General features: G+C 62.2%; 44 protein-coding genes and 4 pseudogenes. 30 read left to right on the plus strand and 18 right to left on the minus strand.

Features of this window, described 5'->3' with window-relative positions; genetic code table 11:
• Positions 1–501: pseudogene (locus AC3ZU9_RS24820) on the plus strand (trifunctional transcriptional regulator/proline dehydrogenase/L-glutamate gamma-semialdehyde dehydrogenase); the annotation flags it as partial.
• A 204-nt stretch (positions 502–705) separates the two neighbouring features.
• Positions 706–2,508, plus strand: coding sequence for an acyl-CoA dehydrogenase (locus AC3ZU9_RS24825; RefSeq protein WP_093542868.1), 1,803 nt, complete (start codon positions 706–708; stop codon positions 2,506–2,508).
• Here the strand turns inward: AC3ZU9_RS24825 and AC3ZU9_RS24830 are convergent.
• Positions 2,505–2,798, minus strand: coding sequence for a cell division protein ZapA (locus AC3ZU9_RS24830; protein WP_012721850.1), 294 nt, complete (start codon positions 2,796–2,798; stop codon positions 2,505–2,507). The two genes, AC3ZU9_RS24825 and AC3ZU9_RS24830, sit on opposite strands and share 4 nt — an antisense overlap.
• Positions 2,795–3,025 carry a hypothetical protein gene (locus AC3ZU9_RS24835; protein WP_012721849.1) on the minus strand — a complete coding sequence of 77 codons (231 nt, stop codon included), beginning with the start codon at positions 3,023–3,025 and terminating at the stop codon, positions 2,795–2,797. The genes AC3ZU9_RS24830 and AC3ZU9_RS24835 overlap by 4 nt, the downstream gene beginning before the upstream one ends.
• A 343-nt stretch (positions 3,026–3,368) precedes the next feature.
• On the opposite strand from AC3ZU9_RS24835, the pseudogene AC3ZU9_RS24840 reads away from it, so the two are divergent.
• The 5 genes and pseudogenes from AC3ZU9_RS24840 to selO all read left to right on the plus strand — a co-directional run.
• Positions 3,369–4,025: pseudogene (locus AC3ZU9_RS24840) on the plus strand (MCP four helix bundle domain-containing protein); the annotation flags it as partial.
• Between the two features lie 303 nt (positions 4,026–4,328).
• A pseudogene (locus AC3ZU9_RS24845) lies at positions 4,329–4,928 on the plus strand (methyl-accepting chemotaxis protein); the annotation flags it as partial.
• A gap of 315 nt (positions 4,929–5,243) precedes the next feature.
• The gene (locus AC3ZU9_RS24850; protein WP_012721847.1) at positions 5,244–6,986 is read left to right on the plus strand and encodes a potassium/proton antiporter; all 1,743 of its coding nucleotides are present in this window, start codon (positions 5,244–5,246) and stop codon (positions 6,984–6,986) included.
• Positions 6,987–7,036: 50 nt separating this feature from the next.
• Positions 7,037–10,420 carry a mechanosensitive channel MscK gene (mscK, locus tag AC3ZU9_RS24855; protein ID WP_046033884.1) on the plus strand — a complete coding sequence of 1,128 codons (3,384 nt, stop codon included), beginning with the start codon at positions 7,037–7,039 and terminating at the stop codon, positions 10,418–10,420.
• Positions 10,421–10,468: 48 nt separating this feature from the next.
• Positions 10,469–11,932 (plus strand): protein adenylyltransferase SelO, encoded by a 1,464-nt coding sequence (gene selO / locus AC3ZU9_RS24860; protein ID WP_490091479.1) that lies wholly within the window; start codon positions 10,469–10,471, stop codon positions 11,930–11,932.
• 4 nt (positions 11,933–11,936) lie between these two features.
• On the opposite strand, the gene AC3ZU9_RS24865 is transcribed toward selO, so the two are convergent.
• Both AC3ZU9_RS24865 and AC3ZU9_RS24870 read right to left on the minus strand, forming a co-directional pair.
• Positions 11,937–12,338: a helix-turn-helix domain-containing protein gene (locus AC3ZU9_RS24865; protein WP_012721844.1), complete on the minus strand. Its 402-nt coding sequence runs from the start codon at positions 12,336–12,338 to the stop codon at positions 11,937–11,939.
• Positions 12,335–12,631, minus strand: a complete 297-nt coding sequence (locus AC3ZU9_RS24870) for a type II toxin-antitoxin system HigB family toxin (protein ID WP_046033881.1) — start codon at positions 12,629–12,631, stop codon at positions 12,335–12,337. Before AC3ZU9_RS24870 ends, AC3ZU9_RS24865 begins: the two co-directional genes overlap by 4 nt.
• 236 nt (positions 12,632–12,867) lie before the next feature.
• Here AC3ZU9_RS24870 and trxC point away from each other — a divergent pair, with 236 nt between their 5' ends.
• Positions 12,868–13,302 (plus strand): thioredoxin TrxC, encoded by a 435-nt coding sequence (gene trxC / locus AC3ZU9_RS24875; RefSeq protein WP_490091480.1) that lies wholly within the window; start codon positions 12,868–12,870, stop codon positions 13,300–13,302.
• Between the two features lie 47 nt (positions 13,303–13,349).
• Here trxC and AC3ZU9_RS24880 read toward each other — a convergent pair whose 3' ends face one another.
• Both AC3ZU9_RS24880 and AC3ZU9_RS24885 read right to left on the minus strand, forming a co-directional pair.
• Positions 13,350–13,571 (minus strand): DUF6124 family protein, encoded by a 222-nt coding sequence (locus AC3ZU9_RS24880; RefSeq protein ID WP_012721841.1) that lies wholly within the window; start codon positions 13,569–13,571, stop codon positions 13,350–13,352.
• Positions 13,572–14,041: 470 nt separating this feature from the next.
• Positions 14,042–14,812, minus strand: a complete 771-nt coding sequence (locus tag AC3ZU9_RS24885; protein ID WP_012721840.1) for a ParA family protein — start codon at positions 14,810–14,812, stop codon at positions 14,042–14,044.
• Between the two features lie 348 nt (positions 14,813–15,160).
• On the opposite strand from AC3ZU9_RS24885, the gene AC3ZU9_RS24890 reads away from it, so the two are divergent.
• The 20 genes from AC3ZU9_RS24890 (at position 15,161) to AC3ZU9_RS24985 (ending at position 32,680) form a co-directional block, all read left to right on the plus strand.
• Positions 15,161–15,880 carry a beta-ketoacyl synthase chain length factor gene (locus AC3ZU9_RS24890; protein ID WP_490091481.1) on the plus strand — a complete coding sequence of 240 codons (720 nt, stop codon included), beginning with the start codon at positions 15,161–15,163 and terminating at the stop codon, positions 15,878–15,880.
• Entirely contained in the window at positions 15,856–16,668 is an 813-nt protein-coding gene (locus AC3ZU9_RS24895; RefSeq protein ID WP_012721838.1) for a lysophospholipid acyltransferase family protein, read from the plus strand. The genes AC3ZU9_RS24890 and AC3ZU9_RS24895 overlap by 25 nt, the downstream gene beginning before the upstream one ends.
• Positions 16,646–16,915, plus strand: coding sequence for a phosphopantetheine-binding protein (locus AC3ZU9_RS24900; RefSeq protein WP_012721837.1), 270 nt, complete (start codon positions 16,646–16,648; stop codon positions 16,913–16,915). The genes AC3ZU9_RS24895 and AC3ZU9_RS24900 overlap by 23 nt, the downstream gene beginning before the upstream one ends.
• A gap of 9 nt (positions 16,916–16,924) precedes the next feature.
• The gene (locus AC3ZU9_RS24905) at positions 16,925–17,179 is read left to right on the plus strand and encodes an acyl carrier protein (RefSeq protein WP_003187949.1); all 255 of its coding nucleotides are present in this window, start codon (positions 16,925–16,927) and stop codon (positions 17,177–17,179) included.
• Complete coding sequence (locus tag AC3ZU9_RS24910; RefSeq protein WP_102061106.1) at positions 17,176–17,721, plus strand: COG4648 family protein; 546 nt, start codon at positions 17,176–17,178, stop codon at positions 17,719–17,721. Before AC3ZU9_RS24905 ends, AC3ZU9_RS24910 begins: the two co-directional genes overlap by 4 nt.
• A complete protein-coding gene (locus tag AC3ZU9_RS24915; protein ID WP_490091482.1) occupies positions 17,718–19,388 on the plus strand; it encodes an ApeI family dehydratase in 1,671 nt (556 codons plus the stop codon). The genes AC3ZU9_RS24910 and AC3ZU9_RS24915 overlap by 4 nt, the downstream gene beginning before the upstream one ends.
• A gap of 149 nt (positions 19,389–19,537) precedes the next feature.
• Entirely contained in the window at positions 19,538–20,272 is a 735-nt protein-coding gene (locus AC3ZU9_RS24920) for a glycosyltransferase family 2 protein (RefSeq protein ID WP_102061105.1), read from the plus strand.
• Positions 20,269–21,204 (plus strand): lysophospholipid acyltransferase family protein, encoded by a 936-nt coding sequence (locus AC3ZU9_RS24925; protein ID WP_043204670.1) that lies wholly within the window; start codon positions 20,269–20,271, stop codon positions 21,202–21,204. The genes AC3ZU9_RS24920 and AC3ZU9_RS24925 overlap by 4 nt, the downstream gene beginning before the upstream one ends.
• The gene (locus AC3ZU9_RS24930) at positions 21,188–22,729 is read left to right on the plus strand and encodes an HAL/PAL/TAL family ammonia-lyase (protein ID WP_102061104.1); all 1,542 of its coding nucleotides are present in this window, start codon (positions 21,188–21,190) and stop codon (positions 22,727–22,729) included. The genes AC3ZU9_RS24925 and AC3ZU9_RS24930 overlap by 17 nt, the downstream gene beginning before the upstream one ends.
• Complete coding sequence (locus AC3ZU9_RS24935) at positions 22,722–23,147, plus strand: acyl-CoA thioesterase (protein WP_490091483.1); 426 nt, start codon at positions 22,722–22,724, stop codon at positions 23,145–23,147. The genes AC3ZU9_RS24930 and AC3ZU9_RS24935 overlap by 8 nt, the downstream gene beginning before the upstream one ends.
• A gap of 29 nt (positions 23,148–23,176) precedes the next feature.
• On the plus strand, positions 23,177–23,830 hold the full coding sequence (locus AC3ZU9_RS24940; RefSeq protein WP_490091484.1) for an outer membrane lipoprotein carrier protein LolA: 654 nt from the start codon (positions 23,177–23,179) through the stop codon (positions 23,828–23,830).
• Positions 23,820–26,132, plus strand: a complete 2,313-nt coding sequence (locus AC3ZU9_RS24945) for an MMPL family transporter (RefSeq protein ID WP_490091485.1) — start codon at positions 23,820–23,822, stop codon at positions 26,130–26,132. Before AC3ZU9_RS24940 ends, AC3ZU9_RS24945 begins: the two co-directional genes overlap by 11 nt.
• Before the next feature lie 33 nt (positions 26,133–26,165).
• The gene (locus tag AC3ZU9_RS24950) at positions 26,166–27,413 is read left to right on the plus strand and encodes an NAD(P)/FAD-dependent oxidoreductase (protein ID WP_012721830.1); all 1,248 of its coding nucleotides are present in this window, start codon (positions 26,166–26,168) and stop codon (positions 27,411–27,413) included.
• Entirely contained in the window at positions 27,410–28,159 is a 750-nt protein-coding gene (locus tag AC3ZU9_RS24955; protein ID WP_012721829.1) for a class I SAM-dependent methyltransferase, read from the plus strand. Before AC3ZU9_RS24950 ends, AC3ZU9_RS24955 begins: the two co-directional genes overlap by 4 nt.
• The gene (locus AC3ZU9_RS24960; protein ID WP_490091486.1) at positions 28,156–28,638 is read left to right on the plus strand and encodes a hypothetical protein; all 483 of its coding nucleotides are present in this window, start codon (positions 28,156–28,158) and stop codon (positions 28,636–28,638) included. Before AC3ZU9_RS24955 ends, AC3ZU9_RS24960 begins: the two co-directional genes overlap by 4 nt.
• Positions 28,635–29,801, plus strand: a complete 1,167-nt coding sequence (locus tag AC3ZU9_RS24965; RefSeq protein WP_012721827.1) for a beta-ketoacyl-[acyl-carrier-protein] synthase family protein — start codon at positions 28,635–28,637, stop codon at positions 29,799–29,801. The genes AC3ZU9_RS24960 and AC3ZU9_RS24965 overlap by 4 nt, the downstream gene beginning before the upstream one ends.
• Positions 29,798–30,259 carry a hotdog family protein gene (locus AC3ZU9_RS24970; protein ID WP_012721826.1) on the plus strand — a complete coding sequence of 154 codons (462 nt, stop codon included), beginning with the start codon at positions 29,798–29,800 and terminating at the stop codon, positions 30,257–30,259. The genes AC3ZU9_RS24965 and AC3ZU9_RS24970 overlap by 4 nt, the downstream gene beginning before the upstream one ends.
• Positions 30,256–30,984 (plus strand): 3-oxoacyl-ACP reductase FabG, encoded by a 729-nt coding sequence (gene fabG / locus AC3ZU9_RS24975; protein ID WP_102061099.1) that lies wholly within the window; start codon positions 30,256–30,258, stop codon positions 30,982–30,984. The genes AC3ZU9_RS24970 and fabG overlap by 4 nt, the downstream gene beginning before the upstream one ends.
• Positions 30,984–32,210, plus strand: a complete 1,227-nt coding sequence (locus AC3ZU9_RS24980) for a beta-ketoacyl-ACP synthase (protein ID WP_093542881.1) — start codon at positions 30,984–30,986, stop codon at positions 32,208–32,210. The genes fabG and AC3ZU9_RS24980 overlap by 1 nt, the downstream gene beginning before the upstream one ends.
• 26 nt (positions 32,211–32,236) lie before the next feature.
• Positions 32,237–32,680 carry a hypothetical protein gene (locus AC3ZU9_RS24985; protein WP_046033867.1) on the plus strand — a complete coding sequence of 148 codons (444 nt, stop codon included), beginning with the start codon at positions 32,237–32,239 and terminating at the stop codon, positions 32,678–32,680.
• Positions 32,681–32,852: 172 nt separating this feature from the next.
• Here the strand turns inward: AC3ZU9_RS24985 and AC3ZU9_RS24990 are convergent, their stop codons facing one another.
• The gene (locus tag AC3ZU9_RS24990; RefSeq protein WP_490091487.1) at positions 32,853–33,746 is read right to left on the minus strand and encodes a LysR family transcriptional regulator; all 894 of its coding nucleotides are present in this window, start codon (positions 33,744–33,746) and stop codon (positions 32,853–32,855) included.
• Between the two features lie 124 nt (positions 33,747–33,870).
• Between AC3ZU9_RS24990 and AC3ZU9_RS24995 the strand changes: the two genes are divergently transcribed.
• Positions 33,871–35,145: an MFS transporter gene (locus AC3ZU9_RS24995; protein ID WP_012721821.1), complete on the plus strand. Its 1,275-nt coding sequence runs from the start codon at positions 33,871–33,873 to the stop codon at positions 35,143–35,145.
• Between the two features lie 119 nt (positions 35,146–35,264).
• Here the strand turns inward: AC3ZU9_RS24995 and hemE are convergent, their stop codons facing one another.
• The 10 genes and pseudogenes from hemE to pilM all read right to left on the minus strand — a co-directional run bounded on the left by hemE (position 35,265) and on the right by pilM (position 49,697).
• Positions 35,265–36,332: a uroporphyrinogen decarboxylase gene (gene hemE, locus AC3ZU9_RS25000; protein ID WP_012721820.1), complete on the minus strand. Its 1,068-nt coding sequence runs from the start codon at positions 36,330–36,332 to the stop codon at positions 35,265–35,267.
• 243 nt (positions 36,333–36,575) lie between these two features.
• Positions 36,576–37,994: an FAD-dependent oxidoreductase gene (locus AC3ZU9_RS25005; RefSeq protein ID WP_012721819.1), complete on the minus strand. Its 1,419-nt coding sequence runs from the start codon at positions 37,992–37,994 to the stop codon at positions 36,576–36,578.
• A gap of 32 nt (positions 37,995–38,026) precedes the next feature.
• Positions 38,027–42,472 carry a glutamate synthase large subunit gene (gene gltB, locus AC3ZU9_RS25010; protein WP_102059983.1) on the minus strand — a complete coding sequence of 1,482 codons (4,446 nt, stop codon included), beginning with the start codon at positions 42,470–42,472 and terminating at the stop codon, positions 38,027–38,029.
• Positions 42,473–42,823: 351 nt separating this feature from the next.
• Complete coding sequence (locus AC3ZU9_RS25015) at positions 42,824–44,377, minus strand: SPOR domain-containing protein (protein WP_102059982.1); 1,554 nt, start codon at positions 44,375–44,377, stop codon at positions 42,824–42,826.
• A 9-nt stretch (positions 44,378–44,386) separates the two neighbouring features.
• The gene (gene aroB / locus AC3ZU9_RS25020) at positions 44,387–45,487 is read right to left on the minus strand and encodes a 3-dehydroquinate synthase (RefSeq protein WP_012721816.1); all 1,101 of its coding nucleotides are present in this window, start codon (positions 45,485–45,487) and stop codon (positions 44,387–44,389) included.
• Positions 45,488–45,612: 125 nt separating this feature from the next.
• Positions 45,613–46,131: a shikimate kinase AroK gene (aroK, locus tag AC3ZU9_RS25025; RefSeq protein ID WP_010213757.1), complete on the minus strand. Its 519-nt coding sequence runs from the start codon at positions 46,129–46,131 to the stop codon at positions 45,613–45,615.
• A gap of 4 nt (positions 46,132–46,135) precedes the next feature.
• A pseudogene (locus AC3ZU9_RS25030) lies at positions 46,136–47,389 on the minus strand (type IV pilus secretin PilQ); the annotation flags it as partial.
• 141 nt (positions 47,390–47,530) lie between these two features.
• Positions 47,531–48,496 carry a pilus assembly protein PilP gene (locus AC3ZU9_RS25035; RefSeq protein ID WP_490091488.1) on the minus strand — a complete coding sequence of 322 codons (966 nt, stop codon included), beginning with the start codon at positions 48,494–48,496 and terminating at the stop codon, positions 47,531–47,533.
• On the minus strand, positions 48,493–49,047 hold the full coding sequence (locus AC3ZU9_RS25040) for a PilN domain-containing protein (RefSeq protein ID WP_231808948.1): 555 nt from the start codon (positions 49,045–49,047) through the stop codon (positions 48,493–48,495). The genes AC3ZU9_RS25035 and AC3ZU9_RS25040 overlap by 4 nt, the downstream gene beginning before the upstream one ends.
• Entirely contained in the window at positions 49,044–49,697 is a 654-nt protein-coding gene (gene pilM / locus AC3ZU9_RS25045; RefSeq protein WP_043206113.1) for a type IV pilus assembly protein PilM, read from the minus strand. The genes AC3ZU9_RS25040 and pilM overlap by 4 nt, the downstream gene beginning before the upstream one ends.
• A 220-nt stretch (positions 49,698–49,917) precedes the next feature.
• Here pilM and AC3ZU9_RS25050 point away from each other — a divergent pair, with 220 nt between their 5' ends.
• Positions 49,918–52,377, plus strand: coding sequence for a penicillin-binding protein 1A (locus AC3ZU9_RS25050; RefSeq protein ID WP_412070940.1), 2,460 nt, complete (start codon positions 49,918–49,920; stop codon positions 52,375–52,377).
• Between the two features lie 214 nt (positions 52,378–52,591).
• On the opposite strand, the gene AC3ZU9_RS25055 is transcribed toward AC3ZU9_RS25050, so the two are convergent.
• A partial coding sequence (locus AC3ZU9_RS25055) for a malic enzyme-like NAD(P)-binding protein (protein ID WP_490091489.1) occupies positions 52,592–52,969 on the minus strand: 378 nt, incomplete at its 5' end.

The following is a 52,969-nucleotide window of genomic DNA, read 5'->3' on the forward strand; positions in this document are numbered from 1 at the left end:
GAACTGAGCGCCTTGTGCAGCCAGTTCGCCGCGCAATCGCAAAGCGGCATCACCCGCCAACTGGCCGGCCCGACCGGCGAGCGCAACAGCTACGCCATCCTGCCCCGCGAGCACGTGCTGTGCCTGGCGGACGTGGAAGGCGACCTGCTGACTCAACTGGCGGCGGTGCTGGCCGTCGGCGGCTCGGCGGTATGGCCGGAAACCGACCTGACCAAGGCCTTGTTCCCACGCCTGCCGAAGGAGATTCAGGCGAAGATCAAGCGCGTGGCCGACTGGACCAAGGACGAGGTGGTGTTCGACGCGGTTCTGCACCACGGCGATTCCGACCAGTTGCGTGCGGTGTGCCAGCAAGTGGCCCAGCGTGGTGGCGCGATTGTTGGGGTGCATGGTTTGTCGCAAGGTGAGACGGCGATTGCGCTGGAGCGTCTGGTGATTGAGCGGGCGTTGAGTGTTAACACGGCGGCAGCTGGCGGTAACGCCAGCCTCATGACTATCGGTTAACTGCCTGAAGGAATGCAGTCAGGCATGTGGGAGGGGGCTTGCCCCCGATAGCGGTGGATCAGCCAATGCACTTGGTGACTGACACATCGCCATCGGGGGCAAGCCCCCTCCCACATTTGCCTGTGCATCACCCAAATCAATCTTGCTATCCAGCTTCTATTCGCACACTTAGACTCAGGCCAACTCCTCCAAAGGTAAGCCGCCATGTCCGAGACGCTGCTCAGTTCCCGCAATCTGGCTTTCGAGCTGTACGAAGTCCTCGATGCCGAGGGCCTGACCCAGCGCGAGCGGTTTGCCGAGCACACTCGCGAAACCTTCGACGCGGCCATCAGCACCGCCCGCACGATCGCCGAGAAGTATTTCGCCCCCCACAACCGCAAGAACGACGAAAACGAACCCCGTTACGAAGACGGCCAGGCGATCCTGATTCCGGAGGTGAAACCGGCGGTGGATGCGTTCCTCGAAGCCGGCTTTCTCAACGCGGCGCGTAGTTTCGAAGCGGGCGGCATGCAACTGCCCACGCTGCTGTCTCAAGCCTGTTTCGCGCATTTCCAGTCGGCCAACGCCGCCTCGACGTCCTACCCGTTCCTGACCATGGGCGCCGCCAACCTGATCGAAAGCTTCGGCACCGACGATCAGAAACAGCGCTTTCTGCAACCGATGATCGACGGCCGTTTCTTTGGCACCATGGCCCTCACCGAACCCCACGCCGGCTCATCGCTGTCGGATATTCGTACCCGCGCAGAGCCTGCGGCCGACGGCACGTATCGACTCAAGGGCAACAAGATCTTCATCTCCGGCGGCGATCACCCGCTGTCGGAAAACATCGTGCACATGGTGCTGGCCAAGCTGCCGGACGCACCGGCTGGGGTGAAGGGCATTTCGCTGTTTATCGTGCCCAAGTTCCTGGTCAACGACGACGGTAGCCTGGGCGAGCGCAACGACGTGCTGCTGGCCGGGCTTTTCCACAAGATGGGCTGGCGCGGCACCACGTCCACGGCGCTGAATTTCGGCGATAACGGGCACTGTGTCGGCTATCTGGTGGGCAAGCCGCACCAAGGTTTGAGCTGCATGTTCCAAATGATGAACGAAGCACGCATCGGCGTGGGCATGGGCGCAGTGATGCTCGGTTACGCCGGCTACCTCTACTCCCTGGAGTACGCCCGCGAACGCCCGCAAGGGCGTCTGCCCGACAGTAAAGACCCTACGACCGCGCCAGTCTCGATCATCCAGCATGCCGACATCAAACGTATGCTGTTGACGCAAAAAGCCTACGTGGAAGGTGCCTTCGACCTGGGCCTCTACGCCGCACGCCTGTTCGACGACACCACCACCCTGGAAACCGACGCCGAGCGCAAGCACGCCCACGAACTGCTGGACCTGCTGACGCCCATCGTCAAATCCTGGCCCTCGGAGTTCTGCCTCAAGGCCAACGAACTGGCGATCCAGATCCTCGGTGGCCACGGTTACACCCGTGAATACCCGGTGGAACAGTACTACCGCGATAACCGCCTGAATCCGATCCATGAAGGCACCCATGGCATCCAGTCCCTGGATTTGCTTGGGCGCAAGCTGGCGCAGAACGGTGGCGCGGGCTTGAAGCAACTTATCAGGCTGATGGCCGAAACCGGTGCCCGCGCGCAGGAATACCCAAGCCTCAGCCCACTCAGGGAACCGCTGGAACAGTTGGTCAACCGCCTGCAAAGCGTGACGATCGGCCTGCTGACGGATCTCGCCCACGGCAAGGTCAACAGCAGCCTGGCGAACTCGGCGCTGTACTTGAAGGTGTTCGGGCATACGGTGATTGGCTGGCGCTGGCTGGAACAGGCGATTCGCGCCGAAGAAGGACTGGCCAAGGGCGAGGCGGCCGATGTGGCCTTCTATAAAGGCAAGCTCCAGGCCGCCCGGTACTTCCTGACCTGGGAAGTACCGAGCTGCCATCATGAGCTGGCAATTCTGGAGGCCCGCGATGATACGTGCCTCAGTATGCAAGATGAGTGGTTCTAAGGCGTTCCGATCGCCTTGGAAATCACATCGACCGTGGCGCTGACTTGCTCTTGGTAACGGTCGAGTTCCTGCTGGTGCGCCTGCTGCATTTCGATCTGCTCGGCGCACAGGTTCAGCGCCGCCAGCACCAGTAACTTGTCACCGATCAGGGTCGGGTACTTTTTCTTGGTGTTGGCCAGGGAGGCCTTGAGCAGGGTCACGGCGTGCATCAGGGTTTTATCTTCGCCGGCCGGTGCCTTGATCGAGTAATCCTCTCCGAGAATCGAAACGACCTTTATCCCTTCACTCATGCGCTGACAGGCCCTGCGCTCACACGCTCAACCAGCGCCTGGATACGCGCGGCGGTCGCGCCGTGTTTTTCTTCCTGCTCCATGAGGTTCAGTTGCAGGCTGTCGTTCTCATCCTTGGCACGCGCCAGTTCGGCCTTGAGGGATTCGTTGCTGCCCAACAGGTCCTGATTCTGCTGTACGAGGTCGCTGACCAGTTGTTCCAATTGGCTGAGGGATGCTTCTAACATTTTGATTTCTCGGGCTTTTTCAAAGGGCGGTGACGATAAAGAAAATTCACCTCGGATGCCAGGGTTATCCCCGGCGCGCAGCCCGTTTTTTAAGGGCCGGGCCGCACTTTCGAGCCTTAGTGACTGCATTTACCCGATCTGGTTCCTGAATCGGCCAAACCCCTCGTCAGATGCGACAAAACCGCACAGGCCCCTTTAGACTTTAGTCGTACGACCGATAGAGAGGCACAGACCGTCTCATGGCCGCACGGATCGCGCTCTCCCCCAGGATTCCCGCATGTCGCTACGTAATATGAATATCGCTCCGAGGGCCTTCCTCGGCTTCGCGTTTATTGGCGCATTGATGCTGCTTCTCGGTATTTTCGCGCTGAATCAGATGAGCAAGATCCGTGGCGCCACCCAGGACATCACCCTGTCCAGCGTCCCGAGCATCCGCGCCCTTGATGACTTCACCCAACTCACCTTGCGCCTGCGGGTGTTGTCCTATCGCTTGCTGACCAACCGCGAGCCGGACGTTCAGCAAAAGACCCTGGAAGCCTTCGAACTGCGCAACCAGCAGATCCGCGCCGCTCAGGGCACTTACGAAAAACTGATCGACAGCAGTGAGGAGCGCTCGATCTACGACGAATACATCCGCCTGCTTGCCCAGTACCAACAGATTGAAGCGCGCATGAAGAGCCTGTCGCGCGCCAACCAGGTCGAAGAGCTGCGCACCCTGCTCAACACCGAGCTGTTGAGCAACTCCGAGCAGGTCAACACCGTGCTCAACCGCCTGCTGGACTACAACAACAAGGCCGCCCTTGCCACCAACCAACAGGCTGAAGACCAGTACAACATGGCCTTCAACTGGGTGATTGGCCTGCTGATTATCGCCACGGCACTGACGATGCTGTTCGCCTGGCTGCTGACCCGCAGCATCACCCTGCCTATTTCCCTGGCATTGGAAGCGGCGGAAGAAGTGGCCGAAGGCAACCTGACCCGCCCGATCAAGGTCGACGGCAACGACGAAGCCGGACGCCTGCTGGCGGCCATGGCCAAGATGCAGGACAAACTGCGCGACACCCTGCAACGCATCGCGGGTTCCGCCAGCCAGTTGGCGTCGGCCGCCGAAGAACTGAACGCGGTCACCGACGAAAGCGCCCGTGGCCTGACCCAGCAAAACAACGAAATCGAACAAGCCGCCACGGCGGTGAACGAGATGACCAGTGCCGTCGAAGAAGTCGCACGCAATGCGGTCAGCACGTCCGAAGCTTCGCGCAACGCCACCACCTCCGCCGGGGATGGCCGTGATTTGGTGCAGGAAACCGTCAGCGCCATTGAACGCATGAGCGGCGACGTACAAGCGACCGCAACACTGATTGGCGACTTGGCCAATGAATCGCGCGATATCGGCAAGGTGCTGGACGTGATTCGCGGCCTGGCTGACCAGACCAACCTGCTGGCCCTGAACGCCGCCATCGAAGCGGCCCGTGCGGGTGAAGCCGGCCGTGGCTTTGCGGTGGTCGCCGATGAAGTGCGGGCCCTGGCCCATCGCACCCAGCAGTCGACCAGCGAAATCGAACGGATGATCGGCAGCATCCAGGCCGGCACCGAGCACGCGGTGGACTCGATGCGCAACAGCACCGAACGCGCCGAATCGACACTGAACATCGCCAAAGGCGCCGGGATGTCACTGGACACCATCAACACCGCGATTGTGGAGATCAACGAACGCAACCTGGTCATCGCCAGCGCGGCAGAAGAGCAGGCGCAGGTGGCGCGGGAAGTGGACCGTAACCTGGTGAACATCCGTGATTTGTCGGTACAGTCGGCTACCGGCGCCAGCCAGACCAGTGCGGCGAGCAGCGAGTTGTCGCGCCTGGCGGTGGATCTGAACGGGCTGGTAGGACGCTTCCAGCTCTAACTGACACCTCACCAGAAAAGTTTGTAGTAAGCAGGCTTGCCCTGCGCTGGGCTGCGAAGCAGCCCCAAAACCATTCACCGCGGCCTACCTGTAAAAATGAGGTGTGACGGTTGGGGCTGCTTCGCAGCCCAGCGCAGGGCAAGCCTGCTCACTACAACAAGCTTGCTCATCACAACAAGCGCCCTGCCGCATTCGGATCCCTGTGAATCAGAAAAAGCTTTTTGACAGCGCAGCAATTCAACAGGTTAGAATCGCTGGCACGCAGACTGCATGGTCAGTTTGCGCCCTGTCTTGTTTGCTCATGGAGTACTGCCTTTGAATGCGACGACCATCAACAGCCTGTTCTTGATCGGCGCGTTGCTGGTGAGTGCGAGCATTCTGGTAAGTTCTCTGTCGTCCCGCCTGGGCATCCCGATCCTGGTGATCATCCTGGCCGTGGGCATGGTCGCCGGCGTCGATGGCGGCGGCATCATCTTCGATAACTACCCGACCGCCTATCTGGTGGGCAACCTCGCGTTGGCAGTGATCCTGCTCGACGGCGGCCTGCGCACGCGGGTGGCGAGTTTCCGCGTGGCACTTTGGCCGGCGTTGTCGCTGGCCACGGTGGGGGTGTTGATTACCACCGGCCTCACCGGCATGGCGGCAGCCTGGCTGTTTGACCTCAATATCATCCAGGGCCTGTTGATCGGCGCGATTGTCGGTTCCACGGACGCCGCAGCGGTGTTCTCGTTGCTCGGCGGCAAGGGCCTGAACGAACGGGTCACCGCCAGCCTGGAAATCGAATCCGGCAGCAACGACCCGATGGCGGTGTTCCTCACCGTCACCTTGATCGACATGCTCGCCAGCGGCCAGACCGGCCTGCACTGGAGCCTGCTGACGCACCTGGTGCGCGAGTTCGGCATCGGCGGCGTGGTCGGCCTGGGTGGCGGCTGGCTGATGCTGCAGATGGTCAACCGCATCAACCTGGCCACCGGCCTGTACCCGATCCTGGTGATCGCCGGTGGCCTGTTCGTGTTTGCCGTGACCAACGCCCTGCACGGCAGCGGCTTCCTCGCCGTGTACCTGTGCGGCCTGGTGATCGGCAACCGCCCGGTGCGCAGCCGTCATGGCATTTTGCATATGCTCGACGGCATGGCGTGGCTGGCGCAGATCGGCATGTTCCTGGTGCTGGGCCTGCTGGTTACACCCCACGACTTGCTGCCTATCGCGCTGCCGGCCCTGGGCCTGGCGCTGTGGATGATCCTGTTTGCGCGGCCGCTGTCGGTGATGGTCGGCCTGCTGCCATTCAAGGCGTTCCACGGCCGCGAAAAAGCCTTTATCGCCTGGGTCGGCCTGCGCGGCGCGGTACCGATCATTCTGGCGGTGTTCCCGCTGATGGCCGGGCTGCCGCATGCGCAGCTGTACTTCAACCTGGCGTTCTTTATCGTGCTGGTCTCGCTGCTGGTGCAGGGCACCAGCCTGCCGTGGGTGGCCAAGCTGCTCAAGGTCACCGTACCGCCGGACCCGGCGCCGATTTCCCGCGCAGCCCTGGAAGTGCATGTCACCAGCGAGTGGGAGCTGTTCGTCTACCGCCTCGGTGCGGAAAAATGGTGCATCGGCGCAGCCCTACGCGAACTGAAAATGCCTGAAGGCACGCGGATCGCCGCGCTGTTCCGTGGCCAGCAACTGCTCCATCCGTCGGGTAGTACCGTGCTGGAAGTCGGCGATTTGCTCTGTGTGATCGGCCACGAACACAACCTGCCGGCCCTCGGCAAACTGTTCAGCCAGGCACCGCAACGCGGTTTGGATTTACGCTTCTTCGGCGACTTCGTGCTCGAAGGCGACGCCCAGCTGGGCGCGGTTTCCGCCCTGTACGGCCTGAAGCTGGAAGGCATCGACCCGGACATGCCGCTGAGCCGCTTCATCACCCAGAAAGTTGGGGGGGCGCCAGTCGTCGGCGACCAGGTGGAGTGGAACAACACCATCTGGACCGTCGCGGTCATGGACGGGAACAAGATTGGCAAAGTCGGCGTCAGATTCCCCGAAGGAAGTCGCCCGGGCCCCGGACTCTTCCTCTAAACTGCGGGGCGACGACGCCCCCGATTCTTCACCTTGCTCGACCGGTCTCTATGCCAACCCTGCGCACTTTTCTCGCCACTGCCCTGCTGGGCTTGACTCTTTGTATCGGCACCGTTCACGCGGCCGACCCGCCCAGCGCCGACGCCATCCAGCAAACCCTGGACAAGCTGCCTGACCGCAAGCTGCCCGATGCCGACATGAAGGCGCTGCAGACCATTCTGCAACAGACCCTGACCTACCTCGGCAACAAGCAGGATTACGAGCAGCGGCTGGTCGATCTCAAGCGCCAATTGGAAGATGCGCCGCGCCAGACCGTCGAGAACCAGCGCGAGCTGACCCGGCTCAAGGCCACCAAAATCATCCCGGTCGCCCAGCGCTACGCCAGCCTGCCGGTGCCCCAGCTTGAGCAATTACTGGTGCAGCGCAGCACCCAGCAAGGCGACCTGCAGAAAGAACTGGCCGACGCCAACAGCCTGTCCATCGCTGCCCAGACTCGCCCGGAGCGAGCCCAGACCGAGATCAGCAGCAGCCAGACGCGTATCCAGCAGATCAATTCGATCCTCAAGGCCGGCAAAGACAACGGTAAATCCCTCAGCGGCGACCAGCGCAACCAGCTCAACGCCGAACTCGCGGCCCTCAACGCGCTGATCCCGCTGCGCCGCCAGGAACTGGCCGGCAACAGCCAACTGCAAGACCTGGGCAACAGCCAGCACGACCTGGTGATGGAAAAGACCGCGCGCCTGGAACAAGAGATCCAGGACCTGCAGACCTTGATCAACCAGAAGCGCCTGGCCCAGTCCCAGCAGACCGTGACCCAACAGTCCATCGAAGCGCAAAAGGCCGGCGGCAGCAGCCTGCTGGCCACGGAAAGCGCGGCCAACCTGAAGCTGTCCGACTACCTGCTCAAAAGCACCGACCGCCTCAACGACCTTACCCAGAAAAACCTGCAGACCAAACAGCAACTCGACACCGTAACCCAGAGCGATTCGGCCCTCGACGAGCAGATCAACGTGCTCAAAGGCAGCCTGCTGCTGTCGAAGATCCTCTACAAACAAAAGCAGGCCTTGCCGCGCCTGACGGTCGACCGCGACCTGGCGGACGATATCGCCAACATTCGCCTGTACCAGTTCGAGGTCAACCAGCAGCGCGAGCTGATCAGCTCGCCCAGTGCCTATGTGGATAACTTGCTGGCGAACCAATCGCCGGAAGACGTCACCCCGCAACTACGCCGTACTTTGCTGGAACTGGCGATCACCCGCAGCGACCTGCTGGAGCGCCTGAGCCGCGAGCTGAGCGCGCTGCTCAACGAGTCCATCACCCTGCAACTGAACCAGAAACAACTGCTCAGCACCGCCACGACATTGCGGGCGACGCTGGATGAGCAGATGTTCTGGATTCCCAGCAACAAGCCGTTGGATACCGAGTGGCTGGAAACCGTCCCGGCGCACCTGAGCAAGCAAGTCACCACCCTGCCCTGGGCATCCAGCGTCAGCGAACTGTACGACGGCCTGACCCAACGCCCGCTGCTGTTCCTGCCGCTGCTGCTGTTGATCGGCGCGCTGCTGTGGCGACGCAAAGCCCTGTACCAGCGCCTGAACAAGGTCCACCTGGACATCGGTCACTTCAAGCGCGACAGCCAATGGCACACGCCGCAGGCCATCCTGATCAATATCCTGCTGGCGATGCCGGTGTCCCTGGGCTTGGCGCTGTGCGGTTACGCGCTGCAGATCGACGCCCGGGGGCAAAACGCCAACTTGGGCGCGGCCTTGCTGCAGATCGCCCAAGCGTGGCTGGTGTTCTACACCGCCTACCGCATCCTGGCGCCAGGCGGCGTGGCCGAACTGCACTTCCGCTGGGAAAAACCCCAGGTCGAATTCCTGCAAGGTTGGGTGCGCAAGCTCGGGCTGGTGGTGCTCGCGCTGGTGGCCGTGGTGGCGATTGCCGAGCACCAACCGGCGGCGCTCGCCGACGACGTGCTGGGCATCGGCGTGGTACTGACCTGTTATGCGCTGATGGCCTGGCTGCTGGGTCGCCTGCTGCTGCATAGCCCGACCCATGAAAAAGCCTCGCTGTTTCGCAAGGCCGTGGGCCTGTTATTCACCGCACTGCCCGTCGCGTTGTTTATCGCCGTGTGCTTCGGCTATTACTACACCGCGCTCAAGCTCAGCGACCGGCTGATCAACACCCTGTACCTGCTGATGTTCTGGCTGGTGATCGAAGCCACCTTCGTGCGCGGCCTGGGCGTTGCCGCCCGGCGCCTGGCTTATGCGCGCGCCCTGGCCAAACGCCAGGCCGCCAAGGAAGCCGGCGACGGTGAAGCGGTGATCGAAGAGCCGACCCTGGACATCGAGCAGGTCAACGAACAGTCCATGCGCCTGATCCGCCTGGCCCTGCTCGGCGGCTTTATCGCAGCGCTGTACTGGGTGTGGTCGGACTTGATCTCGGTGTTTTCCTACCTCGACAACGTCACCCTCTACGAATACACCAGCGGCACCGGCGCGAATATCAGCATGGTGCCCATCAGCATCGGCGACTTGCTCGGCGCGCTGATCATCATCGGTATTACCTTCGCGCTGGCGCGCAACCTGCCCGGCCTGCTGGAGGTGCTGGTGCTGTCCAAGCTGGAACTGGCCCAGGGCAGCGCCTACGCGACCACCACCTTGCTGTCGTACGTGATTGCCGGCGTCGGTTTTGTCTCCACCTTGTCGACCCTCGGCGTGAGCTGGGACAAGTTGCAATGGCTGGTGGCGGCACTGTCGGTGGGCTTGGGCTTCGGCATGCAGGAGATCTTCGCCAACTTTATCTCCGGCATCATGATCCTGTTCGAACGCCCGGTACGCATCGGCGACACCATCACCATCGGCAACCTGTCGGGCACGGTGAGCAAGATCCGCATCCGCGCCACCACGATCACCGACTTTGATCGCAAGGACATCATTGTCCCGAACAAGACCTTCATCACCGGGCAACTGATCAACTGGTCGCTGACCGACACCATCACGCGGGTCACCCTGAAACTCGGCGTGGACTACGGCTCCGACCTGGACCTAGTGAAGGAGCTGCTGCTCAAGGCCGCCAGGGAAAACCCACGGGTACTGAAAGAACCCGAACCGCACGTGTACTTCCTCAACTTCGGCGAAAGTACCCTCGACCACGAACTGCGCATGCACGTGCGTGACCTGGGTGACCGCAACCCGGTGCTGGACGAGGTCAACCGCTACATCAACCGTGAATTCAAGAAACAGCACATCAACATCTCGTTCCGGCAGATGGAGGTGTACCTCAAGAACATGCACGGTCAGGAGTACAAGCTGGTGCCGGTCGAGGATGATCGCAAGACCATCGCTGGGCCGGCCCCGGAGCAGGACGCCCCCGAGCCGCCAGCCAGCAAAGTTGATGACGCGCCGGAACCGCCGCCGAGCAAACTCGACTAACCGCGCTATCCCCAGCAGAATGCTCGGACATTCTGCTGGAGATGGCCGGTGAAAGCCCTCGACGAACTGACCTTCGACAACCGCTTCGCACGCCTGGGCGACGCGTTTTCAACCCACGTATTGCCCGAGCCCCTCGACGCGCCGCGCCTGGTCGTGGCGAGTAACGCTGCCATGGCGTTGCTCGACCTCGACCCGGCGGTGGCTGAAACGCCGGTATTCGCCGAGCTGTTTGGTGGGCACAAGCTGTGGGCCGAAGCCGAGCCGCGGGCGATGGTCTATTCCGGGCATCAGTTCGGTGGCTACACCCCACAACTGGGCGATGGCCGTGGGTTGTTGCTGGGCGAAGTGTACAACGAGGCCGGCGAACACTGGGACCTGCACCTCAAGGGCGCCGGGATGACGCCTTACTCGCGCATGGGCGATGGACGCGCCGTATTGCGCTCGTCGATCCGCGAGTTCCTGGCGTCCGAAGCGCTGCACGCGCTGGGCATCCCCAGCAGCCGCGCATTGTGCGTGATCGGTTCCGACACACCCGTATGGCGCGAGAAGCAGGAACGCGGCGCCATGGTGTTGCGCATGGCTCACAGCCATATCCGCTTCGGCCATTTCGAATACTTCTACTACACCAAGAAACCCGAGCAGCAGGCCGAGTTGGCCGAACACGTGCTGAACCTGCACTACCCCGAATGCCGCGAACAGCCTGAACCCTACCTGGCCATGTTCCGCGAAATCGTCGAGCGCAATGCCGAACTGATCGCCAAATGGCAGGCCTATGGCTTTTGCCACGGGGTGATGAACACCGACAACATGTCGATCCTCGGTATCACCTTCGACTTCGGGCCGTTTGCGTTCCTGGACGACTTCGACGCGCACTTCATCTGCAACCACTCCGACCACGAGGGGCGTTACTCCTTCAGCAACCAGGTGCCGATCGGCCAGTGGAACCTCAGCGCCCTGGCGCAGGCGCTGACGCCGTTCATCAGCGTTGATGCCTTGAAGGAAGCGCTCGGCCTGTACCTGCCGCTGTACCAGGCCAATTACCTGGACCTGATGCGCCGCCGCCTGGGACTGACCACCGCCGAAGACGATGACCAGAAGCTGGTCGAGCGGTTATTGAAGCTGATGCAGAACAGCGGCGTGGATTACACGCTGTTCTTCCGGCTCCTGGGGGATGAGCCCGCGGCGCTGGCGGTGACGCGGCTGCGCGATGACTTTGTCGACCTGGCCGGGTTTGATGCCTGGGCCGAGCAGTACAAGGCCCGCGTTGAACGGGATGGCGACAACAGCGAAGAACAACGCCGTGCGCGGATGCATGCGGTGAACCCGCTTTACATCCTGCGCAACTACCTGGCGCAGAACGCTATCGCGGCCGCCGAGTCAGGGGATTACAGCGAGGTGCGGCGGTTGCATGAGGTGCTGTCCAAGCCGTTCGAGGAACAAGCGGGGATGGAGCAATACGCGCAGCGGCCACCGGATTGGGGCAAGCATTTGGAGATTAGTTGTTCGTCGTAAACCTTTAAATGAAGGTTTCTACTGATACGCCGAAGCGCTCAGCCAGCCAACGAATTTGCCGTATGTTGAGTTGGCGTTTTCCACTCAATACCTCAGAGACCACCGACTGGGCACCAACCCCCGGCAGGTCGCTCTGAGTGAGGTTGTGTTCGCGCATCATGTAGCGCAATACATCAGCACCACTGGCGACGGGCATTGGGCGGTGCTTATGATCGTAGGCTTCGATCCAGTCACTGAGGATATCCACCAGGCTCATCAGCGGACTGTCTTCATTTTCACCGATCAGGCTCAGCAACTCGTCCAAACCACATACCAGCGCGTCGTAGTCTGCCTCGTTTTCTGGTTTGCGCATCACGGGTGAAACAAATTGCCAGTGTTCGGCGGCTACTCGCATAAGCGCGCTCATCTGATGTTTTCCTTCCATTTATCTTTCTCATAATCGCGGTGATCAATCAGATGCTTGATGTAGACGCGCTGCGCCTGATACTCCACGCCAGCAATCAACCTCAGCTTATTGCCTCCAATATCGAAAACGTGAAACTCCCCGACCTTATCCGTGGCGGGGAACATGGCTTTCATCGCCGCGAAATCTTTGGGGGCATTTCGCTTCATTACTCGATACCACTGATCCAACGCGGTTGCTGACCGTGGCCACTTTTCCTTTGCTTCCCAGATCCTTTTCTCGCTGATCACTCGCATGCAACATCCTTATCGCATCTTGCTATGAAGGTTAAACTCGAATTTCGAATATCGCAATTTGCGATAATCGCAAACAGACCAATGGTTCAAAACAGAACAGGCTCCGACAGCCTAGATAGGCGACCCCACATCAGCACGGGCAAAACTGTCAGTGGATAAGTCACCCTCTCCCCGCCTTGATAAACACCTCGCCCGACTCCAGATACAGTCCATTGGCAACACCCAAGGAGCCCATCATGTCCGAACCGCTTGTAATCCCCTGCCCTCATTGCAACGGCCTCAACCGCATACTCGGTGAACGCCTGGGCGATGCGCCCAAATGCGGGCGCTGCAAGCAGCCGGTTTTACTGAACAAGCCTTTTGAGCTGAAGCAAGGCGATTACGCCAGCCAGATCAAAGGCGATTTGCCGTTGCTGGTGGATGTGTGGGCCGACTGGTGTGGGCCGTGTAAATCGTTTGCGCCGGTGTTCGAGCAGGCGGCCGGGCAGTTGGCGGGCAAGTGCCGCTTGGCCAAGCTGGACAGCGAGGCCAATCAACAGCTGTCGGCGCAGTTGGGGATTCGCTCGATCCCCAGTTTGATTCTGTTCAAGAACGGCCGCGAAGTGGCCCGCCAGAGCGGAGCGTTCCCATTGCCGCAGTTGATGAGCTGGTTGCGTAGCCAGGGCGTGTAACTCGACCTTGAAAACCACCCAGCCCCCTCCCACATTTTGACCGCGCTTTACCTTGAGGCCAGCGGGGCTTCACGGTCCATCATCTGGCTGACCAGCAGTACGCCCAGTTCGCTCAATTGGTGGATGGCCAAGGCAACGTCGCGGTGTTCGCCGCTGAGGTCGTTGGACAGGTTGAGCAACAGGGTTCGGACGGAGGAGAAGGTTTCGTAGCTGTTGAGGATGAGGGTTTCGGTGGGGAGGTTGGGTGCAACGGTATAAAGGTTAACCATGGATCGTCTCCGAGCAGGAGCCGCAGCCAACCGCTACTAAACGGAGGGTGGCAGCTGTACGCAGGTTAGTAGACCGGGGAGACGCAACCGGCGCGCCCGAAAGCGCCCTCCGTACAGCCACCGTCAAGTTCAGGAAGGTCCTGATTGACGAATTACTGCACGTCTCACCACGGGCTACTAAACCCGATCACTGAACATTCAGCGACCCAGGAACCTTAGAGACGCCCATCCAGACGCACAAGCCAGCGGATTCTGGCTTACCTGTAGGCAACGTTACAAGACACACCCCCTATTGCCAGACCCGTCCTACAGACTGTGTGGGACACATCCATTTCCATCTGCCGAAACGCGATAAAAATGTGGGAGGGGGCTTGCTCCCGATAGCAGTGTGTCAGTCAGTACATCTGTTACTGAAGCACCGCAATCGGCAGCAAGCCCCCTCCCACAGGGGTTTTGTGTTGTCGTTTAGATCACGCGTTTTCCAGCAGGTTATGCAGCTCCACAAACTGCTGCGTCAGCTTATGCCGTGGGTCCAGGTGGATCAGGGGTTTGTTCTCCTGGTGTGACTCACGCATGCGCACGGAACTGGCCAGGTACACCGGCAGCACCGGCAAGCCTTCGGCAATCAATTCATCCAGCATCTGCTGGGGCAGGCTCGCACGTGCCTGGAACTGGTTGACCACGATGCCTTCCACTTCCAGGCCTTCGTTGTGGTCTTCCTTCAGCTCTTCGATTTCAGCCAGCAGGCCATACAACGCCTGACGCGAGAAGCTGTCGCAATCGAAGGGAATCAGTACACGATCAGCGGCGATCAACGCCGAAACCGCATAGAAATTCAGCGCCGGTGGCGTATCCAGGTAAATCCGGTCGTAATCCTCGCTCAGCTCATCCAGCAGCTTTCGCAGCTTGTTGATCTTATGCTTGGCCTCAAGCTTGGGCTGCAGGTCCGCCAATTCGGCGGTCGCGGTGATGACGTGCAAGTTGTCGAAGGGGGTTTCGTAGATATCCACCCGGTTTTTCTTCGAAAACGGCCCGGAAGACAGGGTCTGCTTGAAGAATTCGGCAATGCCCATCGGTATATCGTCGCCGGTCAGCCCGGTGAGGTACTGGGTTGAATTGGCTTGTGCATCGAGGTCCACCAACAGGGTTCGATAGCCTTCGCTGGCGCTCACCGCCGCCAGGTTGCAGGCGATGCTGGACTTGCCCACGCCGCCTTTCTGATTGAACACCACACGCCGCATGGAAAAACCTCCGTGTATCAATGAATGTCCGAGTGTAGAGGGCAAAAGCGCCTGTTAGCTACCTCGTTCATCCATGCACTGCTGCATCACGAACCATTGGCGATCTGACTGTCATACACAGCTCACCGGTTAAAAAGAACCGTCCCACACACCATCCCAGCCCCAGGTGAAGGAAAATCTGTAAATCTTTTTCACCGATTTGTAATTCCCTATGCACAATTCTTTACCAAAGTTTGCTAGAACCCCACGGCACCGGGATAATGCGCGCCATTCGGCTATTGCTCCCTGTCCCGGTATTCGGGGCCAACTGCCGCACATGGAAGCCCGCAGGGGCGGGATAACGTCTCAGTGATCACTTTCAACATCGCCCAATGGCGCGCCTGGGCCCCTGGCCTGGAGAGTGCGGACGACTGGCACGCCTGGTGCCAGGCCCCGGTGTTGCTGCCTGCAAGCGAAGCCTCCCCCGACGTCTCGTTCCTACCCGCCATGCAACGTCGCCGCCTCAGCCGCCTGGCGCGCATGGCATTCTGTGTGGGCTGGCCGCTGGCTGAGGGCTTGGAAGACTTGCCGCTGGTGTTTATCTCCCGGCATGGCGAAACCCCACGCACCCTCGATATCCTCAGCGACCTGGCCAACGACCAGCCACTGTCGCCGACCCAGTTCAGCCTGTCGGTGCACAACGCGGTAATTGGCCTGTGGTCGATCCTGCGCAATGAAACCAGCGAAATGACCGCCCTCGCCGCCGCAGGCGACGGCCTGGAACACGGCATGCTCGAAGCCGCCGCACTGCTCAACGAAGGCGCGCCGGCCGTTTTGCTGGTGATTACCGAAGAGCAGCCGCCAGCCGCCTACGCCAGCTGGATCGTTGACGTGCCCTTCCCCTACGCCGTCGGCCTGCTGCTGACACCGGGCGACGAGTGGCAACTGGAACTAAACAGCGGCGCTGTCCAACTCACTCAAGCCCAGTGGCCCCACGCCCTGAACCTGCTGCGCACCCTGCTCACTGATCAGGGTGCCTGCCAACATGCCTGGAAGAACCGAGTATGGAACTGGCAACGCAAGCCGTGAACGACAAGCCACGGGACGCTTACTACTGGCGCCTGTTCGCCACCGCCGCCAGTTTCTTTGTGTTCGGCATCGGTGGGCTGTGCCTGCGTTTGCTGGTATTTCCGCTGCTCGGCTGCCTGCCAGGCAGCGCCGAAAAACACCAGCGCCGCGCCCGTCACACCATCAGCAAACTGTTCTGGTTCTTTATCCGCCTGATGCAGCGCGCCGGCGTGCTGACCTACAGCGTCGAAGGCGCGGAAAAACTCGGCCGCCCGGGCCAGATGATCATCGCCAACCACCCGTCGCTGATCGACGTGGTGTTCCTGATCGGCCTGATGCGCCAGACCAACTGCGTGGTCAAGCAGAGCCTGTTCGAAAACCCGTTCATGCGTGGCCCGGTGCGCGACGCAGGCTACATCAGCAATGACGGCAGTTCGGACATGCTCGATGCGGCCGCCGACGCCCTGCGCGCAGGCCAGACGCTGATCATTTTCCCTGAAGGCACCCGCACCACACCCGGCGCGGCGCCTGCCTTTCATCGCGGTGGCGCCGCCATTGCACTGCGGGGTGCGACAATCATCACCCCGGTGGTGATCAAGGTGAGCCCCACCACGCTGACCAAGGCCGAACCCTGGTATCGCATCCCAAAATGCCGCTTTCACTTCAGTTTGCGCGTGGGTGCCGATATAGAACCACAGGCGTTCGCAACACTGGGCCCCGCGCCTCAGGCCTCACGCAAGCTCAACGATTACCTGCATCACTATTTTATTAAGGAGCTCGCCGAAGATGAGCGACCAACACCGCCTTGAGCACGACATAAAGATGCTGATCATCGAGGCCCTGGGCCTGGAGGACATCGGCGTCGACGACATCGGCAGCGAGCAAACCCTGTTCGGCGAAGGCCTCGGCCTGGATTCGGTAGACGCCCTGGAATTGGGCCTGGCGATCCAGAAAAAGTACGGCATCAAAATCGATGCCGACGCCAAGGACACGCGCAATCACTTCACCAACGTGGCCAGCCTTGCGGCGTTCGTCACGGCCAGACAGGCAGCTTGAGACCGGACCATGCAAACTCGTGACGATATTTTCAACACCTTGCGCGACGCCTTGGTGGAACTGTTTGAACTGCCGCCGGAACGCGTCACCCTTGACGCCAACCTGTACCAGGACCTGGAAATCGACAGCATCGATGCCGTCGACTTGATCGACCATATCAAGCGCCAGACCGGCAAGAAGATCGCCGCCGAGGAATTCAAGGCGGTGCGTACGGTGAACGACGTGGTTGAGGCGGTGTACCGTCTGGTCCAGCCTGCCGCATGAGCCGGCTGATCGGCCTTGGCCTGCTGCTGGCGGGGCTGCTGTACCCTTTTGCGGTGTATTACGGCACCGAACACTTTGCGCCATGGCAATTCGGCCTGCTGCTGGGCGGCCTATGGCTGCTGCGTGCGCTGACCGGTGCACGACGCCCCGGCAGCCGCTGGATGGCACTGGCGGTGATCGTGTTCTGCCTGCTGCTGGCCTGGTTCGACAACCCCCGCCTGCTGCGGTGGTACCCGAGCCTGGTCAGTGCGTTCATGCTGGCGCTGTTCGGCTTGAGCCTCAAGTACGGCCCGCCGATGGTCGAGCGCCTGGCGCGCATGACCGATCCTGTGTTGCCGCCCCATGCCATCGTGTATACCCGCCGGGTGACCGTGGTGTGGAGCGTGTTTTTTCTGTGTAATGGCCTGCTCGCCGCCGCCCTCACCCTGTGGGCGCCGCTGAGCTGGTGGACGTTGTACAACGGCCTGATCGCCTACGGGTTGATGGGGCTGTTGTTTGCCGTGGAATGGCTGGTACGACAAAGGGTTCGAGGCCGCGTATGAATGGGTTGAAACTTGAGCACTTGCTGCTTGAGCCGCTGGAACAGCGTTCGGTCACCACCGAACCTGCAATGAGTCACGCCCAGCTGTGGGAGCAATCCCTGAGCCTGGCGGCGGGCCTGCAAGCGCGGGGTATCCGGCGCCTGGCCGTGTACCTGGAAGATGCAGGCCTGCTGGCGGTGGCCCTGCTGGGCGCGTGGCGGGCCGGGGTCAGCGTGTTGCTGCCCGCCGACTTGCAACCTCAGACCCGCCAACGCTGGGATGAAGCCGTCGACGCCTGGCTGACTGAAGCTGAGGACCTGGATGCGCTGTACCAGGCACCACTGAGCGCTGCCGCCCTCGACCTGGACGCGTGCCAACTGAGCCTGTGCACCTCCGGTTCCAGCGGCGAACCCAAGCGCATCGACAAGACCCTGCGCCAACTGGCCAACGAGGTCCAGGCCTTGGAAACCTTGTGGGGCCCGGACCTCAAAGACGCCTGCATCATCGGCAGCGTCGCCACCCAACACATCTACGGCTTGCTGTTCCGCGTGCTGTGGCCGCTGTGCGCCGGCCGCACTTTTGTGCGCAAACAACTGGCCTTCCCCGAAGACTTGCAGCGCGCCAGCCGCGAGCACACGCAATTTGCCTGGGTCGCCAGCCCGGCGTTGCTCAAGCGCATGGGTGACAACCTTGACTGGCCCGCGCTAAGCCAGGTGTCGCGGGTGTTTTCGTCCGGCGGCGCGCTGCCGGTGGAAGCCGCCGGCAGCCTGTACGACCGCTTGCAACAATGGCCGACAGAGATCCTCGGCAGCTCGGAAACCGGTGGTATCGCCTGGCGCCAGGGTGCGCAGCCGTGGCAGCCGTTTGCCGACGTGCACCTGAGCCAGGATGCCGACGGCGCCCTGCGCATCGCCTCGCCGTATCTGCCTGCGGGGCATGTCGAACAAACCGCCGACGCGGCACGCATTCATGCCGATGGCCGTTTCGAACTGCTGGGCCGCCTGGATCGCATCGTCAAGCTGGAAGAAAAACGCATCTCCCTGCCCATGCTGGAAAACGCGCTGATGGCCCACCCGTGGGTCGCGGAAACCCGGCTGGGCGTGGTGCAGGAAAACCGCGCCTCTCTCGGCGCGCTGGTGGTGTTGAGCGCCGAGGGCCTGCATGCCCTGCGCAATCAGGGCCGACGCACGCTCACCCAGACCCTGCGCCAGCATTTGAGCCAACATTGCGAAGCCCTGGCGCTGCCACGGCGCTGGCGACTGCTGAGACAGTTGCCCCTGAACAGCCAGGGCAAGCTGCCACAGGCCGATGTCGAGGCGCTGCTGTTGGCGCCTCGGCCGAAGGCGCCGGAAGTGCTGGAGCACGTCGAAACCGATGGCGAATGGACCGTGCAACTGAGCGTGCCGCCGGACCTGGCCTATTTCAGCGGGCACTTCCCGGTCACGCCGGTGCTGCCGGGGGTAGTGCAGGTGGAATGGGCCTTCAACCTGGGCCAGCAACTGCTCGATGTGCCGCCGACCTTTGCCGGTATGGAAGTGCTCAAGTTCCAGCAACTGGTGCGGCCGGGCGATGCGATCGAACTGCACCTGCGCTTCGACCCGGAGCGCAGCAAGCTTTACTTTGCGTATCGCAATGGCGTCGCCGCCTGCTCCAGCGGCCGGATTCAACTGGAGCCAGCGCATGCATAAGCTGTTGTGGCGAGGAAGCTTGCTCCCGCTGGAGTGCGAAGCGCTCCCAACCCAGGCACCGCACTGTACCAGGATGATTTCGGTCGCCTGTGTTGGGGCTGCTGCGCAGCCCAGCGGGAGCAAGCTCCCTCCCCACAGGGGGCCATTTCATGCATAACCCCTGCGCCCTGATCCCGGTCTACAACCACGAAGCCGCCGTACCCGCCGTGGTCCACAGCCTGCTGGGCAGCGGCCTGCCCTGCCTGCTGGTCGACGACGGCAGCAGCCCGGCCTGCGCCGCCGTGCTGGCGCAATTGGCGACCCTGGATAACGTTACCCTGCTGACCCTGCCAAGCAACCAGGGCAAGGGCGGCGCCGTCATGGCCGGTTTCCGCGAAGCCGCACGCCAGGGCTTCAGCCATGCCTTGCAAGTCGACGCCGACGGCCAGCACGACCTGCGCGAAGTCGAGACCTTTATCGACACCTCGCGCCGGCACCCCGACGCGATCATCTGCGGCTACCCGGAATACGACGACAGCGTGCCCAAAGGCCGCCTGTACGCGCGCTACTTGACCCACGTGTGGGTGTGGATCAACACCCTGTCGTTGCAGATCCGCGACTCGATGTGCGGCTTTCGCGTCTACCCGCTGGCGCCGGTGCTGGCGCTGATGGACTCGGCCTACATCGGCACGCACATGGATTTCGACTCGGACATCCTGGTGCGCCTGGCCTGGCGCAACCAGCCGATGCGCTGGCTGCCGACCCAGGTGCACTACCCCGCCGATGGCCTGTCGCACTTCCGCCTGTTCCGGGACAACGTGCGCATCTCGGCGATGCACACCCGGTTGTTCTTCGGCATGCTGGTGCGCGCGCCGATGATCCTGTGGCGACGGTGGCAGGCATGAGCGACAGCACCAAGCACTGGGCCGACCGCGAAGAGCGCGGCAGCTACCGGCTGATGAAGCTCACCGCCTTTGCCGCCAAGGTCCTTGGCCGCCGCGTGTTGAGCCCGCTGTTGTACGGCATCGTGTTGTATTTTTTCCTGTTCGGCCGTACCGCACGCCGGAGCGCCTGGCAATACCAGCAGCGCCTGGCCGAGTGGAGCGGGCGCGAGGAACTGCGGCCCACCCACTGGAAAGTCTTCGGCCAATTCATGGCGTTTGCCGATTCACTGCTCGACAAACTCGACGTGTGGAATGGCAAGCTGCGCCTGGAACAGATCGAGATCAACGACCCGGCGCAATTGCGCGGGAAGCTGCGCGGCGGGCGCGGGCAGATGCTGGTGGGTGCACACCTGGGCAACCTCGAAGTGTGTCGCGCGCTCGCCGAGATCGGTGAACAAGTCACCATGAACGTGCTGGTGCACACCAAGCACGCCGAGCAATTCAACCGCCTGCTAGGCGAAGCCGGCGCCACCCACTTGCGCCTGATCCAGGTCAGCGAGCTGGACCCGGCCACCATGCTGCTGCTCAGCCAGCGCCTGGACGACGGCGAATGGCTGGCCATCGCCGGCGACCGCGTGCCACTGCATGGCGGGCGCACGGTGCGCGTGGACTTCCTCGGCCATGACGCCGCCTTCCCTCAAGGCCCGTGGCTGCTGGCCGGTTTGCTCAAATGCCCAGTGAACCTGCTGATGTGCCTCAAGCACAAAAGCCGCTATCGCCTGAGCATTGAGCCTTTCGCCGAATCGATCGAATGGAAACGCAACACCCGCGAGCAGGTCATCGCCCTGTGGACCGCGCACTACGCCGCACGCCTGGGCCAGTTCTGCCTGGAAGCGCCCCAACAATGGTTCAACTTTTACCCTTTCTGGAAGACCGATGACGACGCATCTTGAGCCGGTAACCTTTGGCGAACGCGCCTTGCGCATCGAAGACGTACTGGCCCTGGCCAACCGTCAGGCGCCGACCCAATTGCAGGGCGACGCCGCGTATCGCCAACGCATTGCCAAAGGCGCGCAGTTCCTCGACTCGCTGCTGGACAAGGAAGGCGTGATCTACGGCGTCACCACCGGCTACGGCGACTCTTGCGTGGTGGCGGTGCCGTTGCAGCACGTCGAGGCCCTGCCCCGTCATTTGTACACCTTCCACGGTTGCGGCCTGGGCAAGTTGCTCGATGCCCAAGCCACCCGCGCGGTGCTGGCCGCACGGTTGCAGTCGCTGTGCCACGGCGTTTCCGGTGTGCGCGTGGAGTTGCTGGAGCGCCTGCATGCGTTCCTTGAGCACGACGTACTGCCGCTGATCCCGGAAGAAGGCTCGGTCGGCGCCAGCGGCGACCTGACGCCGCTGTCCTATGTGGCTGCGACCCTGTCCGGCGAACGCGAAGTGATGTTCCGTGGCGAACGTCGCCAGGCGACCGACGTGCACCGTGAGCTGGGTTGGGAGCCGCTGGTCCTGCGCCCCAAGGAAGCCCTGGCGCTGATGAACGGCACCGCCGTGATGACCGGCCTGGCGTGCCTGGCCTTCGCCCGTGCCGACTACCTGCTGCAACTGGCCACGCGCATTACCGCGTTGAACGTGGTGGCGCTGCAAGGCAACCCGGAGCACTTCGACGAGCGCCTGTTCGCCGCCAAGCCGCACCCAGGGCAGATGCAGGTCGCCGCCTGGCTGCGCAAGGACCTGGCGATCGATGCGCCGACCGCGCCGCTGCATCGCCTGCAGGACCGTTACTCACTGCGTTGCGCGCCCCACGTGCTCGGCGTATTGGCGGACAGCCTGAACTGGCTGCGCTCGTTTATCGAAATCGAGCTGAACAGCGCCAACGACAACCCGATCATCGACGCCGAAGAAGAACGCGTGCTGCACGGTGGGCACTTCTACGGCGGGCATATCGCTTTTGCGATGGACAGCCTCAAGACCCTGGTCGCCAACGTCGCCGACCTGCTGGACCGCCAACTCGCGCTGCTGGTGGACGTGCGTTACAACCATGGCCTGCCGAGCAACCTGTCCGGCGCCCCGGCGGACCGCGCAATGATCAACCACGGCTTCAAGGCGGTGCAGATCGGCACCAGCGCCTGGACCGCCGAAGCCTTGAAAAACACCATGCCGGCCAGCGTGTTCTCGCGCTCCACCGAGTGCCACAACCAGGACAAGGTGAGCATGGGCACCATCGCCGCCCGCGATGCGATCCGCGTACTGGAACTGACCGAACAGGTCGCCGCCGCGACCCTGCTCGCCGCCAACCAAGGCGTGTGGCTGCGGGCCCAGGCCGAGGACGCGCGCCCGCTGCCGCCAACCCTGGCCGCCATGCATGACGAACTGGCCAAGGACTTCCCGCCGGTCATCGAAGACCGCGCGCTGGAAGGCGAACTGCGCCTGTGCCTGCAACGCATCGCCGAGCAACACTGGAGGCTGCATGCGTAGCCAGGGCGTGTTGCACAGCGACACCGAAATCCTCGTGCCGTTTTTTGACGTCGACACCATGAACGTCGTGTGGCACGGGCACTACGTGAAGTACCTGGAAGTGGCGCGCTGCGCGCTGCTGGACAAGATCGGCCACAACTACACGGCGATGCTCGAATCGGGCTACGCCTGGCCGGTGATCGACATGCAACTGCGCTACGTGCGCGGCGCCGTGTTCGGCCAGACGATCAACGTGCGCGCCAGCCTGGTGGAGTGGGAGAACCGCTTGAAGGTTAATTACCTGATCACCGACCTCGCCAGTGGCGAGCGTTTGACCCGTGCCAGCACCGTGCAGGTGGCGGTGGAAATCGCCACTCGCGAAATGCAGCTGGCCTCCCCCAAAGTCTTCACCGACACCATAGAAAGGGCTCTGAAATGAAATCCCATGTGGGAGGGGGCTTGCCCCCGATGGACTTCAACGATAACGCGATCCGCCGGACACTACGCAGCGCCCTCAGGCTCATCGCGGGCAAGCCCGCTCCCACATTTTTGATCGGTTTTTTCCTGAGCTTTAGTGCACATGCTTTTGACTTGCAACAACTGAGCGACCAACTTGCAAAACCCTCAGTGATCCACGGCAGCTTCACCCAGGAAAAACACCTGCGTGCCCTGCCCCTGCCGCTGGTCAGCAAAGGCACCTTCGTGCTCGCCAAGGACCACGGCCTGCTGTGGCTGCTGAAGACCCCGCTGCAACAGGACTACCGCATCAGCGCCCAAGGCATTGCCCGCCGCGACGCCAACGGCTGGCAACTGCTGCCGAACAAGAGCGCCGGCGCCGAACAGAACCGCCTGTTCCTTGCGGTGCTGCAGGGTGACAGCAGCGGCTTGCAGCGTGACTTCGAATTGCACCTGCAAGGCGAGGCCAAGCAATGGACATTGACGCTGGTCCCGCGCTCACTGCTGCTCAAGCAGGTGTTCACCCAGATCAATATCGACGGTGGCGACCTGGTGCAGAACATCGAATTGCTGGAAACCCAGGGCGACAGCACCGTGCTGCGCATGCAGGACAGCCACGCCGACCTGCCGTTGAGCGAAGCGGAGCAACACGATTTTGCCCAGTGAACGCCTGCTACCCCGCCTGTTCCTGATCCTGCTGGTGGCCGTGCTGGCCCTGGCCGGCTGGCAGTGGCGCCACGGTGCGCCCTTGTCGGCCAACCTGATGGAACTGGTGCCGGGCAACACCCCGGACGCCTTGGAACAGCAAGCCGAACAGCGCATGCAAGAGCCGCTGAACCGCGAGATGTTGGTGTTGGTGGGACATGCCGACCGCCAGCAAGCCGTCGCCGTGGCGCAACAGTTGGGCGAGCGCTGGCAGGCCAGTGGGCTGTTTGAAAAGGTGCAGTGGAACCTGCAAGCCGACTTACCGGCGCTGCGCGAGCAATTGCTGCGCGGCCGCCTGGCGATGCTCTCGGCCAAGGACCGTGAGCAACTGGTTAAACAGCCCGACGCGTTTATCCAGCAGCGCGTGCAAGCGCTGTTCGACCCCTTCACCGGGTTCAGCCTGGTGCCGAGCCAGGACGACTGGCTGGGCCTGACCGGACGTATCCAGAACAGCCAGCCGCAACACGGTGCGGTGCAACTGGATATCGGCAGCGGCGCCCTGGTCGCCGATGCCGACGGCAAAAGCTGGGTGCTACTGCGTGCACGCACCACCGGCAATGCCTTCGACATGACACTGCCGTTGCAAGTGGCAGACCTGCTCCAGGTCAGCCGCGAACAGGCCAGCGGGCAAGGCGCGCAATTGCTCGCCGCCAGCGGCTTGCTCTACGCCGCCAATGGCCAGCAGCAGGCCACGCGGGAAATCACCTGGGTGGGCGGCGGCGCTACCGTCGGCATCCTGTTGTTGCTGTTGCTGGCGTTCCGGCGCTGGCGCGTGCTGCTGGCCTTTGTGCCGGTGCTGGTGGGCATGCTGTTTGGCGCGGTGGCCTGTGTGGCACTGTTCGGCCATATGCATGTGATGACCTTGGTATTGGGTTCCAGCCTGATCGGCGTGGCGGTGGATTACCCGCTGCACTATCTGTCGAAAAGCTGGAGCCTGCAGCCGTGGCGCAGTTGGCCGGCGTTGCGTCTGACGCTGCCGGGACTGAGCCTGAGCCTGGCGACCAGTTGCATCGGTTACCTGGCGCTGGCCTGGACGCCGTTCCCGGCACTGACCCAGATTGCAGTGTTCTCCGCTGCCGGTCTGGTCGGTGCGTACCTGTCTGCCGTGTGCCTGTTGCCGGCGCTGCTCAAGGGTGTCGAACTGCGCCCGGCGCAATGGCCGCTGCGCATCGCTGAATGCCTGTGGCTGGTACGCGCCTCGTTACTCAAGCGCGTGCCGAGCCCCGTCCTGCTGGCGTTGCTGCTGCTGTTTTGCGCGGGCGGCCTGTGGCACCTGAACAGCAAAAACGACATTCGCCAATGGATCGGTGCACCGCCGCAATTGCTGCAAGAAGCGCAGGCCGTGGCACGCATTACCGGGTTCCAGCCCACCAGCCAGTTCTTCCTGGTACGCGCGGACAATCAGCAGCAGTTGCTGGAGCGCCAGGCAGCCTTGGGCCAGCGCCTGGATCAGTTGGTGAACATGGACAAACTCCAGGGCTACCTGGCACTCAACCAACTGGTCAGCCTGCCCGCCGAGCAACAACAGCTGCGTGATGCGCTGGATAAACTCCCGGAACATTGGCAGCCGCTGCTGGACCTCGGCGTCCCCGCCAGCGCCCTGCAAGCCGAAGTGGCGCAACTGCAAGCGCTGCCCACCGAAGACATCGACAGCGCACTGGTGGGCCCGTTGGCCGAACCTTGGCGCACCCTGTGGCTTGGTCCGGTCGACGGCGGCGTGGCGGCGATGGTCAGTCTGCAGGGCTTGAACAACCCGGCGCTGCTGCGGGTGCAAGCGCTGGATTTGCCGGGCGTGCAATTGGTCGACCGTCTGGGCGACTTGAACCGGGTGTTCGCCGACACGCAGATCAGCGCCGCCGAATTGAAGTTGATGTCGTGCGTGCTGATCGTGCTGCTGTTGATCCTGCCATTCGGCTTCGGCGGCGCCCTGCGCATTGTCGCCCTGCCGCTGCTGGCAGCCCTGTGCAGCCTGGCCAGCCTCGGCTGGCTGGGCCAGCCGCTGACGCTGTTCAGCCTGTTCGGCCTGCTGTTGGTCACGGCCATCAGCGTCGACTACGCGATCCTGATGCGCGAGCAAATCGGCGGCCCTGCGGTCAGCCTGTTGGGCACATTGCTGGCGGCGCTGACGACCTGGTTGTCGTTTGGCCTGCTGGCGGTGTCCAGCACGCCGGCAGTGAGTAATTTCGGCTTATCGGTCAGCCTCGGCCTGGCATTCAGCTTTATGCTGGCGCCTTGGGCCGGGCAACAGAAGCACGCCTTATGAATGTGATTATCGCCAATGTGGCAAGGAGCCCTCGTGCCCACAGTTGAAATGGAACGTCGCCAGGTGGTGGTGATCGGTGCCGGCCCCTCCGGGGCCATCGCCGCCGCGCTGCTCAAGCGCAAAGGGCATGATGTATTGATCGTCGAGCGCCAGCATTTCCCGCGGTTCTCGATTGGCGAAAGCCTGCTGTCCCACTGCATCGACTTTATCGAAGAAGCCGGCATGCTCGAGGCCGTGCAGGCCGCGGGTTTCCAGGTGAAAACCGGTGCTGCGTTCGCCTGGGGCGAGCGCTACAGCGCGTTTGATTTCGGCGATACGTTCAGCAACGGCAAGCCCACCACCTTCCAGGTGCAGCGCGGCGAGTTCGACAAGCTGCTGGCGGATCAGGCCGCGCTGCAGGGTGTGGAAATCCGCTATGGCGAAACCATCGTCGGCGTGGATTTCAAGGGCGAATCCCGCTACCTGCACGTGCGCCGCGAAAACGGCAGCGAGTATCACCTCAAGGCCAAGTTCGTGCTGGATGCCAGCGGCTACGGCCGCGTGCTGCCGCGCCTGCTGGAGCTGGACGTGCCGTCGGACTTTCCGGTGCGCCAGGCGGTGTTCACCCACGTCGAGGACCGCATCGAACACCCAGGCTTCGATCGCACCAAGATTCTGGTCACCACCCATCCTACGCAGCGCGATATCTGGTTCTGGACCATCCCGTTCAGCAACGGTCGCTGCTCGGTGGGTGTGGTCGCGGCCAAACAGCACTTCGACGGCCGCGACAGTGACCTCGACGCCTGCCTGCGCGGTTTTATCGACGAAACCCCAAGCCTGTCCGGCGTGCTGAAAAACGCGGTATGGGATACACCGGCGCGGACCATCGGCGGCTACGCGGCCAATGTCAAAAGCCTGCACGGGCCGGGCTTTGCACTGCTGGGCAACGCAGCGGAGTTCCTCGACCCAGTCTTCTCTTCCGGGGTGACCATCGCCATGCGTTCGGCGAGCATGGCGGCCGGTGTGCTGCACCGTCAGCTCAACGGCGAGACCGTGGACTGGCAAACCGAATTTGCCGAGCCATTGAAGCGTGGCGTCGACACCTTCCGCTGCTACGTCGAAGGCTGGTACGCCGGGACCTTCCAGGATGTGATTTTCCATCCGAGCAGCTCGCCGGAGATTCGTCGGATGATCAGTGCGATCCTCGCCGGCTACGCGTGGGATGAGCGCAACCCGTTTGTGAGTGAGCCCAAGCGGCGGTTGCGGATGTTGTCGGAGATTTGTGCGAGTGAGCCGGTATGAGCAGTCCTACTCTTGATAAAAACTATTTAAGTAAGCACTACGTCGAAGAAACCAAATTCGGCCTCTGGTTCCTGCGCAGTCACACTTGGCAGCATCGCGTGTTGCGCGTGGCGATCAACGACTTGCGCAGCCTGTTCACGGAGCCATTGCCTGAGGCGCCGGTATTGCTGGATGCCGGTTGCGGACAAGGCAAATCCTTCACGCTGTTGCAGCAGGTATTTGCGCCTTCACGGTTGATAGGCCTGGACGCCGACCCCCACAGCCTGGCGTTGAGCCAGGTTGAGGCCACGCGCCAAGGCTTGAGCGTAGAACTGATCGGCAGCGACTGCGCCACCCTCGACGTGCCGGACGCCAGCGTCGACATCCTGTTCTGCCACCAGACCTTCCACCATCTGGTTGAACAGCACCGCGCCCTCAAAGAGTTCTACCGCGTGCTCAAGCCCGGCGGCTATCTGTTGTTTGCCGAATCCACCGAAGCCTATATCGACACCTGGGTAATCCGCTGGCTGTTCCGCCACCCGATGCATGTGCAAAAAAGCGCCGAAGAATACCTGGAGATGCTCCGCGAGCAGGGTTTTGAATTCGGCCCACAGAACGTCTCGTACCCGTACTTGTGGTGGAGCCGCTCCAGCGACTTCGGCCTGCTGGAACGATGGGGCCTGCGCAAGGCGCCGCCGGTGGGCCAGCGCGAAGAAACCCTGGTCAACTGCGTGGCACGCAAACCCTTGGCGGGTGCCGCACCATGATGCGCTGGCTCTTGATCGGTTGCCTGTTGCTGCTGAGCGCCTGCGCCAGCCAACCGCCGCTGCCCGAGAACCCCCCAACCCTGGCCTTGCCGCTGCAACTGCATGTGCAGCGCCTGGCCGACGGCCAGAGCCAGGACTGGCTGCTGGTGATCCAGCGCGAAGGCGCGGGCATTCGTTGGTCTATGATGGACCCGCTGGGCATCCCCCAGGCCCGTCAGAAGCTGATCAATGGCGAATGGCAGGCCGATGGCTTGCTGCCGCCCAATCCCCAGGCCCGTGAGTTGTTTGCCGCGTTGCTGTTCGCGCTGACCTCGCCGGATGACCTGCGCGCGCTGTACCCCAGCGCGCAGGCGATGGACTTGACGCGCACTCTGCCGGGCCGTTGGCAGATCGTGTATCAATCGTCTGAGGTCTTTCGCGTGAACATCAGCGGGCAGCCGTTGAGCTATCGCATCACGCCACTTGGAGCGGCCCGATGAGCGCCTACCTCAACGCCCTCGGCGTGATCTGCGCCCTCGGTCGTGGCCAGGACGAGGTCAGCCGCAGCCTGTTTGCCGGCGACTGCTCTGGCATGCGCCCCGAAAGCGGCTGGGTGCCGGAGCGCGTGTTGCCGGTGGGCGCCGTGAAAGGCGACTTGGCAACCATCCCGCCCGAATTGGGCCAGCAAAGCAGTCGCAATAACCAGTTGCTGCTGGAGGCCGCTTTGCAGATCGAGGGCGAGATCCGCCTGGCGATCCAGCGCCACGGCGCAGCGCGGGTCGGTATTGTGCTGGGCACCAGCACCTCGGGAATCGATGAGGCCAGTCGCGGCATCGCCCATTACCTGCGCGACCATCAGTTCCCCAACGACTACGACTACCAGCAACAGGAGCTCAGCGCCCCGGCGAACTTCCTCGTCGACTGGCTGCAATTGAGCGGCCCGGCCTATGTGATCTCCACCGCCTGCACGTCCAGCGCCCGCGCGTTGATGAGTGCCCAGCGCCTGCTGGACTTGGGCGTATGCGATGCGGTGATCTGCGGCGGCGTCGACAGCCTGTGCAAGCTGACGCTTAACGGTTTCAGCTCACTGGAAGCGGTGTCGAACGAGCGCTGCAAGCCGTTTTCGGTGAACCGCGACGGCATCAACATCGGCGAAGCGGCGGTGCTGTTTCTGATGAGCAAAGAGCCTGCGCCCATCGCCCTGCTGGGCAGCGGCGCCAGTTGCGATGCGCACCACATCTCCGCCCCCGAGCCTACCGGCAAAGGCGCATTGCAATCCATGCGCAAGGCCCTGGCCAGCGCCAAATTGCAGCCTGGGCAGATCGGTTACCTGAACCTGCACGGCACCGCCACCCAGCACAACGACGCCATGGAAAGCCTGGCCGTCGCCAGCCTGTTCCCGGAAGGGGTGGCGTGCTCGTCGACCAAACCCATGAGCGGCCACACCCTGGGTGCAGCCGGCGCACTGGAAGCGGCGTTCTGCTGGTTGAGCCTGGTTCACAATCGGCTGCCGCCGCATGTGTGGGACGGCCAGCCCGACCCCGCGCTGCCCGCCTTGCACTGGGCTACCGCCGGCGCCACCCTGGAAAAACGCTGCCTGATGAGCAACTCGTTTGCCTTCGGCGGCAACAATGTCAGCCTGATTATCGGAGAGGCCCCATGATCGATTGGCCACTCGCCGAACTGCTGCCCCACGCGGGCGACATGATCCTGATCGACCAGGTGCTGTCGTTCGATGAAGAGCAGATCCGCACCTGCACCCTCGTCAAGCCCGGCGGCCTGTTCAACCGCCCGGACGGCAGCCTGCCGGCCTGGGTCGGCATCGAGTTGATGGCGCAAAGCGTCGCCGCCTACGCCGGTTGCCACGCGCGCCAGAAAGGTCAAGCCGTGGCGCTGGGCTTCCTGCTCGGCACACGTAAGTTCGAATGCAACGTGGCGTCTTTCCCGGCAGGCACCGAGCTGAGCATCCACGGCCTGCGATCCCTGGAAGACGACAACGGCATGGGTGTGTTCGAATGTCACCTGACCGGTGACGGTATCCAGGCCAGCGCCCGCTTGAATGTATTTCGACCGCCCCAGGCGGCCAATTATTTAGAAGAATCGAAGGACGTAACGCCATGACTGAATCCGTACTGGTCACCGGCTCCAGCCGTGGCATCGGCCGCGCCATCGCGCTGCGCCTGGCCCAGGCCGGGCATGACATCGTGCTGCACTGCCGCAGCGGCCGTGCCGACGCCGATGCGGTGCAGGCTGAGGTTGAAGCCCTGGGCCGCCAGGCGCGGGTGTTGCAATTCGATGTGGCGGATCGCGCGCTGTGCAAGGAAATCCTCGAGGCGGATGTGGAGCAACATGGCGCCTATTACGGCGTGGTGCTCAACGCCGGCCTGACCCGTGACGGTGCGTTTCCGGCCCTGTCGGAAGAGGATTGGGACGTGGTGATGCGCACCAACCTCGACGGTTTCTACAACGTGCTGCACCCGGTGATGATGCCGATGATTCGTCGTCGCGCGGCCGGGCGTATCGTCTGCATTACGTCGGTTTCCGGTTTGATCGGCAACCGCGGCCAGGTCAATTACAGCGCCTCGAAAGCCGGCCTGATTGGCGCAGCCAAGGCCCTGGCCATTGAGCTGGGCAAACGCAAGATCACCGTCAATTGCGTGGCTCCCGGTTTGATCGACACGGCGATGCTGGATGAAAACGTGCCCGTGGAAGAGCTGATGAAGATGATCCCGGCGCAGCGCATGGGCACCCCGGAAGAGGTGGCCGGCGCGGTGAATTTCCTGATGTCGGCCGAGGCGGGCTATATCACGCGCCAGGTGTTGGCCGTGAATGGAGGCCTGTGCTGATGAAACGCGTCGTCGTCACCGGCATGGCCGGCATGACCTCCCTGGGCGGCGATTGGGAGACCATCTCGGCCAACTTTCGCGCCAACCGCAGCGGCATCCGCCGCATGGATGAGTGGGACCGCTTTACCGAATTGAACACGCGCCTGGCCGGGCCGATCGACGATTTCGTCGTGCCCGCCCATTGGACGCGCAAGCAACTGCGCAGCATGGGCCGCGTCTCGCGCCTGGCGGTGTGGGCGGCGGAGCAGGCGTTGCGGGACGCCGGCTTGCTCGGCGACGAGTCGATCAAGGACGGACGCATGGGCGTGGCCTGTGGCTCGTCCACCGGCAGCACCGACGAGATCAAGGCGTTCGGCAATATGCTGCTGAACTCAGTCGCCGAGGGGCTGAACGCCAACTCCTACGTGCGCATGATGCCGCACACCACAGCGGCAAATATCAGCATCTTCTTTGGCCTCACCGGGCGGTTGATCCCTACCTCCAGCGCCTGCACCAGCGGCAGCCAGGGCATCGGCTATGCCTATGAGGCGATCAAGTTCGGCCGCCTGCCGTTGATGCTCGCCGGCGGCGCCGAAGAGCTGTGCCCCACCGAAGCCATGGTGTTCGACGCACTCTACGCCACCAGCCTGAAAAACGACGCGCCGCAAACCAGCCCACGCCCGTACGACAGCGGCCGCGATGGCCTGGTGATCGGTGAAGGCGGCGGCATGCTGGTGCTCGAAGAACTGGAACACGCCCTGGCGCGCGGTGCGCATATCCACGCCGAGATTGTCGGCTTTGGCAGCAACGCCGACGGCCAGCACACCACCCGTCCGGAACAGAAAACCATGCGCCGCGCGATGGAGCTCGCCCTGGAAGATGCCGGGCTTGAGCCTTCCGCGATCGGCTACGTGAACGGTCATGGCACCGCCACCGACCAAGGCGACATCGCCGAAACGCTGGCGACCAGTAGCCTGTTCGGCAGCCGGATGCCCATCAGTTCGCAGAAAAGCTTTCTCGGCCACACCCTGGGCGCCTGCGGTGCGCTGGAGTCCTGGTTCAGCATCGAGATGATGAACCGCGACCAGTACGTGCACACCTTCAACCTGGATTCGGTAGACCCGCAATGCGGCGAGCTGGATTACCTGCAAGGTGAATTCCGCGAGATGCACCACGACTACGTGATGAACAACAACTTTGCCTTTGGCGGCGTCAACACGTCGCTGATCTTCCGCCGCTGGTCCTGACTTTTTAATCGATTGGAGAATACGGAATGTCTTCCTTGCTACGCGTCACCCTGATCACCCTGGCCCTGCTGGTCACCGCCGGCTGCACCAGCAAGCCGATCCTCAACACCCAGCACGACCTGCCGGCCAACGCCCAGGTCAGCGAAGAAAAAATGAAAACGGTGATCGTCAACGCCCTGCAAAAACGCGAATGGACGGTTCAACGCCTGAGCCCACAACTGGTGCAGGCCGAGATCAACGTGCGTAACCAGTACTACGCGGCCATCGACATCCGCTACACCCGCAACAGCTACGCGATCACCTACCGCGACAGCCGCGAACTGGGCTACAAGGACGGCAAGATCCATCGCAACTACAACCGTTGGGTGAACAATCTGGACAGCGACATCATGGCGGGGTTGCGCAGTAATGGCGTGAATGAGGCGGGGACGGCGGCGCAGTTGTTTGAGCAGACCGGTACTTCGAAATAAAACCAAAACCTGGCACAACACTGTGGTGAGCGGGCTTGCCCCGCGCTGGAGTGCGAAGCGCTCCCAAGATCTTTGGGGCCGCTACGCAGCCCAGCGCGAGCAAGCTCGCTCACCACAACAAGCCCGCTCACCACAACAAGCTCGCTCACCACAACAGCCTAGTTGCAGGAGGTTATTGGATAGCCTTGCGCGTCAACAACTCCACAAACGCCTTCGCCATGGGCGTCTGCACGCCCTTGCGTTGCACCAGCCACACCGCCGTCACCGCCTCCTGGTCCAGCAACGTGCGATACACCACGCCATCGATCCTTATCCGCTGGTACGACGCCGGCAGCACCGATACCCCCAGCCCCGCCGCCACCAGGCCGATGATGGTCATCGCCTCGCCCGCCTCCTGGGCGAAGTGCGGGCTGAAACCGGCGTCACGGCACAGGTTCAGCAACTGCGCATAGAGACCACTGCCGTAGGTGCGTGGGAAAAATACAAACGGTTCCTGCGCCAGTTGCGCCAGGTGCAAGCCACGTTCACTGCCCTCCACCAAAGGATGACCGGCGTTCAACACGGCCACCAGCGGCTCACGCATCAACTCAACCACACTCAGCGAATCCGGCAACGGCAGGGGGCGCATCAGCCCAACCTGGATCGACTCATCCACCAGCGAATCAGCCACTTCAGTGCTGCTCATCTCTTGCAGATTGAGATGCACTGCCGGGAACGCCAGGCGAAACGCAAAGATCGCTTGGGGAATGCTGGAGTTAAACGGTGCCGATGACGTGAAGCCGATCTTCAATTCACCCAGCTCACCCAACTGCGCCCGGCGCGCCACATCTGCCGCCTTGTCGACCTGCGCCAGCACCAACCGCGCCTCATGCAGGAACAACCGCCCCGCCTCGCTTAGCTCAACCCGACGATTGGTACGCTCAAACAAGCGTGCGCCCACCTCCTGCTCCAGCGCCTGTATCTGCTGGCTCAGAGGCGGCTGCGAGATGCCCAGCACCTGGGCAGCCCGGCCAAAGTGCAGTTCTTCGGCGACGGCAATGAAGTACCGCAAGTGACGCAATTCCATGCAAGCCTCATTAGGTCGTAAAAGCTATCAAACAGGTCGAACAATATATTGGAAAGAATCATTAGCCAGCTATATTCTTTTTTGCATGGCCGGTCCTGGCACGCCCTTCCTCCCCGAGGTCCCCGTGAATTCTGCTGTCGCTCCACTCGCTCAAGAAGTCCCGCCCACTGCCCTCGATGAGGTGGTGGCCCAGCTCAATGACGCGTACATCGAAAAAGGCACACCGATGTTCATGCGCACGGTGCTGGCGCTGTTCTCCGGCGGTTTTGCGACCTTTGCCCTGCTGTATTGCGTGCAGCCGATGATGCCGGCGCTGTCCCACGAGTTTTCCATCAATGCAGCGCAAAGCAGCCTGATCCTGTCCGTGTCCACCGCGATGCTCGCGCTGGGCCTGCTGATTACCGGGCCGATTTCCGACACCCTTGGACGTAAACCGGTGATGGTAGCCGCGTTGTTCTGCGCAGCGCTCGCGACGATTGCCAGTGGCTTGATGCCGTCCTGGGAAGGGATTTTATTCATGCGCGCGCTGGTGGGTTTGTCATTGAGCGGCCTGGCCGCCGTGGCCATGACCTACCTGAGCGAAGAGATCCACCCGCAGCACATCGGCCTGGCGATGGGTTTGTACATCGGCGGCAATGCGATTGGCGGGATGAGCGGGCGCCTGATCATCGGCGTGTTGATCGACTTCGTCAGTTGGCACACGGCAATGTTGATCATCGGCGCCCTGGCGTTGATCGCCGCGACGGTGTTCTGGAAAATCCTCCCGGAATCGCGCAACTTCCGCGCCAGCAGCCTCAAGCCGCGCAACCTGGTGGACGGCTTTGTCATGCACTTCAAGGACGCCGGCCTGCCGTGGCTGTTCCTCGAAGCCTTCCTGCTGATGGGCGCATTCGTGACGATGTTCAACTACATCGGCTATCGCCTGCTGGCCGATCCCTACGACCTGAGCCAGGCCGTGGTGGGCCTGCTGTCGCTGGTGTACCTCTCGGGTATCTACAGCTCGGCGAAGATCGGCTCCCTGGCCGACCGCCTCGGTCGCCGCCGTGTGCTGTGGGCCACCATCGTGCTGATGCTCGCCGGTATGGCCCTGACCCTGTTCACGCCCTTGTGGCTGGTGGTGCCGGGCATGCTGATCTTCACTTTCGGCTTCTTCGGCGCCCACTCGGTGGCCAGCAGCTGGATCGGCCGCCGCGCGGTGAAAGCCAAGGGGCAGGCGTCGTCGCTGTACCTGTTCTGCTACTACGTGGGGTCGAGTATTGCCGGGACGGCAGGCGGGTTTTTCTGGCACTTTGCCGGGTGGAATGGGATTGGAGCGTTCATCATCGCGCTGCTGATCGGCGCGTTGCTGGTGGCGTTGAAGTTGGCGAAGTTGCCGCCGTTGGGGAATGTGCGGGCCTGACGCGATCTTGCTTTTAATGTGGGAGGGGGCTTGCCACCGATTGCAGTGTGTCAGCCAATGAATCTGGTGACTGACACACCGCTATCGGGGGCAAGCCCCCTCCCACATTGGTTTTGCGTTTATTCGTGATACTGCGCCGAGAGTTCGTGCACTGCGCGCAGGAAGGCGCCGGCATGTTCCGGGTTCACTTCCGGGGTGATGCCATGGCCCAGGTTGAACACGTGCCCGGTACCCTTGCCGTAGCTGGCGAGGATGCGGCCGACTTCGGTGCGGATCGCTTCCGGCTTGGCGTACAGCACGGTCGGGTCCATGTTGCCTTGCAGCGCGACCTGGCCGCCAACGCGACGGCGAGCTTCACCAATGTCGCAGGTCCAGTCCAGGCCCAGTGCATCGGCACCGGCGTCGGCGATGCTTTCCAGCCACAGGCCGCCGCCCTTGGTGAACAGGATCACCGGAACCTTACGGCCTTCGTGTTCACGGATCAGACCGCTGACGATCTTGCGCATGTAGGCCAGAGAGAACTCCTGGTACGCCGCCGCCGAGAGATTGCCACCCCAGGTATCGAAGATCTGCACCGCCTGGGCGCCGGCCATGATCTGGCCGTTGAGGTAACTGGTGACTGACTGCGCCAGCTTGTCCAGCAGCAGGTGCATGGCTTGCGGGTTGTCGTAGAGCATGGCCTTGGTCTTGCGGAAGTCTTTCGACGAGCCGCCTTCGACCATGTAGGTGGCCAGGGTCCACGGGCTGCCGGAGAAGCCGATCAGCGGCACGCGGCCGTTAAGCTCGCGGCGGATGGTGCTGACGGCGTCCATCACGTAACCGAGGTCTTTGTGCGGATCAGGGATCGGCAGGGCTTCGATGTCGGCCAGGGTGCTGACGACCTTTTTGAAACGCGGGCCTTCGCCGGTTTCGAAGTACAGGCCTTGGCCCATGGCGTCAGGGATGGTGAGGATGTCGGAGAAGAGGATCGCCGCGTCCAGTTGTGGGTAGCGGTCCAGCGGCTGCATCGTGACTTCGCAGGCGAACTCCGGGTTCATGCACAGGCTCATGAAGTCGCCGGCGTTGGCGCGACTGGCGCGGTATTCCGGCAAGTAGCGACCGGCCTGGCGCATCATCCACACAGGGGTGACGTCCACGGGTTGCTTGAGCAGGGCACGAAGGAAACGGTCGTTCTTGAGGGCAGTCATGTCGGCATCCGCAAAAAAAGTGCGGGCATTTTCTCAGAGCCGGACGCAAAAGGCACGGAGTGAGCCGTGCCTTTTGTCTATCGGGTCAATTTGTCGCGGTAGCTTGAACCCACCGCAAAACAAATGTGGGAGGGGGCTTGCCCCCGATTGCAGTGTGTCAGTCCCAGTATCTTTGACTGATACACCGCTATCGGGGGCAAGCCCCCTCCCACAGTTTGATCCCATTCCAATCCGGGATCAGGATCAGACCTGCAGGTAATCCAGGATCCCTTCAGCCGCATTGCGGCCTTCGAAGATCGCGGTCACCACCAAGTCAGAACCGCGCACCATATCGCCGCCCGCAAAAATCTTCGGGTTGCTGGTCTGGTGCTTGTACTTCCCTTGCTCCGGGGCAACCACGCGGCCCTGGCTGTCGGTCTGAATCTCGAACTGCTCGAACCATGGCGCCGGGCTTGGGCGGAAGCCGAAGGCGATGACCACGGCGTCGGCCGGGATGATCTCTTCGGAGCCGGGGATCGGCTCGGGGCTGCGACGGCCGCGGGCGTCCGGTTCGCCAAGACGGGTCTCGACCACCTTCACGCCTTCGACGCGGTCTTCACCGACGATAGCGATCGGCTGGCGGTTGTAGAGGAATTTCACGCCTTCTTCCTTGGCGTTCTTCACCTCTTTGCGCGAGCCCGGCATGTTGGCTTCGTCACGGCGATACGCACAGGTCACCGACTTGGCACCCTGGCGGATCGACGTACGGTTGCAGTCCATCGCGGTGTCACCACCGCCGAGAACCACGACCTTCTTGCCTTTCATATCGACGAAGTCTTCCGGCGATTTTTCAAAGCCCAGGTTGCGGTTGACGTTGGCGATCAGGAAGTCGAGCGCGTCATAAACACCCGGCAGGTCCTCACCGGCAAAGCCGCCCTTCATGTAGGTGTAGGTGCCCATGCCCATGAACACGGCATCGTATTCTTCAAGCAACTGCTCCATGGTGATGTCTTTGCCGATTTCGGTATTGAGGCGGAACTCGATACCCATGCCGGTGAACACTTCACGACGGTTGCTCAGTACGGTTTTTTCCAGCTTGAACTCGGGGATCCCGAAGGTCAGCAGGCCGCCGATTTCCGGGTTCTTGTCGAACACCACCGGGGTCACGCCGCCACGCACCAGTACGTCGGCACAGCCCAGGCCCGCCGGGCCCGCGCCGATGATCGCAACGCGCTTGCCGGTCGGCTTGACCTTGGACATGTCCGGACGCCAGCCCATGGCGAACGCGGTGTCGGTGATGTACTTCTCCACCGAACCAATGGTCACCGCGCCGAAGCCGTCGTTGAGGGTGCAGGCACCCTCGCACAGACGGTCCTGCGGGCACACCCGGCCGCAGACTTCCGGCAGGGTGTTGGTCTGGTGCGACAGCTCGGCGGCGGCGAGGATGTTGCCCTCGGCCACCAATTTCAGCCAGTTGGGAATGAAGTTGTGCACCGGGCACTTCCATTCGCAATACGGGTTACCGCACCCCAGGCAGCGGTGGGCCTGGTCGGCCGAGTGCTGGGGTTTGAAGGGTTCGTAGATCTCCACGAACTCTTTCTTGCGTTGACGCAACAGTTTCTTCTTCGGATCTTTGCGCCCGACATCGATGAACTGGAAGTCGTTATTCAGACGTTCAGCCATGTTAAAACCTCATCAAACTCTTCAGGCGCATATCACTGCGGGTTGGCACGGATGCTGGAAAGCAACGATTTCAGGTTGGCAGCCTTGGGCTTGACCAGCCAGAAACGACGCAGGTAATCATCGAGGTTCTCGGCGAGGTTACGACCCCATTCGCTGCCGGTCTCCTCGACGTACTCGTCCAGCACGTGCTGCAAGTGGTTCCGGTAGGATTCCATGGCTTCGCCGCTGATCCGCTGGATCTCGACCAACTCGTGGTTGACCTTGTCGACGAAGGTGTTGTCCTGGTCGAGCACGTAGGCGAAACCGCCGGTCATGCCCGAACCGAAGTTGTAACCGGTCTTGCCCAGTACTGCGACAAAGCCCCCGGTCATGTACTCACAGCAGTGATCGCCCGTGCCTTCCACCACGGTGTGGGCACCGGAGTTACGCACGGCGAAACGCTCACCGGCGGTACCGGCGGCGAACAGCTTGCCACCCGTGGCGCCGTACAAGCAGGTGTTGCCGATGATGGCACTGTCCTGGGTCTTGTAGACGCTGCCTTTAGGCGGAACGATCACCAGCTTGCCGCCGGTCATGCCCTTGCCCACGTAGTCGTTGGCGTCGCCTTCCAGGTACATGTGCAGGCCGCCGGCGTTCCACACGCCGAAGCTCTGCCCAGCGGTGCCCTTGAAGCGGAAGGTGATCGGCGCTTTCGCCATGCCCTGGTTGCCGTGCTTGCGCGCGATTTCGCCGGAGATGCGTGCACCGATGGAGCGATCGCAGTTGCAGATATCCAAGGCGAATTCGCCGCCGCTGGCGTCATTGATCGAGGAGCCGGCCATGTCGACCATCTTCTCGGCCAACAGGCCTTTGTCGAACGGTGGGTTGCGGTCAACCTGGCAGAATTGCGGCTTGTCGGCCGGGATGTGATCGCTGCCCAACAGCGGCGTCAGGTCCAGGTGATGCTGCTTGGCGGTCTGGCCTTCGAGGATGTCCAGCAGGTCGGTACGCCCGATCAGCTCTTCGAGGGATCGCACGCCCAGCTTGGCCAGCCACTCACGGGTTTCTTCGGCCACGTAGGTGAAGAAATTCACCACCATGTCTACGGTGCCGATGTAGTGATCCTTGCGCAGCTTCTCGTTCTGAGTGGCGACGCCGGTGGCGCAGTTGTTCAGGTGGCAGATGCGCAGGTATTTGCAGCCCAGGGCGATCATCGGTGCAGTGCCGAAGCCAAAGCTTTCGGCGCCGAGGATCGCGGCCTTGATCACGTCGAGGCCGGTTTTCAGGCCGCCGTCGGTCTGTACCCGAACCTTGCCGCGCAGGTCGTTACCGCGCAGGGTCTGGTGGGTTTCCGCCAGGCCCAATTCCCACGGTGCACCGGCGTACTTGATCGAGGTCAGCGGCGAAGCGCCGGTGCCGCCGTCGTAGCCGGAGATGGTGATCAGGTCGGCATAGGCCTTGGCCACACCGGCGGCGATGGTGCCCACGCCGGCTTCTGCTACCAGTTTCACCGAGACCAGGGCCTGCGGATTGACTTGTTTCAGGTCGAAAATCAGCTGCGACAAATCTTCAATCGAATAGATGTCGTGGTGCGGTGGCGGCGAAATCAGCGTCACGCCCGGCACTGCATAACGCAGCTTGGCGATCAGACCGTTGACCTTGCCGCCTGGCAGCTGGCCGCCTTCACCGGGCTTGGCGCCCTGGGCGACCTTGATCTGCAGCACTTCGGCGTTGACCAGGTATTCCGGGGTTACACCGAACCGGCCGGTCGCGACCTGCTTGATTTTCGAGCTCTTGATGGTGCCGTAGCGCGCCGGGTCTTCGCCGCCTTCGCCGGAGTTGGAACGCGCACCCAGGCGGTTCATGGCTTCGGCCAGGGCTTCGTGAGCCTCAGGCGACAAGGCACCCAGGGAAATGCCGGCGGAGTCGAAGCGCTTGAGGATCGATTCCAGCGGCTCGATTTCGCTGATAGCCAACGGCGTGTCCAGGGTTTTCACCTTGAACAGGTCGCGGATCATCGACACAGGGCGGTTATCCACCAGCGCGGTGTATTCCTTGAACTTGGCGTAGTCGCCCTGCTGCACGGCGGCTTGCAGGGTGCTGACCACGTCCGGGTTGTAGGCGTGGTATTCGCCACCGTGTACGAATTTGAGCAGGCCACCTTGCTGGATCGGCTTGCGCGCGCTCCAGGCTTCGGCTGCCAGGGCTTTCTGTTCGGCTTCGATGTCGACGAAACGCGCACCCTTGATGCGGCTCGGTACGCCACGGAAGCTCAGGTCGCACACTTCTTCAGACAGGCCGATGGCTTCGAACAGCTGTGCGCCACGGTAAGAGGTGACGGTGGAGATGCCCATCTTCGACAGGATCTTCAGCAGGCCCTTGGTGATGCCCTTCCGGTAGTTCTTGAACACCTCATAGAGGTCGCCCAGCACTTCACCGGTACGGATCAGGTCGCCCAGCACTTCGTAGGCCAGGAACGGGTACACAGCCGAGGCGCCGAAGCCGATCAACACCGCAAAGTGATGCGGGTCGCGGGCAGTGGCGGTTTCCACGAGGATGTTGGAGTCGCAGCGCAGGCCTTTTTCGGTCAGGCGGTGGTGCACTGCACCGGTAGCCAGCGACGCGTGGATCGGCAGCTTGCCCGGCACAATGTGACGGTCGGTCAGTACGATCTGGGTACGACCGGCGCGCACAGCTTCTTCGGCCTGGTCGGCGACGTTACGCACAGCGGCTTCAAGGCCGAGGCTCTCGTCGTAGTTCAGGTCGATGATCTGGCGGTCGAAGCCTGGGCGCTCCAGGGTCATCAGCGAGCGCCACTTGGCCGGCGAAATAACCGGCGAGCTGAGGATCACGCGAGAAGCGTGCTCAGGCGATTCCTGGAAGATGTTGCGCTCGGCACCGAGGCACACCTCCAGGGACATCACGATGGCTTCGCGCAGCGGGTCGATCGGTGGGTTGGTCACCTGGGCGAACTGCTGGCGGAAATAGTCGTACGGCGTACGCACGCGCTGGGACAGCACGGCCATTGGCGTGTCGTCGCCCATGGAGCCGACGGCCTCGTAGCCTTGCTCACCGAGCGGGCGCAGCACCTGGTCGCGCTCTTCGAACGTGACCTGGTACATCTTCATGTACTGCTTGAGCTGGTCGACGTCATAGAAAGCCGAACCGTGGTCGTTGTCTTCCATGGTCGCCTGGATGCGCAGGGCGTTCTTGCGCAGCCATTGCTTGTACGGGTGACGGGACTTCAAGCGGTTGTCGATTGCGTCGGTGTCGAGGATCTGCCCGGTTTCGGTGTCCACGGCGAGGATCTGGCCAGGGCCTACGCGGCCTTTGGCGATGACGTCTTCGGGCTGGTAGTTCCACACGCCGATTTCCGACGCGAGGGTGATGAAGCCGTTGGTGGTGGTCACCCAACGCGCCGGGCGCAGACCGTTACGGTCGAGCAGGCACACCGCGTAGCGGCCGTCGGTCATGACCACGCCGGCCGGGCCGTCCCACGGTTCCATGTGCATCGAGTTGTACTCGTAGAACGCACGCAGATCCGGGTCCATGGTTTCGACGTTCTGCCACGCAGGCGGAATGATCATGCGCACGCCACGGAACAGGTCGATGCCGCCGGTGACCATCAGCTCGAGCATGTTGTCCATGCTGGAGGAGTCGGAGCCCACGCGGTTGACCAGCGGGCCGAGCTCTTCCAGGTCCATCAAGTCGTTGGCGAACTTGGTGCGACGGGCCACGGCCCAGTTGCGGTTGCCGGTGATGGTGTTGATCTCGCCGTTGTGGGCGAGGAAGCGGAATGGCTGGGCCAGCGGCCACTTCGGCAGGGTGTTGGTGGAGAAGCGCTGGTGGAACACGCAGATTGCGGTTTGCAGGCGCTCATCGCTCAGGTCTGGATAGAAGGCGGTCAAGTCCGCCGGCATCATCAGGCCTTTATAAATGATGGTCTTGTGGGAAAAGCTGCAGATGTAGTGTTCGGTGTCGGCGGCGTTGGACACCGACGAGCGACGACGGGAGGTGAACAGCTTGATCGCCATGTCCTGGTCGCTGAGGCCGTCGCCGGCGATGAACACTTGTTCGATCTGCGGCAGGCGCTCCAAGGCCAGGCGGCCGAGCACGCTGGTGTCGATCGGCACTTTGCGCCAGCCGACGAGTTGCAGGCCGGCAGCGAGGATCTCGCGGTTCATGTTCTCGCGAGCGGCTTCGGCTTTGACCGGGTCCTGGTTGAAGAACACCATGCCCACGGCGTACTGCTTGGGCAGGTCGGCCGCAAAGTGCTCTTTGGCGACAGCGCGCAGGAACAGGTCGGGCTTTTGAATCAGCAAGCCGCAACCGTCACCGGTCTTGCCGTCGGCGTTGATCCCACCGCGGTGGGTCATGCAGGTCAGGGCCTCGATGGCCGTTTGCAAAAGGGTATGACTGGGCTCGCCCTGCATATGGGCTATCAGGCCGAAACCGCAGTTATCCTTGAATTCATCGGGTTGGTACAGACCTGCTTTCATAGACACTTTCTCACCAGGCTGCCTCTTATAACGAGGCAAATTTCTTTTCAATTCAACCGGTTACCTTCCACGTCGAACGTACGCCGACTTAGCGGGGGCAAAAGGGAGGTCATTGTACACACCGACACAGACGCCCACAAATTTAGCGACGAAATGTCGCAAATCTATGTCGCATTTATGAAAGGTTTAAAGCGATATGCTGTGCTAGTCAAAACTTTTTTAATTCTGACCGCTACGACTCAAAAGCCACTGTGACGCAGACACCACAAAGCGCGCGGCCTGGAGGGGCTGCACGCCTTGCGATCTTTTTTGAGGTGCCGGGAGGGCGGCCTGGGTAAGGCCGCCGGATCTTCAGCGAGTTGCTGCCAGTTCTTGTTGAACGCTGGCGACAGTGCGAGGCCAAGGTTTACCAGCCTGAACCTTCGCTGGCAAGGCTTTGATGGCAGAATCAGCTGCAGCACGGCTGGAGAAGTTGCCGTAGGTGATCACGTAGAGAGGCTTGCCGTTGAGCACTTTCTTGAAATAACGGTACTCGCCGCCCTGCTCTTTCACGAACGCCTGGGCGTTGGCTTCGGAGCTGGTGCCGAGGATCTGCACCACGAAGTTGCCGGTAGGTTGGCTGGCGTACCAGCTGCTGCCAGCGGCGCCGGCTTTGGCGACAGTGGCGGCGGGTTTTTCAGCAGGCTTGGCCGCTGGCGCTGGCTTGGCGGCCGGTGCAGGGGCGACAGGCTTGGTAACCGGTGCCGGCTTCGCGGTGGCGACCGTTGGCGCAGGCGTTGGCTTGGCGGCTGGCTGACCCGCTGGCACGCCCGCAGGCGGTGCAGTCGTGGTCACGGTCGGCGGCGTGGCACTGGAGCCTTCCACCGGCACACCGTCGTCACCTTCGGAGATACCACCGGCTTCTTCGGCGAGTGGGCCGCGCATCACAGGTTGGCCCACCATCGGCAGGCTGGTCGGTTGACCGGAGTTGGCAAATTCGACATTTGGCGTGGGCTTGCCCAGTGGCAACTGCGCCTGTTCGGTTGGCGCGCCGGCGGTCGTCGGTGCCTTGCTGCGGCCTGGGATCAACCAGGCGGCGGCGACAGCGACCACAACAACGGCGGAAATAGCCAATACGTGTTTCTTAGGCATCGTGAACCCCATCTTTGGACGCTTGACCGCAGTGCGGCTGGCAATCATGGCTTCGATCATGGCATCGCGGGCGACCTGGTTGATGGTGCCAGGCCAGCCGTCGGAGCTTTCGTGAATATCAGAGATCTGTTGAGCAGAGAAAAGTTCGATGCCCGCCCCTGCGCCTTCCAGGCGTTGAGCCAGGTATTCGCGGGTTTCTTCCTCTTCGTACGGCTGCAACTCGATAACGTGGAACAGCTCCTGTTCACCGCTGATCTGCTCCAGGTCGGCGATCAACGACGACTCACCAAACAGGAACACGTGCGGGCGACCTTCCGGCGTACCCGCCGCCAGCGCCAGCAGCGCTTCAAGGGCGGATTCGTCGAGCTGCTCGGCATCATCCACCAGCAGGTAGACTTCCTGGCCGGTCAGGCCCAGTTGCACGACCTGCTTGAGGATCGCGTTCGGCTCAGCGGTGGCCACCTCCAGCGCTTGGGCGACTTGGCGCAACACGCCCGCCGCATCACCGGCACCACGGGCCGACACCACCACGCTCTGTACCGACTGCTTGTTGGTGCTGGCCACCAGGGCCTGGCGCAGCAGGGTCTTGCCGCTGCCCAACGGGCCGGTCACGACCAGCAGCAGTTGGCTGTAGCGCGCCAGATGGTGCAACTGACCCAGCACCGGTTTGCGCTGGGCCGGGAAGAATTTGAAACCAGGCACCCGCGGAGCAAAAGGGTCGTGGCTTAACTGGTAGTGGCCGAGGAACGCCTCGTCGGCATGCAAACTAGTCATCGGGTCTTATTAACCTTTCAGCTGAGCCAGGGCGCGGTAATCCGCTCCCAGCGTGGCCTGTAAAATCTCTTTCGGATAATCGTCGGTCACGACCGCTTCGCCCATGTGGCGTAGCAGCACCAGTCGCAGTCGACCGTCGATCACTTTCTTGTCTATCGCCATATGTTCGAGGAAGTCCGCCTCGGTCATTTCCTCAGGCGGAATGACCGGCAAACCGGCGCGCTGGAACAGACGGATGCCACGATCACGCTCTTGGGCGCTGATCCAGCCCAGGCGCTGCGACATGTCCAATGCCATCACCGTGCCAGCCGCGACGGCCTCCCCATGCAACCACACACCATAGCCCATGTGCGTTTCGATCGCATGGCCGAAGGTGTGGCCCAGGTTCAAGGTGGCCCGTACACCGGACTCCCGTTCGTCGGCATTCACCACCAGCGCCTTGGCGGCACAGGAGCGCGAAATCGCCTCGGTGAGCGCCACTTGGTCGAGGTTGCGCAGCGCATCCACGTGTTCTTCCAGCCAGGTCAGGAACGGCTCGTCGCAGATCAACCCGTACTTGATGACTTCCGCCAGGCCCGCCGACAACTCACGCGGTGGCAGGGTATTGAGGGTCGCGGTGTCGATCAGCACGGCTTGCGGCTGATAGAACGCACCGACCATGTTTTTGCCCAGGGGGTGGTTGATACCGGTCTTGCCGCCCACCGACGAATCGACCTGGGACAGCAGGGTGGTCGGCACCTGTATAAAGTCCACGCCACGCTGGTAGCAGGCCGCTGCAAAGCCGGCCATGTCGCCGATCACACCGCCGCCCAGGGCGATCACGGTGGTGCGGCGGTCATGGCGAGCGGTGAGCAGGCCATCAAAAATCAGTTGCAGGGTTTCCCAGTTCTTGTGGGCTTCGCCGTCGGGCAAGATCACAGAAATCACTGAGTACGCCGCCAGGCTGCGGTTCAGACGCTCAAGATACAACGGCGCGACCGTTTCGTTGGAGATGATCGCCACTTGCCGCCCGGCAATATGCGGTGCGAGCAGCTCGGGTTGGTCCAACAGACCTTCGCCGATATGGATCGGGTAGCTGCGCTCGCCTAAATCGACCTTAAGTGTCTGCATGTGTCCCCGCGTTGAAGATGTATTGACGACCGGCAACGCCAAGCGCTGGCGTCACCTGATGGCTCTACGCCACACCCCACAGGGTGATAGCGCGCCGCCGAGAATAGCGCATTTCGGGCCTGGCTTTAACGGGGTGGCAGCCGTTGCAGGCGCTCAAGAATGTCGAGGACCACCATTCGAGGTGGCCGCTCATCGGTTTCTACCACCAGATCGGCGATTTCCCGATAGAGCGGATCACGCAAGGTGAGCAGGTCTCGCAAGGTTTTCTCCGGGTTGGCCGTACGCAGCAACGGACGATTGCGATCTCGGGCAGTGCGGCCCACCTGCTGCTCAACCGACGCATGCAGGTACACCACCCGACCACCGGCATGCAGCGCGCGGCGGTTTTCATCGCGCATCACTGCACCACCGCCCGTGGCCAATACCACGCCATCGCAGCCGCACAGCTCGGCGATCATCGCCTGCTCGCGGTCACGAAAGCCCAGCTCGCCTTCCTTATCGAAGATCCATGGGATATTGGCACCCGTGCGCAATTCAATTTCCTTGTCGGAATCTTTGAATGGCAGGCGCAGCTCTTTGGCCAGCAAACGGCCGATGGTGCTTTTTCCAGCCCCCATCGGTCCTACAAGAATCAAATTTCGCACAGAATCAACGACTCACAGCAATCGCCTGGTTATTCATAATACGCGGAGTCAGGAATACCAGCAGCTCGGATTTTTTCTCCGCCACCACATCGCGCCGGAAAAGGCGGCCAAGATACGGCACATCGCCCAAAAATGGCACTTTATCTACCACTTTGCTTTGGGTATTGGAGAAAACCCCGCCGATGACAATGGTCTCGCCGTCCTTGACCAACACCTTGGCGTTGACCTCGTTTTTCTTGATCGGCGGCACGTCGTTGAGTTTGTTCAGGTAGTCAGGCTCATCCTTGGTGACCTTGACCTCCATGATCACCCGGTCGTCAGGGGTGATCTGCGGGGTGACTTCCAGCGACAACGAAGCCTCCTTGAAGGACACCGACGTGGCGCCACTGGAGCTGGATTCCTGATAGGGGATCTCGGTGCCCTTGAGGATGCGCGCGGTTTCCTTGTCAGACGTGACCACCTTGGGTTGCGAGACGATTTCACCGTTGCCGGTTTTCTCCATGGCGGTCAGCTCCAGATCCAGCAGCAGGTTATCGGTGATAAAGGCGATGCCCAGGCCCGAGGTGCCCGTCAGCGAACCCAAGTCGACAAAGGGCGAACTGGGCGGGTTTTCCGGCGGTTCAGCGCCTTCAGGTTGAGGTTTGGGAATGCCGCCCGCGCCCCAGTTACCGCGATTGAGTCGCCCACCCCAGCGTGCGCCCAGACTTTTGTCGTAATCGACATTGGCCTCGACAATCCGCGCCTCGATCATGACCTGGCGCACCGGAATATCCAGCTGTGCCACGATCCGCCGCAGCTCCTCCAAACGCTCCCCGGTCTGGTAGGCGATGATGTTGTTGGTGCGGTCATCGACGGCTACCGAACCACGCTCGTCGGTGACGCCCTCAAGGCCGGTGACCGACTGGAACAGTTTGGCCAAGTCGGCCGCCTTGGCGTAATTGACTTGCAGCAGCTCCCGCCGCAAGGGCGCCAGTTCAGCCATTTGCTTGCGCGACTCGAGGGTCAGCAGCTCACGCGCAGCCAACTCTTCGGCGGGCGCCACCAGCAATACGCCTGCCTTGACCCGCTTATCCAAGCCTTTGGCTTGCAGCACCAGGTCCAGCGCCTGGTCCCAGGGCACATCCTTTAGGCGCAGGGTGATCGAGCCCTGCACATCGTCGCTGGCGATCAGGTTGAGGCCCGCCACATCGGCAATTTGCTGCAGCGCGGTGCGCAGCTCGATGCTCTGGAAGTTGAGGTTAAGCCTGTCCCCTTTGTAGACGCCCACTGTGGCGCTAGCGGGGGGCGGCAACTGGATCAGGTCTACGCGATTGGGCACAGCAACAGCCATCGGTGTCGTGAACGCTATCCATAGCGCCACACCGAAGGACGAGAAAGTCCTTTTCATTGTTTGATTCCGTTATGAGTTGACGTTTAACACGAGAGTTCGAGGGCGTTCCAGCCAGGCTCCCTGGCCATCAGGAAACAGTTCGACCAGTTCTATATAACGCTCATGAATGGCCGTGACACGGCCATGGTCCGGCCCCAAATAGTCACCCACCGCCAGGCGATGCACCTTGGATGCGGCACGCAGCAGGGCAAAAGCCTGCAGCCCACGGGACAGCGTGCCGACCATCTGGAACTGTTCCACCGCAAGGCTTTCCAGGGCTCCGCGCGGCCGGCCGAGGTCCGGCGCACGGGCTGGCCGACCACGAACATGATCGACTTGAACGGCAAGCCGCCGGAACGGGTCGCGTAAGCCGCTGATGTCGTAGGCAAAGGGCTGCCTCCGCTGGACCTGCCCAGCCACCCCGCCGCCTTGCCGCCAGTAGGCCTTGGCCAGCAGATCGAGGCGCACCAGCGTGCCCTCACGCCGTAGGGTAACGTCGTGCACCGTGGCGATTCGCGGCAGGCTACCCAGGCTACTCAGGAACATTGCCTGGTCGTGATAAGCCCCGGTCAAACCGATCTGCACCGGCTGCTCGTGATAGAACGACCGAGGCTGCTCATCCAGCGGAGTGACACTCTCGACCAGCAAACCATTGGCCAACGCCAAGCCAGCGATGTCTTCCAGCAAGCCGGGCATTTCGGACGCGCCAGGCAGCGCCTGAAAAAGCTCATCGGCTGTCGCCTGCATCAGCTGGAGCTGTTGCGTGCGTGCCTCAAGGCTGGCGGCCAGGACTGTCTTCTGTGTGACGTGCTGCTGCAGGGCCACTTCCCGCGCCTCGACCTGGCGCAACCGCTCCCGCGAAGGGCTCAGGTACACAAGGTCGCCCACCACAAACACCACGCCCGCCAGTGCACAGCCCAACAGGGCCTTGCCAGGTAGGGGCCATTTCGCAGCGTTGTGAGTGAGTGCAGAAAGAGTGAGCCTTGGCAGGCTCAAGGTTGAGCCCCGGAGGACTGGCCCTGGCGCACCATCAGCTGGAATTCGTTGTTGCCGCGTGCGCCATCCGTTCGCACCTGTTGCAACTGAGTGGAATGGGCACCTTGCGCCGCCTCCAGGCGGCGCATCAACTGGGCGATGTCCTGGCTGGATTCGGCGCTGCCGCTGATACTCACCGTATCGCCCTTCGCCACCACTTCGTGCAGGTGCACCCCGTCGGGTACCGCGCGCGCCAACTGATCCAGCAGTTGAGCACCGGATGAGCGGGCATCGTGCAGGTCTTGCACGACCTTCATGCGTTGCGCCAATTGCTGGCTTTGCTCCTGCAGGTCGTCGATGGTCTTGATACGCGAATCCAGGCCAGCGATGTCCTTGCCCAGATGGTCATTGCGGGTCACCTGCCGGTCAATCGCCTGGTCGATCACCTGGTCCGCCAGCCATACGGCGGCGAGCGCGGCGCAGGCGAACGCCAGCAAAAACGCCAGCCAATACTTGCGTCGCCGCTCTGCCAGCGCCTGGCGCCATGGCAATAGGTTGATTCGTGTCTTCAAGCGAAACTCCTCAGGGCCAGCCCGCAAGCAATTCCCATCCCTTGGGCATCCACGGCCCATTGTGCACCATCGACTCGATGGCCCGGCGTGAAGCTGGCGAAATCCTGACTGCAAGCGCGCGCCAATGCAAACGCTTCGACGTCGACCACCCTCGGCACCAACCCGGCCAGGGCCAGAACGGCTTGCCGCGCTTCCACCTGTTCTTTCAGGCACGCGGCCAGCAGTACCTCGACACGGCCTGGATTTAGGGCTGTTGGCCCGCGCACTTGAAAGTCGATAGCCACGTCATCCAGTGGATAAGGAATGTACTGGTCCGCCTCCATCTGGATCATCCAGGTCATCTCATCGTCAGTGAGCCCGGCCTCCATCTCGATCATCCGCGTGATCACCGAAGGCCCGGCCACGGCAGCCGCAGCGCCACGGGCCGACGTCGACAACCGCGATAACGCGCTGCGCAGGGCGCGTGCCACACCGTCGAGATCGAGGAATGTGCCGTCGACCACCGCGTGCGCAGGCAGTGCCTGCGTGACGTAGCCCTGAACGCTGTAGCCTGAAGTGCAGCGGCCCAACTCGACCAGCCGTATGGCCGTGTCATTGATGTCGACACCCAGAAGCGTGTCGACTTTGCGCGTGAAAAATCCCTTTCCCATAAAACTCCCCAACACTTTGTCTGTCATACCGCCTGATTGCCGCCGGGCGCCATGCATTCGGTCGACTTGTTGAACAGGCGCGAATGACGCCCGAAGTCGAAAAATGCTTTAATGCCCAGCGTTTTTTCCCGCTTTTATCTGCAGCTCGGGTCGATCCATCGTTTGCCATGCATGCCCCGACGCCTAACTCATTCTTTTCTCTGGAAATCCAAAAGCCTTGATTCGTCTGCTGAAGTTTTTCGGGTACTCCATTGTCGCCATCGTTTGCGGGCTGCTGCTCGTGCTCAGCGGGGCCTACCTCTACCTTAGTCCGGGTTTGCCCTCCGTAGAGGCCCTCAGAAGTATCCAGTTGCAGATTCCTTTGCGGGTCTACAGCAGCGATGAAAAACTGATCGCGGAGTTCGGCGAAATGCGCCGCACACCGATCCGTTTTGCCGATATTCCGCCCAATTTCATCAGCGCCCTGCTCTCGGCCGAAGACGATAATTTTGCCAACCACTATGGCGTCGACCCCAGCAGCCTGGTGCGTGCGGCGACACAATTGGTAAAAAGCGGACACATTCAATCCGGCGGCAGCACCATCACCATGCAGGTGGCGAAGAACTTCTTCCTCACCAGCGAGCGCAGCTTTTCGCGCAAGGCCACCGAGATCCTCCTGGCACTGCAGATCGAACGTCAGCTGACCAAGGACGAGATCCTCGAGCTGTACGTGAACAAGATCTACCTGGGCAACCGCGCCTACGGAATCGAGGCGGCCTCCCAGGTCTACTATGGCAAGTCCATCCGTGACGCCAGCCTGGCGCAGATGGCCATGATTGCCGGCCTGCCCAAAGCGCCATCGCGCTTTAACCCACTGGCCAACCCGGCCCGCAGCAAAGAACGTCGCGACTGGATCCTGGGCCGCATGTACAAGCTGGGCAAAATCGACCAGGCCGCTTACGAAAGCGCCGTGGCCGAGCCTTTGAACGCCAGCTACCACGTGCCGACACCGGAAGTGAACGCCCCTTATATCGCCGAGATGGCGCGTGCCGAGATGGTCGGCCGTTACGGCAGCGAGGCCTACACAGAAGGCTTCCGCGTGACCACCACCGTACCGAGCAACTTGCAGGACATCGCCAATGAGGCGGTGCATTCAGGCCTCATCACCTACGACCAGCGCCACGGTTACCGTGGCCCTGAATCGCGCCTGCCGGGCAAAACGCTGAGCGCTTGGACCACAGAGCTTGGCAAACAACGCCCGATCAGCGGCCTGGAGCCGGCCATCGTCACCCAGGTGAAGAAAGATGGCGTGCAGGTGCTGACCCGTACCGGCGAAGCCCATGTGGCGTGGGACAGCATGAAATGGGCGCGCCCTTTCCTGAATACCAACAGCATGGGCGCGATGCCTAAGCAGCCGTCGGACGTGGCGCAAGTGGGCGATCTGATCCGCGTACAACGCCAGAAGGACGACAGCCTCAAATTCAGCCAGGTGCCACTGGCCCAAGGCGCGCTGGTTTCGCTGGACCCACAGAATGGTGCAATCCGCGCCCTAGTCGGCGGCTTCGCGTTTGAGCAGAGCAACTACAACCGCGCGACCCAGGCCAAGCGCCAGCCGGGCTCGAGCTTCAAGCCGTTCATCTACAGCGCCGCACTGGACAACGGCTACACCGCCGCCAGCCTGGTCAACGATGCGCCTATCGTGTTTGTCGACGAGTACCTGGACAAGGTCTGGCGCCCGAAGAACGACACCAACACCTTCCTCGGCCCGATCCGTATCCGTGAGGCGCTGTACAAGTCGCGTAACCTGGTGTCGATCCGCTTGCTGCAGGCCATGGGCGTGGGCAAGACCATCGATTACATGACCCGCTTTGGCTTCGCCAAGTCGGACCTGCCGCCGAACCTGTCCCTGGCCTTGGGTACCGCGACCCTTACACCGATGGAAATCGCCACCGGCTGGAGCACGTTTGCCAACGGCGGCTACAAGATCGCGCCGTATCTGATCGACAAGATCGAAAGCCGCAACGGCGACACCCTGTTTACGGCCAACCCGCCGCGCGTGCCGGGTGATGTGGTCAATGGCGTCGCGGCGACTGATGGCCTGGCAGCCCCGAGCAACGGAGGCATCACCATCGAGCCGACCCCAGGCACAACGCCTGCGACCAACGGCACGCCGGCTGAGCCCCAGACGCCTGCCGTCGCCGAGCGCATCGTCGACGGCCGTACCACTTATATCCTCAACAGCATCCTGGAAGACGTCATCAAGAAAGGTACCGGCCGCCGCGCACTGGCGCTGAACCGTCCGGACATCGCCGGCAAGACCGGTACCACCAACGAGTCCAAGGACGCCTGGTTCTCCGGCTACAACGCCGACTACGTGACCACCGTATGGACCGGTTATGACCAGCCGGAAAGCCTGGGCCGCCGCGAGTTCGGGGGCACCGTCGCACTGCCGATCTGGATGAGCTACATGGGCGCGGCCTTGAAGGACAAGCCGCCGCATACGCAGCCTGAGCCGGAAGGCATCCTCAGCCTGCGCATCGACCCGGTCAGCGGCCGCGCGGCCTCGCCAAGCACGCCGAATGCGTACTTCGAACTGTTCAAGAGCGAAGACACGCCGCCATCGGTCAATGAGCTGGGCAATGGCGTTGCGCCAGGCAGCCCACTGCCGGCGGACGAGGCGGCGCCGATCGATTTGTTCTGACCTTGTAGTGAGCGGGCTTGCCCCGCGCTGGGTGGCGAAGCCGCCCCAACACCTGACACCTCGTTCTAATTGGAGAAACTCGGTGCCTGGATTGGGGCGGCTTCGCCACCCGGCGCGGGGCAAGCCCGCTCACTACAAGGGCCATGCGAACACCACACAGCAAAAAGCCCCGACTCGTGAGAGCCGGGGCTTTTTGTTGGTGCGCTACAACAGCTTAGCCGTTGAACACATCATCCACGCTTTGCAGCGGGTAGTTTTTCGGATACGGCAGGGTGGCCACACCGGTCTCGATGGCGGCTTTGGCCACGGCATCGGAGATCAGGGTGATCAGGCGCTTATCCATTGGTTTCGGGATGATGTACTCACGACCGAATTCCAGCTTGGCGCCGCCGTAGGCATCGCACACATCCTGAGGCACCGGCAGCTTGGCCAGTTCGCGCAGGGCGTTGGCGGCCGCCACTTTCATCTCTTCGTTGATGCGCTTGGCGCGAACGTCCAGGGCGCCACGGAAGATGAACGGGAAGCCCAGTACGTTGTTGACCTGGTTCGGGTAGTCCGAACGGCCGGTGGCCATGATCACGTCGTTACGGGT

This window comes from Pseudomonas sp. A39 (assembly GCF_058145955.1).

Coding starts and splice junctions, on each gene's coding strand:
- AC3ZU9_RS24825 (WP_093542868.1), top strand. CDS start 706: ATGTCCGAGACGCTGCTCAGTTCCCGCAATCTGGCTTTCGAGCTGTAC.
- AC3ZU9_RS24835 (WP_012721849.1), bottom strand. CDS start 3,025: ATGTTAGAAGCATCCCTCAGCCAATTGGAACAACTGGTCAGCGACCTC.
- AC3ZU9_RS25015 (WP_102059982.1), bottom strand. CDS start 44,377: ATGACTAGTTTGCATGCCGACGAGGCGTTCCTCGGCCACTACCAGTTA.
- pilM (WP_043206113.1), bottom strand. CDS start 49,697: ATGGGAAAGGGATTTTTCACGCGCAAAGTCGACACGCTTCTGGGTGTC.
- AC3ZU9_RS24885 (WP_012721840.1), bottom strand. CDS start 14,812: ATGCGGCGTGTGGTGTTCAATCAGAAAGGCGGCGTGGGCAAGTCCAGC.
- gltB (WP_102059983.1), bottom strand. CDS start 42,472: ATGAAAGCAGGTCTGTACCAACCCGATGAATTCAAGGATAACTGCGGT.
- aroB (WP_012721816.1), bottom strand. CDS start 45,487: ATGCAGACACTTAAGGTCGATTTAGGCGAGCGCAGCTACCCGATCCAT.
- AC3ZU9_RS24895 (WP_012721838.1), top strand. CDS start 15,856: ATGGAACTGGCAACGCAAGCCGTGAACGACAAGCCACGGGACGCTTAC.
- AC3ZU9_RS24925 (WP_043204670.1), top strand. CDS start 20,269: ATGAGCGACAGCACCAAGCACTGGGCCGACCGCGAAGAGCGCGGCAGC.
- AC3ZU9_RS24905 (WP_003187949.1), top strand. CDS start 16,925: ATGCAAACTCGTGACGATATTTTCAACACCTTGCGCGACGCCTTGGTG.
- trxC (WP_490091480.1), top strand. CDS start 12,868: ATGTCCGAACCGCTTGTAATCCCCTGCCCTCATTGCAACGGCCTCAAC.
- hemE (WP_012721820.1), bottom strand. CDS start 36,332: ATGACTGCCCTCAAGAACGACCGTTTCCTTCGTGCCCTGCTCAAGCAA.
- AC3ZU9_RS24940 (WP_490091484.1), top strand. CDS start 23,177: ATGGACTTCAACGATAACGCGATCCGCCGGACACTACGCAGCGCCCTC.
- AC3ZU9_RS24880 (WP_012721841.1), bottom strand. CDS start 13,571: ATGGTTAACCTTTATACCGTTGCACCCAACCTCCCCACCGAAACCCTC.
- AC3ZU9_RS24830 (WP_012721850.1), bottom strand. CDS start 2,798: ATGAGTGAAGGGATAAAGGTCGTTTCGATTCTCGGAGAGGATTACTCG.
- AC3ZU9_RS24985 (WP_046033867.1), top strand. CDS start 32,237: ATGTCTTCCTTGCTACGCGTCACCCTGATCACCCTGGCCCTGCTGGTC.
- AC3ZU9_RS24865 (WP_012721844.1), bottom strand. CDS start 12,338: ATGAGCGCGCTTATGCGAGTAGCCGCCGAACACTGGCAATTTGTTTCA.
- AC3ZU9_RS24955 (WP_012721829.1), top strand. CDS start 27,410: ATGAGCAGTCCTACTCTTGATAAAAACTATTTAAGTAAGCACTACGTC.
- AC3ZU9_RS24930 (WP_102061104.1), top strand. CDS start 21,188: ATGACGACGCATCTTGAGCCGGTAACCTTTGGCGAACGCGCCTTGCGC.
- AC3ZU9_RS24920 (WP_102061105.1), top strand. CDS start 19,538: ATGCATAACCCCTGCGCCCTGATCCCGGTCTACAACCACGAAGCCGCC.
- AC3ZU9_RS24960 (WP_490091486.1), top strand. CDS start 28,156: ATGATGCGCTGGCTCTTGATCGGTTGCCTGTTGCTGCTGAGCGCCTGC.
- AC3ZU9_RS24915 (WP_490091482.1), top strand. CDS start 17,718: ATGAATGGGTTGAAACTTGAGCACTTGCTGCTTGAGCCGCTGGAACAG.
- fabG (WP_102061099.1), top strand. CDS start 30,256: ATGACTGAATCCGTACTGGTCACCGGCTCCAGCCGTGGCATCGGCCGC.
- AC3ZU9_RS24965 (WP_012721827.1), top strand. CDS start 28,635: ATGAGCGCCTACCTCAACGCCCTCGGCGTGATCTGCGCCCTCGGTCGT.
- AC3ZU9_RS24990 (WP_490091487.1), bottom strand. CDS start 33,746: ATGGAATTGCGTCACTTGCGGTACTTCATTGCCGTCGCCGAAGAACTG.
- AC3ZU9_RS24870 (WP_046033881.1), bottom strand. CDS start 12,631: ATGCGAGTGATCAGCGAGAAAAGGATCTGGGAAGCAAAGGAAAAGTGG.
- AC3ZU9_RS24980 (WP_093542881.1), top strand. CDS start 30,984: ATGAAACGCGTCGTCGTCACCGGCATGGCCGGCATGACCTCCCTGGGC.
- AC3ZU9_RS24910 (WP_102061106.1), top strand. CDS start 17,176: ATGAGCCGGCTGATCGGCCTTGGCCTGCTGCTGGCGGGGCTGCTGTAC.
- AC3ZU9_RS24935 (WP_490091483.1), top strand. CDS start 22,722: ATGCGTAGCCAGGGCGTGTTGCACAGCGACACCGAAATCCTCGTGCCG.
- AC3ZU9_RS24900 (WP_012721837.1), top strand. CDS start 16,646: ATGAGCGACCAACACCGCCTTGAGCACGACATAAAGATGCTGATCATC.
- AC3ZU9_RS24970 (WP_012721826.1), top strand. CDS start 29,798: ATGATCGATTGGCCACTCGCCGAACTGCTGCCCCACGCGGGCGACATG.
- AC3ZU9_RS25005 (WP_012721819.1), bottom strand. CDS start 37,994: ATGGCTGAACGTCTGAATAACGACTTCCAGTTCATCGATGTCGGGCGC.
- mscK (WP_046033884.1), top strand. CDS start 7,037: ATGCCAACCCTGCGCACTTTTCTCGCCACTGCCCTGCTGGGCTTGACT.